Source organism: Legionella pneumophila subsp. fraseri, from assembly GCF_000586315.1.
Taxonomy (GTDB): domain Bacteria; phylum Pseudomonadota; class Gammaproteobacteria; order Legionellales; family Legionellaceae; genus Legionella; species Legionella pneumophila_B.
The window spans coordinates 57,672-115,342 of record NZ_JFIM01000017.1 but is presented as its reverse complement, the minus strand read 5'-3'; the positions used below and the strand labels follow the sequence as shown (position 1 = coordinate 115,342).

Sequence of the window (57,671 nt, the reverse complement as noted above, 5' to 3'; positions counted from 1 at the left end):
AGCAAGCAAATTAGAGTTTCTCGGTAATTTATTCCATTATCCCTATGAGACTGTTAAAGCTGAACTTTCTGGTCAGGCTGAACATGCTAATGTATTACACAAAATAATCTCAAGATGCGAACAACAAATAACAACTGCTTGCTTAATTGAAAAGCAATCAAGTATGAAGGGTAGGCTGAGGGAAATAATATTACCCAAACATGAAGAATCTCTAGAAAATAGTAATTCACAGATCTCACACCTAACTGTGTCAATCTAAAAATTTACGCTCTACCTCATTTATTCTCGTTGAAATAGGTAGAGCTAATTTATACGCATAGCTTTGTTCTAAATGAATTCATGTTAAATAAAATCAATAGGTTAATTAATTAAAAATTTGATTCACGCTCTGGGTGACCCTCAATCTAGGATCTTGATCTTCAGGAGCAACATGTTCATTACTGTTTTTTATAGGTTTCATTGTCTATCCTCAGGTTAAAAGTTGTTTGGGTGTAAGTTAAAATCAAAAAGCCCGTAAAATATGGCAATGAATAAAATACACCATAATTGTACTTTAAATGGCCAATTTAACTGTAGTTTAAATAGAACAATTTACGGTTATAAAGGGACAATGTGAGCTTATCCAAAGAAGAGTAGATTGGAGCAAGGTCCCTATTCGAGACGTGAAAGGCTCTTAAATGAACCTAAAGGGGGGGAGCAAGGAAAGTCCTATTATGGTGAAATCTTTATATGTGTTCAACCATCTGGAAAGACGGGTTTGGTGCTGTAGTGCCTCTATGGGCGAGCCTCAAGAATAGTCGTTGTATAGGGGAAACAATTCCAATCCTTTTTTACTCCATTGATGATGATACTGATCTCGGAAATTTGCTCTAAACCTCCTTGGATCCCTGTATTCAAGAAACACACCTTGTTAATGCCATCCATTGTAATGAATAAGTTTGTAGTGCCAGGGCTAAAAGCGATATTTGGAGGCCAATAATAGAGATCATTGCTGTGTTCTAAAGGAGATGGCAGTCCTTTTACCATGATAGTTGCCCCAAAAGACACAGTGCAGCTCCACATTAATAATAAAAAAAGGGTGGGTTTCATAAATACTTATCCTTTTGAATCAATAATATGTTAAAGAGATTGCCTAAAAGGCATTCTCTTACATACTCCAATACTATATAGGATAGACTATTATAACGTGGTGCACTTGATTGGAACCCCCTGAGATAGGATGAGTAAGCACATAATAGAAGGCAGCCCCCTATGCGACTTTTTCAATGTAGTAAATCCCTTTTTGTTTTTAAACTCTCTGTTATGTAAAAACACTTAATGGGAATATGGCTCTTTGCATCAAATGCACAAACTGTGCATAACAGGATTGTTGGGGAAAGCCATCTTATGATAAAGGCATAGTAGACTGGTATTTTTTCTGTCTTATCATTTTATATGGCATATAAATACCCTAAGTGTGCACAATTTTGATAAATTTGGTTCTTCGGTTATCATATCTCATACATTTAGCAACTTGTATATTTGCAAACAATGACGCCATTATTTCCGCAAAAAGGTCAACCTATAACCATAAAACAAGGTAGGAGTGGGGTTTGCTTTCTCCTGGCTTGCCTGGATTGTTTGCTCAATGGTGAAACAGAAGGGGCAGATATTATTCGCGAAAAATTCAAACAAACAAAGTCCGGCGTCATTGTCCGAATTAAACGTACTGACAATACCATGAAGGTGCATTGGGAAAAAATGACTGGAAAGTATATTTATTCTTATGATCCAAGAACTGATGAGGACGTTATTTTTATCGATAATGAAAAATTAAAAGAAATTGATAACAGTAAAAAAGGGACTAGCTCCAATTCGCTCGCAGTAAAAATTTTAGAGCGCATTAGTGCTTATTATTACCAAGTAGCGTGGGATGGGGACAGTCTTTTGGCTCATAAACTACACCCAAAATTTCGCAATAATCCTATTGCCAAGCAAAGCGATACTACATTTCTAGCCAAGCTTTTGGGTGTTCATGTCACTTCTTTCTATGACCCGCGCAAGCTGGTTAAGCTTAAAACAATAGACCCCATGATTCCTGTTTATGTAGGGATGAACTTTGGGAAGCTGGATAGATTGGGCAGGTACAGGCGTCATGCACTACGTATTGGAAATATTAAGCCTTTAGAAGATGGAGAGTATGAGGTTACTTTAATCAATCCCTGGAATAATCAGAAACAAACCACCTGTCTGCTCACCGCTCTGAGGAAAAGGAAATGTCATTTTGCCGTATTTGACAGCTCCCCACAAAAAAAATTATTAACAGAAATTTTTTTGGAATATAAGACCGAGATAGGATGTGAGTTATTTCGCAACAAAGAATTGGCCTTTTTGTTATGCGAAATGAAACAATGTGGTTTATTGGATAGCGAGCTTGCGAAATATCCGCTAAGTTCATGTATGGTTTTGTATAAAAAGCTCCCCAATTTGGTTGCAAACTACAGACGCCTTCCCTATAGCGAACGATACAATATGCTAATATGTGTTGCTAACTCCAATGGTCATGTGCGTTTATTCAATAAACTAATGCAAGGGTCGTCAGTAGTTGACAAGCCATCTGTGGCGAGGCTGCCACAACGTGTATATCTCAGTGCAAAATCATTTTTTGCTGACTTGTTTGCATCGCTGGAAGCGTCTTTGGATCGGGTGCACTACAATGATTTACTAAAAGCACTAAGAGCCAACTACGGCCATTTGCGTTCTGTCAATACGGCGTTAAATCAAGTTGAAAATAGACAAGGGATCTACTCTAAAATCGAATTAAAGAGCTTGAATCAGCGTCTTGAGCGCCTGGGTTTCTTTATGAAGTGCCATACCGACCCAAGAGGCCATCGTCACTCTGACCTTGGACAACAGCCAAACTTTTGTGACCGGTCGACTGAAAACTTGAACGCTAAAAGCCATCAAGATAAAGGTGTTTCGCTTTGATATCCAGGAACCTGGAAATATCTGTAAAGAGCCAGAATAATGCAATGGGAAGAGGGGGCTGCAAGCCTCGGTTTTGGGGTGCCACCAATATAAAATAGGGTCAAGCCTTTCTTGTAAGCTTGGCTTCACAAGTTATTTTCCTGAGCTGGGCACATTATTTTAAATTTGAAAAGACAACAAATATCGAATTTTACATTTACAAAAAACAAATAAATTTGTATTGTTTGAGTTCATTTTGTTTAATAAAAGAGATTTCCTCTATGAAGCGATACATCTGGTTTCATCCATCCTATGTTTTAGAGTCTGCTGAGGCAACTTTGCTTGGCCAGCAAACCAATGCCAAGGATCATGGTTATATCTTATTAAACGATCAGGAATTAGGAAAAGTCACATGCGAAGATCATCTGACAATCATGGGACATTCCACACTTGCACCAACACCAGCAGAAGATACCGGATTGTACATACAGGGGGATACAGCAGATGATCTAATCAGACGATTAACTACTAATGGTTTAAAGGAAGCCCCCAAGATATTGAGCCTTGAATCTTGTCGAGCAGGAATCTCTGGTGGCCTTGCCCAGCAACTGTCACGCTCTCCTTTTTTTAAATACACGTTGATTGAAGCGAACCTAAACAGCGTAGGCCGAAAACCCATGGAAATGCAGTGGAATTTTCCAACGGACTCATTGGGTCGCGCCGTATTAAAACTGGATAACAGCCCTTGGATGTTCTATCTGGGGGGATTCCTGGTCGGGAGACTCACTCATGATACCTATACCACGGAGGATTTGTTTAGCCTCCTGTCTCCCCCAACTTTTCATAAGTATTTCTTTGCCCATTATCAACCAGGCTTTTTTGGAGGACGATCCGGACGCCATTGTTTGTTTAACAAGACCACAATAACATTGGAAAAAGCATCAAATTTTGCCCACGAAGATCAGGATTCAGCCAGTGCCAGGGCTCTTGAAGTGGTCTTGAAAAAGCTTTATTCTCAACCAGCTTAATTCAACATCAACATGACTTACGAAAAAAATCACTCTCTTTGTTAAAAATGTCTTTAATTTGGCCATTTGGTTTATCTAAGCTCCCTTATTAGCAATATTTTTTGCCTTGACCTTGGGGTTTTTCGTAAGTCCTGAGCAATAGACTTTTAGTCAGACTCACCTCAATAATATTAAGGAACAATATGATGTAACACATGATTATGCAAAATGACTTTTGAGAGAAAACTGGTTAAAACTGAAAATAATTATTTTTTCATGACCTAAAAGAATTGTTTAAAGGTCTATATCATTGAATTGAACGTCTATGGGTTTAATTTCCTCGCAATTTGGCAGCGTCAAAATGTGATTATTTTCTGATAAAAAATAATCCTTTTTTATTGGCTTTGACGTAATAGAGTGCTTCATCCGCTCTTGCCAAGAGGGTGTTTATCGATTTGTCACTTTGCTTTGAAATGGTCCCTCCAATGCTCACGGAGATGTGAGATTTTGCCAGCTTTTTTTGTAGCTGTTGTGCTTTTCTTTCCAGGATTTTCACGTCAATGCCTGAAAAAATAATAGCAAACTCATCGCCGCCATATCGAAATACGTTATCCGTTTTACGAACAAGCTTTAAAGATTCCTGGGCAACTTTTTTTAATATCTTATCGCCATAAATATGCCCTTGCGTATCGTTTATTCCTTTAAAATCATCAACATCGAAAAATAATAATCCAACTGTTTCCTGGTTCTGATGAAAGTTTTTAACCGCTTCATTCCCTGCAATGAAGAAATTTTCCTGATTGTAAACATTGGTAAGTGGATCAGTCTTTGCTTTTTCAGATAATAGAATATTTAAATTCTTGATTGCGGAGAAGTCTTTTTCTATTGCGCCTAAATAACATAAATTACCCTGCCCGTCTCTCAAATATACTATTGAAAAATTAATCCAATAAGGTGTTCCATCCTTAGTATAGTTTAATAAATCCACATTGATATTCATTTGAGCTTTAATTGCTTCTTTTATCATTTTTAATGTGTTTTGATCGGTTTCCTTACCTTGAAGGATACGTGGTGTTTGGCCAATAATTTCATTGGCTTTATATTTTGAAATTTTTTCAAAGGCTTTATTCACCCAAACCACTTCCGGACCATTAGGTGCATCAAGTGGTTCCGCTTTGGTTATAATGACCATATCGCTGGTTTCATCAATTAATTGAAGTTTTGCTCTTTCAATGTTTGTAAGCATTTGTCATATATCCAATAACCAATTCATTTTTGTGTGCTTGCTTTGATATAGTCGGGTATTTTTTCGTAAGGCATAGGTTTCTCAAACAAAAAACCTTGATAAAAATCTATGGCATAATTTTTTATAATCTGTAACTCGTCTTCTGTTTCTATGCCTTCGCAGATTATTTTTATCTTTAGTTTGTTAGCCATCTCACATATTTTTTCCAATATGATTTGTTTGAATTCATTTGTATGAATCTGGCTAATCAATTCTTGATCAAGTTTAACGTAATCAGGTTGTAACTCAGTAAGCAAATTCAAAGAGCTGTAACCGGAGCCCAAATCGTCAAGGGCGACACAGTAACCTTGATTTCTGTAATAATCTATTATTTTTAACAAGTGTTTTTTATCTTTTACTTCATCACTTTCAGTGACTTCAAATACAATTTGTGCAGGCTTAATGGATGTTTTTTTTAAGGATTGGTTCGTTGTTGTCAAGCAAAAAAGGGGATCGTAAATGGCTGTTGGGTTAAAATTAATGAAGATTTTTTTGTCAGCGATGTCAATTTTGCTCATATTTTCAATGTGGCATATACGTGCTTTCTTATCTAATAAAAAAAGCATGTCGCTCGATTTTGCTGCTCCAAATAAATCAGAGGAAGGCAGTATATTATTATCTTGCTTTCCCCTAAGAAGGCACTCAAAACCATAAGGTTTGAGTGTGGTATTATGCAAAATAGGCTGGCAGAAGGTTGATAGCCCCTGATTTTCAATGAGTCCAACCAGCCATTGAGACAAACACAACCCCACAATTTTTTTTAATGAATGCGTATGATTGAGTACTCTCTCTACGTTTCTGTCCGCGATATCAGTTGGCAACAAAACTGCTTTGCTGTCCTCAAGTTCCGCTTGTGAATAACATCGCTCCAGTGCATGACCTATGTCTTGTGCTCTCTCAGCAGTAAATAATAATTCGATAATTCCACTGTCTCTTTTATTGATATCAAAATTATTTTTGGTTAAATGCTTTAATAATTTTGAATAGCAATGACCTCGTGGGGGTAAAATGAGTAACTGGTAGGTTCCCGATAAATGGTAGGTTGTCACTGAATCGCATTTTTCGCAAGGCATGCTATTTCCCTTGATTGACTGGGTTTCCTTTAGTTTGATTATAGTATATGTTTTCCGTCGCGAGGCTTGGAGGAACCGTAATTACCAAGCAAGAGGAGAGACGTCTATAGGTGCTCGTCTGCTCTTAAGGTCAGTATTTCATGTCCATTATCGGTCACTAAAATGGTATGCTCCCATTGTGCAGATAATTTATGGTCTTTTGTGACAACCGTCCAACCATCGCCTAAAGTCTTGACCTCTTTACGGCCCAAATTGAGCATTGGCTCGATAGTGAAAGTCATTCCTGCTTGTAATCGTAATCCGGTATTTGGTTTACCGAAGTGCATAATGTGAGGATCTTCCCACATGGATTTACCAATTCCATGCCCACCAAACTCTCGTACTATTGAATATCCATGTTGTTCTGCGTGTGTCTGGATTATGTTTCCGATGTCTCCGAGATGAGCCCCTGGGCGGACTATTGAAATAGCTTTGTATAGGCATTCCTGGGTAACTTCTACTAACTTTTTAGCAAATGGCTTTATGTTGCCAACGAGAAACATTTTGCTGGTATCCCCAATATAACCGTCCTTTTGCACAGTCACATCAATATTAATGATGTCGCCATTTTTAAGCTTTTTCTCTGAGGGGATGCCATGGCATACCACGTGATTTATGGAAGTGCAAATGCATGCGGGAAACCCATAGTGGTTTAACGTCGAGGGAATCGCTTTCAAATCCTCGACAATATACTGACGACAAATTTGTTCAAGCTCCTTGGTACTGGTACCTGCAATGACATAAGGCTCTATCATTTCAAGTACGGATGCAGCCAACCGCCCCGCAACGCGCATTTTTTTTATTGCTTCAGGCGTCTTCACTAACATCGTATATTTCACCTAGTGAAGCTTGATGGACTAAAATTTTAAGAATGTCAGTATAGGTAATGGAGGGATTTTCTTCTGCCAATTTCCCTATTCTAATCCAATATTCTGCTTGTGAATTGATTGACCGGCTCATGGCTCTTGCCATCAGTTTGGTTGCTTCATGCAATTCGTCCGAAATTTTTACTATGCCCATATTTTCTCCAAAAAACTCATAATATAGCATTATAATATAAAATGATACATTTTATTATAAAATATATTTTCATGGGGAATCAATAAATCGGGCAATAGATTAGGGGCAGGCTTCCTTTTTTCCAGGCGAGAACAAGGGAGCGATGACAAATGAAAAAGAGAAAACTCTGGAGGTTTATATTGGTGGCAATAATAATTTTTTCTGAACTGCATAGAGAATAAAGGCACTGGTAACTGCCGGAATGATTGCCAGGAATGCAAAGCCAAAAAATAGATAGGAGAGCACTAACTCAACGAATGGTGATATAAAAACAAGCAAGAATTCAGGGAATTTCCATACAATGAGTTCGCGAATAAAAGCATCCAATATGAATAACATCAGTAACGAGACGTTTCCTACGTAGAACCCAAAAATAAAATAAGGATAAGGTTGATCTGAAAAAGTTTTGTATCGAAAAACAAACAACAAAGCGGCGGCAATAAATGAAGATAAAAATAATAAAGCACCGCTGAGATCTGATTTTGGCGAGGCAAGCAACATGCGCAGGGAATCATCATAACCGAAAGCGAAAAGGCATGAAATAATGCTTAATAGCCAATAGCTAAGTAGATAGATAATAAACAATTTCAATTGTTTCGCTGTCTTTTCTTTCATAACCAATTCCAATCAAGCTGTTTTAAACGAAGCTTCTATCTTTAGGATTTTAACACGACTCTTGAGGCATTGATGCAAGGGCATGATCTTGAACGGGCCACAGAGTCAATTTTTTGTTCTTCCCTTATCAAGCATAAGGCGTCATTAACTGGCAAGGATAGGAGTAAGACTTCCCACGCATTGCTTTGTTCCTTTCTCCTGTCTTACAGGGCACTCAAATATAGGGATTGTTCTACAATATAAACAATCAATTAGTTTTTTATGTGATTACTTTGTGTTATAATAATGCAAAAATGACTGGGATTTTCCAATGAATTTAAAAAAAGAAGTATTCTTAAACCAAAATTGTGCAGAAATGATGATAAAGAAAGCTGCTCAGTTGATTTTAGGCAGTGATCTTGATTTTGAATACACTCAAGGTGTGCAAGATGTCCAGGTTGATTTGGGTCCGGCTTTTATGTTTAGCCCAGACGAAGAAAAAATACTATGGGTAAGTGGGAAAAATCAGGAATCGTTAGAAAAGGATCTAGCTACTCTTAATAAAAGCAGAGTTTACTTTTTCCGTACCGGTACTCAAGGTGGGGCTGGCCATTGGCAAATCCTCTATTATGAGACTGTGAAATCAGGTTGGGTTAGTTATTCCTCTCAATCCAATCACTTTCAAGTGACCGATAGCAATGGAAAGTTAACAGTCAGTGGTAAGGGACTACTTGCCCCCCATACCAATTGGGGAAAGGAAAATGGAAATTATGCATTTTTACTTGTTAATGCAAGTGTAGAAAACATCATTCATGCAGCGAATTTCGTATATACTTATAGAACTCAAAATGAGGATGCTGCAATACAATATTGTGCGCTCAATCAGGCGCTTCATCCAGAAATAAAGAGCACAACCAGAGTCAGGGCTGAACCAGAAACTAGAACAATGGGAGAGATTGATAATCCTCCTAAAGATCTATCTTGCAAGATACTTAAAACTATTTACAGTAAGCATCTAGCCTTGTTACATGTCATCAATCGCCTGGAGGCAGGAAGTAAAAGCTACAATCCTTACTGGATGGGTAGTCAAGAGAAGCTCAATAAAATTTTTGAGGCACTTGGGCATTGTTATCAAAAAGGCCTTGATGTCGATAATGAATTAAACAATAGCAACAGCAAATTATCCAAAGCAATCAATATGCGCCGCCTCCCATCGCTTTTTAGTTTTTGGGGTGGAAAGAATGAATCCCCAGTAGAATCAAGAAAGATAATTGATGCAAACAGGATTGGCAGGCTAAATAATTTGTGAAAGCTGCAAATAGTTCATGACATGGCCACTAATGTTGTTGATAGTGCAAAAGGACAGACCAGTTTACGGTCATTTAATCATAAAGGTGAACGGATGAATAACTCAGATGGACAATCAATGACAAGAATTGATGAAATGGCACCTGACATCTATCGAATCAGCACTTCAATATCGCAAGAGGTAATTCCTGGTGGATTTTCATTTAATCAATATTTAATCGTTGATAAGATGCCTTTGCTATTTCATACAGGCCCTTTACAGCTTTTTCCTGCCATCAGCCAGGCTGTAGCGAAGGTAATTCCAGTAAAGTCTTTATCTTTTATAGCTTTTTCACATTTTGAGGCAGATGAATGTGGTTCGCTAAATGAATGGTTGAAAGTAGCTTCTGATGCTGTTCCTCTGTGTGGACAAATCGCTGCGATGCTTTCAATTAATGATATAGCGATGCGTAGCTCTAAAATCATGAGCGATCTGGAACAAGTTTCTTTGGGCAAACATAACGTACAGTGGTTGGATGCACCGCATTTACCGCATGGATGGGATTGTGGATTTTTGTTTGAAACCACTAGCAAAACACTATTTTGCGGCGATTTATTTACCCAGCCTGGGGCAGATCATAAGCCTGTAACAGAAGAGGATATCCTGGAAAGCAGTGAAATAATGCGGCAAACAATGGATTACTACGCCCACGGAAACAACCAGCGTCAGTTATTTGAAAAATTAGCAAACACACACCCCAAGGTATTAGCCTGTATGCATGGGAGCGCCTGGAAAGGAAATGGGTTTCAGTTGATTAATGCCCTGGCTGATAGAGTCTGTGGTGATGTGTAATGGTTCCGCACTCTCCAGTAAAGCAGATCAGAGTCAGGTTTTCCCCTTTCCCTGGCGAAAATAAGGGGCATGCATTATAAAGCCCTGATCTTTTATGCTTCAATGACTCATGATGCATTCAAGTCATGGTTTATTGGCCGATAATTTTTACCAGGACTCTTTTATCACGGCAGCCGTCAAACTCACCATAGAATATTTGCTCCCATGGACCAAAATCCAGTCTTCCTTCTGTAATAGCGACAACCACTTCTCGCCCCATGATTTGTCGTTTGATATGAGCATCAGCATTATCCTCACCAGTGTCATTATGGCGGTATTGCCTGATGGGTTCGTGGGGTGCTATTTGTTCAAGCCATTTTTTATAATCTTGATGCAAGCCGCTTTCATCATCATTGATGAATACGGAAGCGGTGATATGCATGGCATTAACTAATACTAAACCCTCTTGAATACTACTTTCCTTTAAGCATTCAATGACTTTATCTGTGATATTGATAAATCCCATACGCTCCGGGATATTAAACCATAGTTCTTTTCGGTATGTTTTCATGTTTTGGCGATAAATCAATATCTGGCAAACATATAGCATTCCTGGCTCTATTTCAAATGGATGACAATTTAAATTTAATCTTTATTTAGAGAAACTACCCGGGAAGTCATGGGGATATGGAGAAAGCATCCTATTAAGGCATTTTGAGCTTATGGTAAAAATGTAAATGCCTATAAGATTAACGTATTCAGTCAATTATAGATATTGGTGATTTGCAAAACCCAGATAGCACAAGATTGGTTAGAGTTTGCATACAGACAGCGGATGACTTATAAATCAGGGATAGATCTTTCCGCTCTGAATCAAATCTTTGATTGTTCTTTGACAGCTTTTCAAATATATTCAATTTAAGGATCGCTTGGCAAATTCAAGTGTATTTATCGAAACGAGTCATCTCTGCGATTCAGGCATCCGGTGGACTAGTCTTGTATCATTCCAGCATGGATTCCCTTCAGCAAGGGAATGGCATAACTTTGTAAAAAATCGCGCAAATTGATTTTGTTGTTTCAAGAAAGGGAAGAAGAATGACTGGTAAAATAAAAATTGCTGTTTTAGGTTTGGGAATAAGCCTGGGGTGCTTCGCAGGGGAGATGGGTACTATTCAAAAAAGTGGTTTTTACCTGCAAGCGATGCTGGACTACAATTGGTTTCATTATAACAATGCGTATACTGCTTCCTTTTTTGGGCCACAAAATATTACGGCACTTGAAGCGTCTATCGATGGTCAATGGGGTTATGGCTTTGGTTTGGGATATCGGTTTAATGATTATTTGCGGACAGCCATAACTGTGCAGGCACGGCCGGATGTTAACTTTGCTGTAACTGATGATGCTCCTGAAACAGCAACAGGACATTTTGATAACTACACTTATATGCTCAATGCCTATTTATCTAACCCTGATTTTTCCATTATGAATTTCAACCCTTATATTATGGCTGGTGCCGGCGTTGCTTATAACAAAACAACGAACATTTACTGGCCAGCGGCTGCTCAGACGGAGTTCGCTGACAAGGCAACAAAATTTGCCTGGCAGTTTGGTATTGGAAGTCTTTACGCCCTCAGTGACTCTTTGTTAATAGATATCAATTATAATTTTATTTCAATTGGAGAAGTGAGGAACTCAGGTCAGTATAATGCTATTGCAGCCAATAATACTCCAGCCTCAGGTGCGCCAACAAAATTCACCAACGTATACAGCAATCAAGCTGAAATTGGTATTCATTATCAATTTAATGCCTAGCAATGCGTAAATTGAAAGATATAGTCGATAAGCTCATTTGGTAGGATATGTTGATTAACACGAACATGCTCAAGATCATGTTTGATAATGTCATTTCGACAAGAGGCGCACAGGGCAGAAAAAAGCTCTCCTAGGTTTGTGTCCTTGCTCCTTGAATGGGTCAGATAATTTAACATATAAATTTTAAAATTGAAGGGGAGGTTTTCAACATAGGGAAGTATGAGTTTTAAAGTGTTTTCATCTTTCAATAACACAGTTTGTGCTAAGTCAGTGACTGTTGTAATTTTTAATTTTTTTGGCATTCTTTCTATTAAATCGGCCAAGATAAAAATTTTATTTTGATTGCTAGTTAATTTGACTTCTTTAATGAAATCCTTTGCAAAAGTCCTATATTCTTTTTTAGGTATATATTCACCTAATAGTACAACGGATTTCATTATCCAATATTGGAGATTACTACGAAAGCCAATCAAGTCTAAGGTTGTCTCTTCAAATAAATCAAAGACTGATATTAAATGACCAACTAAACTGGCAGCTCTTTCCGGAAAAGAAAGGCTTAACTTTGCCATTATAAATAACTCGAATCCAAAATTATCCACGGTTGGTGCGCGAGTCGCTTTTTCCTTATCAATTTCTCTGAATAAGTTATATGTATTTGTATACGTTGGGTGGTTGTTTTTATAGATATAGGTAACATAACGCATATTTGCATTATATAACCCAATAGTTTGATTTAGGAATTTAAATTTCCAGTGTTTTGGAATGAGTGAAGTTAAATTTGAGAGAGCAGAAAGCGCCGCCGAATTTTCTTCCTTGTCTGGACTTGAAATACACAAAGAAAGACATGTTAATAATTCCTCTTGTTGGTTTTCAATATTGGATAGATCATCAATATTGGCCAACATTTTTAATGCTGTTATGGTGCTTTCTTGATTATCATTTCTTAATTTAGTGATGATCAACTCGGCTAATTTTTTTTGTTCTTTTGTAGTGAGGTGCTTCCATTCGGAAGTAAGTAGTATTAGTGCACTATCATTGTGATTGATTATAAAATTCTTTATTAATAATGAAATCTTAACTGCGTCATTGGTAGGGCAAAGATTTCGTAGTTTTAACAGAATTCTTGCTGGGTAGAATATTTTTTGATTTGCGCCGATTCTATAAAAATACAGTTGTCTGTTTAAAGGTTCAGAAAGCATTGAAATAATATCGCTATAATGACTTTGATTGATATGGACCAATATCTTATCAAGAACTTTCAAGGCCATGTTGTCATAAGTATTATCTTCACTGGAAAGCGGGCTGTTTTTTCGGCTGACAATTTTCTTAAAATATTGAATAACTAGTTTTTGATTCTTTTCCTCCATAAAGGGGAAGTAAGCCTTGATCAATATGCAGGCTTGATAGATGGAATCTTGTCTTTTACTTTTAGTCATTGAGATTATTCTCTCAATGACTGCCTTCATAAGTTTCGATGGTAATAATTTAGGGAGAGAAGCAAGTAAGCTAGCATTTTCATCGCTCATTTTAGAGTAGAGTGATTTGATAAAATCTTGCGGTAAATTGGTTAACAAACCTTTTGTTGCTAGCTTAATTAATAATTGTTGCTGATGGCTTGGAAGGCCTTGAAATTTGTCAGTTTTTGAGTGAGTCTGCTGGTCGGAAGCACCAAAAACTTGAGTGTTTAAATAATGTTCCAGGAAATTTGTTAACTTTAACTTCATTTTAACTGGTTCAGATAAATGAACCTGATGAATTTCATAGACTGAAAAAAATCCGGATAATAGCAGAATCAAGTTTTCATTGGCAGATTGAGCAAGATGTTTGTTCAGCAAGGCAGTAAGTGAAAGAATAAAGTTTTTATTTCCATTATGTTGAGTATCTCTTATTAATTGGATAAGTAGGCAATCAAACTTACTGCTGTCATCCAGGTCAAGGGAGGAAATACAATCGTCAATAAGTTTTATAAAAATGTCTGCGGGCTCGATGAGTCCATCAATATTATATTGAGCGATTTTTCCAATGTAATAGGATTGGTCAAAGTTAATTTCGGGCCCTTTCTTTTTGTGGGCTTTTGAATGTTTTAATAATGCTTTCTTTATCTTTTGTGTACTTATCACTAACTCACCAATTGATTCATTTTAAATCAGTTTAAAAATTTTTTTACCATTGCATTTCAGCTCAGATCTCTCATCAATAAACTTGATGTAAGGAAATAGGGGGTAGGTCTTTCTCTTTTCCTTAGCGAAAATAAGGGGAGTATAAGAAAACGGGAAAGCCCCGTGACCCTTGATTCCGTAATATTCTTCATTGGATCCTCCTTGCGGTAAGGTTGGGTAACTTTACCATATTGTCACTTCTGGTAGCTGGGTAGAAGGAAGTATGAGTTTTATATCATTGCTTGCTAAAAAGGTTAATAAATATTCGAAATAAATTGGGAAGTTGGGTTAAATATGGCTATATTTGTTAGTATGTGAACACTGCCAGAATATTCAAACTCTGGATAAGTAGCTAATCAAATTAATTTCAGGGCAAGGGAAAGGATTTATAAACAGATTTGAATGTTTTTGGAGCATCTCAATCAAGATAAACAAGGAAAGCATAATGTCTAAAACCATCTATTTTTTCAGTAACAATTTGAAACTGGAAGGAAAACTGGAGGAACCAACAGGTCAATGCCTTGGTTATGTTTTATTTGCCCATTGTTTTACCTGCGGTAAAGATATAGCAGCTGCGAGCAGAATTGCCAGTGCTTTGGTCTCTAATGGATTTGCGGTATTACGGTTTGATTTTACAGGCCTAGGCCGTAGCGAAGGTTCTTTTTCGGAAACGAATTTTTCTTCAAATGTTGAAGATTTGATTGCCGCCGCTGACTATTTAAGAACTCATTATCAGCCTCCAGTTCTGCTGATAGGGCATAGTCTTGGTGGTGCAGCTGTTCTGCTTGCAGCCAGGGAAATCACTGAAGTAAAAGCAATAGCCACTATTGGTGCTCCCGCTAGCGCTCATCATGTGAAACACCATTTTTCTGCTGATTTAAGTAAAATAGAATCTGATGGCGAAGCTCATGTTACCCTGGGCCCACGCTCATTCACTATTAAAAAACAATTTCTACAAGATATTGACAGATACCAGGAAACGATTAAAAGCGACGCTGGTAAAGCCTTACTCATTATGCACTCTCCTATAGATAAAGTGGTATCCATTAAAGAGGCCGAAAAAATCTATAAAGCCGCCCAACATCCCAAAAGCTTTATCAGTCTTGATAAGGCTGATCATTTGTTAAGTAATAAAAGGGACTCACAATATGCTGCAGAAGTTATTGCAGCCTGGGCCAGCCGTTATTTAGCTCCTTCATCAGAAGATAAAAGGGCTGAGTAGGCTCAGAGTTCTCCCTTTTCCTTAAGGGAGAATAATTGGGTGTACTAAGGAAAAAGAAAGACTTGCCCCTTTAGATGGAATTAATGATTTGTTTTGGCTTCCCCGGTATTGGGGTCAATATACAGCTTCCTTTTTTCATGGTTGGCTGTTTCACCTTTTATTTTATAAATACCTTCATCAAACTCAATTTCAATGATTTTGAATTTACCCTCATTTTCAATTTTTTTGGTAATGTCTATGATGGAATACTTCGGCTGTGGGTGTTCTTGCTTTTTTAAAATCTTGCCAGTGGCTGGGTCGAGGTGAATTTCAAACTTAACGCCTTGTTCATTGCTGCCTTCGACAGTCAATATGCCATCGTCAATTTCAGCGTCATGGATGTTTTTATACCCTTGGTCAGACAACTGTTGAAGAATAGTACTTAATTTTACAGTAGAAGTTTCTTCAGATTTTGTTGCTTCGGCCATGGCAATAGGGGCGGCCAATAATCCTGAAAATAAAATCATGGGTTTAAGGTAATGTTTAATATTTGGCATCCTGCTTATCTCCTATGGGTAGTGTGGTATTCAAAGTCAAACAAATCGTTAAAAAAGGAATCTTTTGAAGAAAATTTGTTTTAGGTTTAACTATAGTCATTTTAGCCTTGGAATGCAAAATCACTTTGATTTTACAAGGAATTTCACCGCCTTCGGTGCTTGCTTTGTATTAATTATCTAACATTTTGATTTCATTTTGTTGAATGTAAAATATGCGGCGGCCGAAATGGCACCTGAAATAATCCCTATAAAGAAATCAACTCCTATAGACATAATTGACGACAGGTTTTCTGTGTAATGATGAATGGCGGGTATTTGATGAGTAATAATACCCCCTCCTACTAAAAACATGGCAATTGTTCCTGCCAAGCTTAACATTTTCATAAGTACCGGTGCTGCGCCAATCAAAAGAATTCCAATTTGTTTAAGCAGGTGCTTTTTTCCCCGTAAAATGAAGCCCAGATCATCCAATTTCACAATGCACGCAACCAAACCATAAACACCAATGGTCATAATTAATGAAATCAAAGTTAATACCGCTATTTGGTTAACCAAGGATGTAGCAGCGACCGCGCCTAATGTGATGACAATAATTTCAGCCGATAATACAAAATCCGTCCGTACAGCACCGCTAATTTTTTCTTTTTCAAATTGGCGCATATCGATGGTCTGTGTATCTATTTTCTTTTTTGCAGCCTCATTTTTTTTATGGAAAATTTTTTCTACAATTTTTTCAAAACCTTCAAAACATAAATACAATCCACCCAAAATCAATAGGATACCCACCAGTGCAGAAGCGAAAAAATTTATTAAAATCGCTAATGGAATTAATATTAATTTATTAATAGCAGAGCCTTTGGCCACTGCTCCTATGACAGGTAATTCTCTGCTCGCATGAATGCCTATTATTTGCTCGGCGTTGAGTGCCAAGTCATCACCCAACACCCCCGCTGTTTTTTTAGTTGCCACTTTAGTCATGGCAGCTATGTCATCCAGTGCTGTTGCAATATCATCGATCAGTGTTAATAAACTTGTTCCTGCCATATCGGAGCTGACCTTAATTTAATGATTTCTTTAATACTAAAGCAAATTCAAAGCATTGCAAAAACATCTCTTATTTCCCTTTTGAAGATTCGAACCTGATAATATAAAAAACAAGATCATTTCGATGGTGGTATCCTGATTTCCAAAGTTCTAATTTTGAATGCATCGCTCACAAGTTAATATTTTATCTCTTACCCCAAATGTTAAAATCACCGATTATCTGCTCAAAGGAACTAGTATTTTGATTTAATTAAAATGATAAGTGTTAATACGCTTATTATTCAATATCGTGAGATTGGGGGCTTTTTCTTAATGTCTTGAGTTGGCTCTGCCTTGATTTTTCATCCAGCATTTTTTGTTTGGATCTTCTTGAACGTCGACTCTTCTGGCGTTTTATCTTTTCAATTTTTTGTTGTGTTTTTGTTTTTTCATCGCTAAATATCGCCTGTAATTTCTCGCAAAGTCGTAGTCTTGCAAAATAGCGGTTGTCTTCACGACTCCTGGATTCCTGACATTTTATTTCCATGCCGGTAGGCAGATGTTTTAAGTAGACTGTTGATGCTGTTTTATGCAGTTTTTGCCCACCCTTACCACTGCCGAGTATAAATTTTTCAGTGAGATCTGTTTCATAGATATGAAGATTGCTCATCTTCTCTGTCAATATCTCCCATTTCTCTTTGCTAATCATGAAATTTCTTTGGTCCAATAAAAAATGCCTTTAAATCATTATAATAGCTGAATTCAAGCCAAATAATTTTCCTTAATTTGAAGACACTATGAGTATATTACTTAGTCGTGTTTTTTATAAAAAACCGTGCAATTTCTTCAGTTAAATGAGTAAGGTTCGTATTCATACTCTGTACAAGCGCCTCAATACTGATTAAGGGGACTTTAATATGGTAATAAGCATTTCCTTTGTGGATTAACTCTTCTTTTCGATAAATAAGGTATTCGGCTCTTAAAATACTGTTGCCATGAATATCAATTTCAAATTGTGAAATCATGACTTGAAGATGATAATCCGGGTGGAACTTATTGTTCCAAGGTGAGACCTGAACGACTACTCCTGGCATTAGAGTTGAAAGATTAGTAGTTAATACAAGAGTAATATTCTTATCCAAGGCCCCAGCCCATTGGTTAAATTCTTCAAGAGTTAAGTGATGGGGAGTCTGGTGAATCATTAATTGAGGTTTTTTCATATAATCAGGAATACTCACTTCATCAACACCAATCTGTAAATGATTATAGGAGTTACGGCTGTTTTTTTGAGGGGAAATAGGTGTTAATAAATAAAATTGAGTTTCTTTGCTTCGACCGCAATCGCAGAGTGTTAAGGCAATGAGCAGTATTAAGAGGAACTTCACAGGTTTCTTTCGAAACTCAATATAGTTAGAAAAAGGCGAGGATGCGATGCTCTCAAAGGAGGAATATATAAAAGAGGCTCGAACACTACTTAGCCAATGCAGATCTCTGATGCAATAGAATTTTAAAAAATGTCTATTGTTTTTCATCTTTTGCCTCGAAGTAAAGATTCAGGATATCGAGACAAATAATCCGTCAAGTTTTGAGTGGAGTAAGCTGCACTGGTAATTTGTTTTAAGCTTTGATTTAAATACGCAACAACACTGGGCACATCTTGGTTTAAGCTAGAGGCTAGTTGCCCTAAATTTTCAGAAACTTTTTGTATCGCCTCTAAAGTATCTTGAATTTCTTTGGAACGAACTAATTCACTGACGTCTTCAAAAGCCTTTTTCGCGGCCTCAAACGCTTCTTCCATAGATGTATATTTTTCAGCTGAATTGTGAGTCGGGAAAACAGGATAAGAATGGTAGTATGTTTGTTTATATTTTACCGCTGGGGTTGGCTTAATCAACTCAATTTCAGCAACGCCTGTTAACAAGTTAGGTTTGGTGATATTTGCTACATACCCATTATCAATAAGCAGGTGAATTGGGTCTTGGCTAAAACCATAGGTTCTCTCGACAAAAAATTGTACGTAAACAGGAATAAGTACTTTACTGTGCTCTTTATTTTCAGTGATTTCTATGACTTTGACTTCACCGATCTTCACGCCTCGATAGGTTACTGGGGCAGTAGTGACTAGCCCTTTTAAAGAGCCTTTGAAAAACATGACAAAAGTTTGTTTTTGTGCGCGTTTGTATTCTATATAAAAAAAAGTACCGCCTAGAATCATTAAACATAGGGCGCCTACTATAAAAATACCCACTAATGTATAGAATCGTTCGTTATGCACGTCGTCCCTAAAACGTAAGAGTAATATACATACTGGCAATGATCAGCCAGAATGAGCCACGCGTTAAAATTCGAGAAACTGCTTTTCTCAAATAAATATGTCTAATAGATGCTTCATAATAATAATAACCAGAAGTCAACCCGACTATGATGCATAAAATCAATGTCTTAAAGACCGAGTATATCAGATCAAATAAGGTTGTCGAGCTGACAACATAGGATAAAAATTCATTGTTTGTAAACCCTAACATAAAATGAAAAGTGAGATAAAAACTAAAAAAGATAGCGAATACAAGATAAACATAGAGCAGTAAGGAGGCAATGTTCATACCTACAATGATTGGTAATACTTGAGCAAGGATAATTGCCTCGGGATTCTCCTGGTAATGCTCCAAACGGGTGTTAACCATATGTAAAGCGGCTTGGATACATAAAATGAAGCCAATAAGTACCGGTAATATTTCATGGGTTAAAATATTTTGCACAATGGGAAGTACTCGTTGATGTAGTTGAAAAGGTTTTAAGAGCGCATAAACCGTTTGTGAAACAGTAGCGCCTAATAATATACCAATAAAACTCAGTAGAATAACAAGCCGCGCTCCAGAATAGTAAATCATTTCTAGTGTGTTAGGCCAGACGATGGACAGTTTGCCAAAAATAACTTTGATAGTGCTATGAACCAAATGGCCTAAAAATCGAAAAGCGAGCTCAAGCGAATGGAGAAAAGTAATAATAGGCTTCGAAAAACGGCGAAAAACATACATGGCTAATCCATTAGTCCTCTTTCAAAATGCCGCTAAAAGAATAATAGCTTCCTTAGCAAGATGCTTGCATCAGGCAAAAAAGTTTAATAGAAGTGAGACTTATTGCTCTTTTACTATAGCTGAGAATAACACGCTGTTTGGTTAGTTGCTAGTGATCTTCGGGTGAGTGGAGGATTAAAATAAGATTGTAAATATAATAAACGCCGAAGAATAAGACAGATGCATTCGACAAATGTCGGGCCAAAGCCCAAACTATGATTGCTCAAATAGGGCAGGCCATTGAATCAGCACTTAAATTATCTTTCTCTTCCTCCGATGTTTTTTGCGCAGCGCTTTGACTGGGCTGGGCAAAGAATTGAAAAGCACGGCGATGTGCATATTGTTTCTCGGCTTTTGTGTCACTTTCAATAAAATAATCCACCAGATCATGGGCGAGGGAGCTTAATGCAGCAAATATAAGGATTACAGCTAAAATTTCAATAAGTGCTGCATATCTTTTGGTTGTGAAGATTAAAAATACATACGCCGTAGGTATACTGATAGATAGTAATTCTTCAAATAGCTTAGCTAGAGAACTTGCTTTAATTCTTCCCGACATCATTTGTACTATCTCTTGATGATGGCGTTTTTTATCAAGGCGAAATAATGTATTCGTTATTTCTTTGGTATATTCTGGCAGGTCTAGAATTAAATCACGCCAACCATAATTGGTTTGTGAAAGAGCAAGTTTTGATCTGGCATCAAGAAACTCAAGAATCATTACCTTAATTTCGGGAGGTAACTTTTGGAGTCCAGGCACTTTGGAGTTGTATTTTGCTTTCATGGTTTATAGCCTAAATAATTTATTTCTGAAAAAAATTAAAATTTATTTTAGGTCGTTTTGGATTTTGTCAAAAATGATTTATTTGTATATGAGCTATATAAAATAGTTATATGCGGGCATCATTAATGCGCTGCCAAGTGCTGGAATTATTGCCAGGAATGCAAAACCAAAAAACAAGTAGGAGAGCAATAGCTCAACGAATGGTGATATAAAAATAAGAAAAAATTCAGGAAATTTCCATATAATGAGTTGGCGAATAAAGGCATCTAAAATAAATAGTACTAATAAAGAAAGGTTACCCACATAAAACCCGAAAATAAAATAAGGATAGAGTTGATCAGCAAAAGCTTTGTGTTTGAAAGCGAATAATAAAGCAGTGGCAATAAAGGTAGACAAAAATATTAAAGTTCCGCTGAGCGTAGATTTTGGGGAGGCAAATAATGTCGATATGGAATCATCATAACCAAAAATAATGAGCCAAAAAATGCTACCCAATAGCCAATAACCAACAAGATAACAGATAAGTAATTGCAATTGTTTCACGATGTTTTCGTTCATAAAAAACTCAATCAAGCCCTATTATACTTGAGTCTTTCCATATTCAATATTTCAATACAATTCTTATGAGCAAAGGTGTTCATGTGGGTTCATTAGATCCAATTGGTAAAAACGTTTTTATTTTGAACAAAAAGGGATAAAATGCCTGCTTTACAATAAATTGGGTTATCTAATGACAACGCTTTACATAAAAAATTTAAGATATAATGAAGTAGCAGTCTGTCGTGCCTTATTTGAAGCCGCAGAAAAGACTGAAGAAGGAATAAAAACCAAGAGATATGGCATTCAAATGACGGCTGATATGCCTGGTTTATGGTCTCCTCTTTCTAATTATGACATTGAGAATGATCTCAGAATAGCAAGAACTCATCGCAATGGAAGAATGAGGGAAATTGGATATTTGACCGTTAATCTTGTATTTCAATTTGATAGTCTGGATGTTACAGAGTATGAAACAAAATATGGTATTTCAGCAAAAGACGTTTTAGAAAAAGCCGGATTTACATGCAGTAAAGATGCGGCAGGTTATTCTGAACCTGTTTCAACTTCAACAAGGTTATTAGACCAGGAAACCAAACCGGAAAAACCAACCCAAACAGGTATTGTTAATACTTCATTTTTTTCTCTAAAGAGCGTGGATACAGATAAAAGATTTACCAAGTCGACAAAACCAGGAATATTATACGAAGCAAGATCCTACGGTAAAATAGAAGATGATACTTTGAAAAGCTATGGTTTTACTGAAGGACAATGGGAAAGGCAGAAAGAGGGTATCGAGAATATCGTTATTATTAAAAAACTCACCGAGAGTATTTCTCCAAGTCCAGCCGTTTTGGATGAAGCTGTTGACAATATTCCAACCCTATCCTAAGGGGTATCAATTTTAAAATGCCGAAATTGAAAAATAATGGCTCACTGTCAATCAATTTCGGTATTTTATATTTTCGTAATAAGTTCTGTTAATTTAAAAAATAAGCAAAAATCATTGTAATAGCTGAATTAATCAAAATAATTTTCCTTATCATTATCATTGCTTATGGATGATCTGATAATTTGAATGATTTTTTTACTAACGGGATTGTTGTGTTTTTCAGGCCGGTAGACAAGACAAATCTCATCTTTAAACACAGGTGCATTGTTTAATTTTTTAAGATGTTTGTAGGGATAGGTGACCCTGGTAGGTAGAATGCCATACCCAAGACCTAAGGCCGTTAGTTTGGCTACCACTTCAAGACTGGTAGAATTAATCACGCCATTGAAAGTGAGCTTTTTGCACATTTTTTTAAGGATATATTGCGATTGGGCAAGCTTTCTATCATAAATCAGTTTATTTTGTGCGTCATTGGCATAAAAGACAGTCACTTCATCAGTAGATAGCTTTATTATAACGAGATCAGGGTGTTGTATAGGGTTAACAACAATACCAAAATCTGCTTCCCAACTTATCACTTTTTCAGTCATCTCTCTTGAGTGGCCATGAATAAAATTAACGCCAAGACCAGGATAGTTCACTTGCAGTTTTGGCATAAAGTACTGGAGAGTGTAAAGCGCGACGGAAGGGTGAAGGGCGATGGTATAGTTTCCCTGAACAAAACCTGATTCAGGATTCGCTATGTTTTGCACTTGCTCCCATTCATATAATAGGCGATGAGAGCGCCGCTTAAACTCCTCTCCAAGTTTCGTTAGCTGGATTCCATTTTTAAGCCTGATAAATAGGAGGCCGCCAAGTTTGTTCTCCAATCTCTTTATGGAATAACTAAGCGCGGGTTGAGATATCCCAATAATTTCAGAAGCTCTTGTCATATTGAGCGTATCACTGGCCGCAATGAAGTACTTTATATCATCTAACAATAAAGACATAACTCATTAACTCAATTTCAGGTATAAATAAAATTTATCACAATAATTAAAATAAATCATTTTAATTATCTGTTGAAGATCTGTACTCTCTTTTTCAGGAGGGAAGGACAATGAAAAATACAGCGTTTTTAATTACAGAGAATCATTACCCTAAAGATTATATACTTAAAAAGTCATCCGATAGTGACCTTGCTATAGGAGTAGCCCAAAAAATACTAGCTGAAGTAATGATTTTTCGCCGTGTCCCGGATGCCGTTAGTTTATGCGGTGCGGGTTGTCGAAAGTGTACTTTACCCCATTTGCCCAAAATCATCTCGGCAGTTAAAAAGAATGAACCGGTTACCTTTATATTGCCAGCCTTCCCGGGAAAATCTCCCAACCCTGAAAAAGTTCTGGGTCACCTGCCAGATCATGCTGAACGCCTTTCTCTTAATTTTTTGGGGACACTTTGTCAGCGAATAAAAACATTTTATACCCCGGGGATTAAAATTATTCTGTGTTCCGATGGAAGGGTTTTTAGCGATGTGGTTGGAATGAATGAAAGTGATGTCACAGCCTACCAGCTTGAGCTGGACAGACTTATAAAAGAAATGTCCCTTACAGATCTGTCCACTTTTAATCTTGATTATTTTTATAAAGATCTTCATTTTGTCCAAATGCGTGACGAACTCATGAAAAGATATGGGCAGTCCCTGGACTTTCTTAAACACAAGATTCGTAATGGCGCAAAACCTTCAGCAAGCCCCGATGAGCAAGAAGCCAACCGTATGTATAGAGGAATCACGCGTTTTCTATTTGAAGATGCCATGCATGCCGGTCAAACCAAAAGTCGTACTGCTATCCAAAAAGAATCTCGTTCTAAAGCCTATGAGGTTATCAGAAGAAGTAATGCCTGGAGTGCGCTCATTTCTGAACACTTTCCTGAGGCGGTTAGGCTGTCCATTCACCCCCAAACTTGCGGCTCAAAAAAATTAGGGATTCGGTTAATAGGAAATGAAAGCTGGATGACCCCTTGGCATGGCGTTGCCGTTGAAAGCAAGAAAGGGTATGTCTTGCTGAAGCGCTCGGAAGCGGAGGCTTTAGGCGCAAAATTAATTTGCTCCTCTGATGGTCGGCACAGTCATTATCAATTGATGGCAGAGGTGTGACATGAATTATAAAGTGACTCCTATAAAACCATTTGGTGTGCTCCTGGAGCCTATGAACGAACAGATAAAAGTAACTGATGTCGATATAGAGAACTTACGTCATTTATTTACCAAGAATCAACTCGTTGTATTAAGGGGTTTTGACGCATTTCAGAATGCCGAGGATTTTTCTGACTATTGCGAATTATGGGGAGAAGTTAGCCTTTGGCCATTTGGCAAGGTACTTGAGTTAATTGAGCAAGAGGACCCGGAAGACCACATTTTTGATCATAGTTACATGCCCCTGCATTGGGATGGTATGTATCGACCCCAAGTGCCTGAATATCAGATTTTTCATTGTGTGAAAGCGCCTTTGCCTGGACAAGGCGGCAGGACCACTTTTTCAAATACTATTTTAGCGTTACAGTTCGCTACTTCCGAAGTCAGGGAATTATGGAATAAGGTAACTGGTACCTATCAAAGAAAAATGGAATTTTATAGCAGCAAGACGGTATCCCCAATTATCACGAAGCACCCTCAAAAGGATTTTACTGTCATTCGCTATAATGAACCTCCCTCTGCAGATAAAGGTCATTTTGTAAACCCATCCGATATTGAATTTACCGGGATTGGCCAGGATGAGTTGGATTTCTTCCACCGAAGCTTAGAAAAAGCTCTTTATTCACAAGATAATTTCTATGCCCATGAGTGGCAAACCGGGGATATCGTCATCGCAGATAATTTCTCGCTATTACATGGTAGAGAAGGATTCGTATCCAAATCGCCTCGTCATATCCAACGCGTTCATGTTTTGAGTAATCCGCCTTTTGATAACCCTGGTCTGGAGTCTTATGAATGAGCGAGCAAGTTGCAGACGTTGTGATTGCTGGCGCGGGTCCAGTAGGCCTTATGTGTGCCTATCTGGGACAACTTTGTGGTATTCATACTGTTATTGTCGATAAGTCTGATGGTCCTTTAGAGGTCGGTAGAGCGGATGCCCTTAACGCGCGCACTTTACAACTTCTTGAATTAGTCGATTTATTTGATGAACTTTATCCTTTAGGAAAAACCTGCAACACCAGTTCTGTATGGGCAGACGGACAATTTATTTCCCGACAATCGTCATGGTGGGAGGAATTAGAAGGTTGTTTGCATAAACATTTCCTTATGCTTGGTCAATCCTATGTAGAGAAACTGTTGGATGAGAAACTTAAAGAGACTGCAGCAGCAGTAAAACGTTCAACAGCGATTGTCAACATTGAGCTGAATGAAGCGGGATGTCTCACGACTCTGGCAAATGGGGAGCGTATTCAGTCACGTTACCTCATTGGGGCAGATGGCTCTCGTTCCTTTGTACGCAATCACTTTGCAATACCTTTTGAGATCATACGGCCACAAATTGTATGGGCCGTAATCGATGGTATGATTGATACTGATTTTCCAAAAGTTCCTGAAATCATCGTATTTCAGGCAGAAACTTCAGATGTGGCCTGGATTCCAAGGGAAAGGGAAATCGACAGGTTTTACGTAAGAATGGATACCAAAGATTTTACCTTGCAGGAAGTAATGGACAAAATTAATCATGCCATGCAGCCTCATTCCTTAAGTTTTAAGGACATTGTCTGGTTTTCACAATTTTCGGTCAAAGAATCTGTAGCAGAGCATTTTTTCATTCAGGATCGCATTTTTCTTGCTGGTGACGCATGCCATATTCATTCGGTAAACGGTGGACAGGGCCTCAACACAGGTCTTGCAGACGCCTTTAATCTCATGTGGAAGTTGCACATGGTCATGCATTGCGCTGCCCCCAAAGAACTCTTGCAAAGTTATGAAAACGAGCGTAAACCAGTGGCTCACAATGTGATAGAGACTTCGGGTGAGCTTGTGCGTTCGACCAAGTATTCACCTAATGGAACTCATGCCCAAGACTATGTAAAAATTGTACAAAGACGTGCTGGAAATATCACCGGGATGGGGATTCGTTATGGAGAATCAGGTTTTCGTGGCTCTCGGCTTTTTGATTTTGAAATTTTTAACGGCATCACCAAAACACGACTTTACTCTCTTCTGGATTATATGAAATTCACCTTGCTTATCTTTGGTGATTGTGAAGTCGGGCTGCAGCCTCCAGAGTTTATAAAAGTCATTCAAATATATCCAAACCAATGCCAGGAAAATTTTTGGACAAATAACACAAAGTATAAAAATCAGGCCATTTTAGTAAGGCCTGACTCCTACATTCACTCTTGCGCACCACTAGATAAAATGGAGTCCGTATTTGAGATGGCGTGGTTATGCTGAAAAAGCTGATTTTCTTGGCAATAGGAATGTTCACAGTAGGCTGCAACACATTTCTGATTGCCGGTCTTCTTCCTCAAATAGGCCAAACGATTCGACAACCTGTTGCAGTAGTTGGGCAAGGCGTGAGTTTATTCAGTTTGACTTATCTGCTTTCGGCACCACTTTTTTCAATTCTCTTTGCTGATAAGCCGGTAAAACGCATTATTCAGCTTGCACTGGCTCTGTTCCTATTTGGCAATTTAATAACACTACTTTCTGGAAATATCGTGCTGTTTTTAATTGGAAGGTCTGTTGCAGGAGCAGGTACCGGGATCTTTACTCCCTTATGTATCAGCATTGCAGTTTATTTTGTCAGCCCAACTGCCAAGGGGCGTGTTTTAAGTTGTGTCTGGGGTGCTAACAGTGCAGGTGTAGTATTTGGTGTCCCTGCTGGACTCTACCTGTCTTCAATATTTAATTGGCAACTATCGATTACTTGTCTTGTTGCTTTAAGCTTGGTTGCATTAATTGGTTTTTCATTGCAAAACACTGATATAAGATTACCCAAGTCTCCGTCATTTGGACTCAGACTGCGCCTTATACTCGATCCAAAAACGCTCTCGGTGATTGGAATCACTTGTTTTACCGCTGTAGCCAGTTTGGGACTATATTCGTATGTCACCTTGATTCAATCAGGATCCCCTAATTCACTCGGCATGACCTTATTGAGTTGGGGAGTGGGAGGATTCTTGGGAAGCTCACTGATTGGGGTTATTATCGATAGAACAGGTAAACCACAGGTTATTATGGCCTTAATTTTAGCAGGTCTTATGCTTGCTCTAATTGCAATACCATTCACCAAGAGCTTGCCTTACCTGGGATTAATCCCTTTTTTTATGTGGGGTGCTTTCGGGTGGGCTATAGCGACTCCCCAGCAGCACATTTTATATGAATTACATGAAAATCAGGGAACCATCCTGGCTGCTATCAATTCCTCGGCCTTGGGGTTGGGATCGGCTTTGGGAACGCTGCTTGGTGGCCTAATCATTTCTTACGGATTCAGGGAAATCTACCTTCCTTTTCCTGCCGCAATGTTATTGCTCTGCGTATTGATAGGTCAGCTAATAATTAACAATTCAAATAAGGTAAATAATACATGAACAGACCCGTTGTCCTCGTCGACCCATTATCATCAGGAATAGAATTGGCTCCTGCCTTTAAGGCTCGGGGGATACCTGCTATTGCAATCACGCTTAAACATCCGGATTGGATTGGGTTTGGAGCAACAATGCAAACCTCCGACTTTGTAGAGATTATTCCAGACCAACCAAATCTTGTGGAGGTGCTTCGAAAATACGACCCTCTTGCTATTATTCCCGGCACCGAGGAAGGCGTTCCTCTCGCAGAAGCTTTGGCCATCGCTCTAACGCCACAGTTTGTCAATGATCCTGAAAAATCACAGAATAGATTACACAAGGCTCTGATGCAGGAAGCTTTGCAGAAAGCAGGAGTTCCTGCTCTCAAGACGCTCAATACGGCATCCGAAAATGAAGTTGAATCTTGGATTAGGACAAACGGATTAATTGATTCTCCACTTATAATTAAACCCTCGGTATCAGCTGGCAGTGATAAGGTCTTTCACATTCCGGCCAAAGGGGAGTGGAAAAAAGCGTTCAACCAGGTTTTATCCGAGCCATCTAAAATTACCGGGAAAAATAATGAAACCGTTGTTGTGCAAGAGCAAGCAATAGGAACAGAATTTGCTGTAGGTACGGTGAGTGCCAATGGAAAACACTATTTAGCGCATTTAATCCAATACAATAAAACGTCCTTTAATAATCGCAAAACGGTTTACGACTATGTCGAATTCGTGCCTTATCGTGAAGAAATGTATGGTGAATTATTTAAGTATACGCAAAAAGCATTAGATGCCTTGGGAATTCGCTGGGGAGCCGCTCACAATGAAATCATGCTCACTAAGGACGGGCCTCGCCTCATAGAAACAGGCGCCAGAATGTGCGGTGGTCCAGTGGTTGGCTTTGCTCGAGAAGCGACCGGTAGTAGTCAAGCCGATAAATTAGTGGAGATTTATGTTGATGGGGATGTCTTAACCAAAGAATACGTATTTAAAAAAACGGTTGTGCCAGTTTTTTTGAAATCACCTGCGAAAGGCAAAATATCAAATGCGGAAGCCTTCGCCGACATTTCTAAATTGCCGACATTTCTTAACAAGCACCTTTGGTTTAAAAATGGTGACCCTGTTCCACAAACAGTGGATTATCTAACGAGTATTGGAATTATTGGGTTGGCTGGAGACCGCACGTCCATTTTATTGGATTACGAAAAAATTCGAAGCATGGAGTCGAAATTAGTTATCCAGACACTTTAGAGTTTCTATTGCTGAACTGCTACCATTGAAATATTTTTTCAATGGTTTGAATTATTATAGTCACTTGAATTTTAAATGACCGACCTATTGCCTGATAAACAAGGAGTCCATCAATTACAAATTTGCCTATACTTATATTATTTATTTAAAAATAAAAAATGGATAACAACTCCAAAAGCTTTGGTGAAGTGAATGAGCGAATAGGTCATGCAATACACTATGTCTGTTTAAATGCATCGGATGCAAAACTCATTAAATCCCATATTCAAGAGAGCTACCAGAGCTGGGCGAATAGGCTTTATGACCGAGTTTTTTTGAACTGGGGATTATGTGATAAAAAAATATATGGGGAATTATCGGCATTAAATTTTGATTTTTCTAAAGTAGGCTTTTTCCCTCATGTTTATGGGCAATCGCTACTTTTTTATTTGATAAGGCCATTAATAAAAATCCATTTCTTTAATAAAAGATTACTTGATGTGGGTTGTGGTAATGGCGTAGGTTTGAAAATAAGTTCTGAATTATTAAAAGCAAAATACGCGTTAGGCATCGACTTGGTCAACAAGCTGGTAACTAATTCCAATAATAGCTTCTACACAGAAGATAAAATTAATTATATGCAGGCCGATGCAGAAAATATGGCTATAGCAAACGAAAGTTTTGATATTGTAATTAACCTTGAAAGTTCACATCTTTATCCACAAATCGAGCATTTTTTTGCTGAAGTAGAGAGGGTTTTAGTGCCTAACGGATTTTTTTGTTATGCGGATGTTCATTTTGATGTGAAGCAGCAAGCGCAACGATTAGAAGCTTTTGTGAAGACAAGAAAAAATTTACGCATCATTGAAAAGCATAATATTACTAAAATGGTTCAAGCATCAATTTATCAGCGTTTAATTGTCAATGAAAAAGGATTTTACCAATTAGCTCAATACCTTTTGGGACCTGATAAAATCAACTTTACTTCAGAGCTTGCTAATGTAGCCAGTTCAATGGGTCTCATGTTTCTTCCCTGGTGGAGGATTCGCTTTAAAAATCCGGCATTGCAAGCGCTTGGGAAATTTGCTCGCCGGTGCAAGCACTGGAATAAAAAATATTATTTTTATTATTTAATTCAAAAGATAGATTCATGAAAATCAGTCTGTTATTCCAGGACAGTATTTTATTTTGAGTCTGATAAATCCTAAAATAGTCGCTTTATTGAGATGCGCTGGATATAGCGAGGATAACGTACTATGTTTGTCAAATCTTCACGTATAGATCTAAACAGGCATTCAAAAATATGGATTAATCCTGAGGGAGAGATACCTAAGAAAATTATAGAGAGATTAAAGTGGCAAAAAGAAACTAGGCCGGAGGATACAATTACTTTATTTGTAAATAGGGCTTGTGGAGATAAATCCAGTTCTGCATTGGAATCATTAAGAGCTTGCGGAATTAAAATAAAAATAATTGAATTATGTTTAGAGAAAAATGAAAAACAGGATGATCCATTTGTAATTGCCTGTTTTAATAAAGCCTTGGATATAGCTAAAAAAGAGAAAAATCTCGCGGATCGAGTCAGGGCATCTGTTCGGGCAACAAACGTTCTACGGATTATGAAGTTAGTGCAATATGAAGGATTGTACTCAGATAATGATATTTTATTTTTAAAATTTGAGACTATCAGCTTACCCACTCCGTATCTTTTTGGTCAATATGATGGAGAGGTAAATGATGTTCATCTCTTTGGAGTGGCTATAAATGACCCTCTCACTACGGATTACTTTTATACCCGGTTAGTTGAAAAAATGAAAAGGCCTTGGGAGGAAGAAATTACCCCTGATGAGTTTGAACCACCATGTGGTCTTTATCTTATTCCAGATGAAATAATATCAAAAATCCAGTTTGGACACTTAAAATTTGCAGAGATAAGAGATTGTATTATTACAGGAAGTGATCAATCCCACCATGATATTACGCGTGCAAAAAAATTATTAAATTCCGAAGAGGATAGCTTGCTGGATGAGGCTAAAAGCGCAGTAGCCTCGCAAGAAAAGGGATATCGCGTGTGATGATACGGATGCCCATTATCTCGGAGAAAAGTAAAGTTCCTGTCAATTAATACATGGCTCTTAGTCTTGCTACCCGCTCTGCTGTCGATGGATGGGTTGAAAATAAGTTAGCCAGCTTTTCTCCATTTAAGGGGTTAATGATAAACAGATGCGCAGTGGAAGGGTGCGTTTCTGCTTCATCAAAGTATTGCTCATGGTTGGCTTGATCAAGTTTTAACAAGGCACTGGCAAGCCAGTGTGGATTCCCGCAAATACGCGATCCACCGGCATCTGCTTCAAACTCCCTTGAGCGTGATATAGCCATTTGAATCAATCCTGCCGCCAGGGGGGCCACTATCATCATGATCATGCCAACGACAGGATGGACACCCTCTTCATTATTTGAATTGTGGCCAAACATGGAAAGCCACATGAACATATTGGCAATCCCGCTAATCGCCCCTGCTATTGTTGCACTTACCACATTAATTAAAGTGTCGCGGTGGATTACATGAGCCAGTTCATGAGCTAAAACTCCTGTTACTTCTTCTTTATTGAGCCTATCCAGTAATCCTGTTGTAACAGCGATACTGGCATTCTCCGGATTTCTCCCCGTTGCAAACGCATTTGGAGTTGAGTTATTAATTAAATAAACTTTGGGTACTGGGGTTCCTGCCCTATGCGCAAGTTCTGAAATAATGCTGTTAACAAAGTGATTATTGGGCAGAGGTTCAGCATTATACATTTTCAAAACAAGAACATCTGAGTACCAGTAAGCTGAAAAATTCATAACTCCTGCAAATACTAATGCAATCAGCATTCCTGTAGAGCCTCCAAGCAATCCTCCAATAACAACTAGCAATGCTGTTAGAGAGGTTAGCAAGATAAAAGTTTTCAGGTTATTGATCATTTTTCATTACCTCATTTACTCTTCCTATGTCTTATATGTCATAAATAAGGTCAGATGCTAAAAATTCAACTTGGAATGTTGTCTCTGTTTATTTATGTCCATGCTTTGGAGCTGGAAATCAAGAAAAACCCATTGAGAGTAATACGGTGTTGTTTTTATTTTGAGATCAATGTGATATATTGTTGATCAATTTCGTATGTCATTAAACATTTTATGTATAGTAAATATCCAGCATTTTTCCCAAATAAGAATATAAAATCTTTCTCAGGTGTGCAGTTTTCAAATATTGTAAAAATTCCCCCTGCAATCGAATCATTATATCGAGGTGATAATAATCTTGCAGGTATCATTTTTCTTTTGCCTACTCTGATTACAGGAGTTTTTTGTCATAGCTTTCCTGAGGTTGTGGATATGGAGCAAATAAAATTGCACAAATTAACCAACCTATCTAATGATTTTCATATGGTGAGTATGTCAGATGATCCTCAAATTGCATTAGATTGGGGGAAAGGATGTTTTATAACAATCGACCCTGTTTTATTTTCTGATTATATTGTAGATGTTCATGCAACCTTTAGTAAAAACCAGCTCAATTTGCCTGGTCGAATGGAGCGAGAAAGAGAGCATGTTGCTTTAGCTGTACCCTTTTGCAGCATAAGAAAAATAACAATTCACAATAAAGAATTAGTTAACCCCTTTTATCTCAACATACCTCAAGACAATAAAGAAGCGAGAATGGAGTTTAATACTCTTTACTGCCAGTTAATTTCACTTATAAGAAACAAATATACTCAGGAAGTAAATGAGAAAGAAGAGCAAACCGCATTACGTGCCTGTACTATAGATTATTTAGAATTTTATGCTAAATTCGGTGGTTGCGATAATCCTTTTGATAAAACCCTTGCAGAACTAGTTGAACTTTATCCGGAATTTATGAGCTATCTTTTGCAATCAAATTGTCATCTTTCATCAAAAACAGGTTTGATGAAAGAGATTGTCGTGAACTCATCAGATAATTTATTTAAAGAACATCCTTATACTCAATCGATTGATGCTTCTTATATTTATAGGGTTAAAGAGAGCACTACTTGTTATGAAGATGACTGGGCAAAGCCAGTTTATGATTAGTAATAAGAAAGATGCTGGTTTTCCTTGAATTCGTTGAAGATGACCACTAACGAGGTGAGGGCATTTGATCTACGTTACCTTCTGTATTATCCAAAGTATCTGAAAACACGGAATCTGTTTCATCTGTATCACCCAAAAAATCAAAATCTACGGGCGTACCGATGCGTTCTGGTTCCAGTTGTTTAATGATGTTAGCTAAATAAATTGTGGTTTTGTGATTAACGAACGATGATACTGCAATGACTTTTTTATTAAGTAACAGGTGATAATATTCATGAACCCCATCGTTACCTTTTTGAATAGCAATAGATGGATCAGCGGGCGTGATAAAATAAGTATTGCCGGCTTTTTTAGATGTAATGCGTGAACCTAGTTTTTCAAATAAACAATCCATGCCTTCTTCAGGAAAAAGAGGAAATTCCTCTTTGGTATCTGAAGTGGTAAAAAAGGAATAATCAAAAAAAGATGATTTTTTCATATAGGAGCTACCATTAAACATAAATATGCTCAAAATTATATCATGATAAACGATTTAAAGGTATTTGAATTGCTAACCACTGACGCTACCATAACAAGTGGAAGAGTATACTTGAGTGGTAAACAGGATAATAACGTCGATGCAAATTTTTGAAGTAATTCAGGATGAGCATGCATTATAAAGTTATTTGAAATGAGGCGGTAGTCGTAAATGGAATACAAACAAGCGCGTGAACATTGTTTTTAATAATCTCCCTTTATCTTTTCCTGATTAATCATGAAAAGCTTATTTACTTTTTTATTCTAACCATTTAGTTTACGAGCCTGGTATTTGGAAATGGACTTTTAAAATGACTAAAAAAGTAACGAATATTGCGATAATTGGTGGTGGAACAGGAATAACTACTGCCTGGGCTTTGGAAAATCAACAAAAATTTCATGTTACTGTATTTGAGGAAAATGAGCGCTTAGGCGGGCATATTCACAGCATCAAGATTAATAATGTAATCCTGGAAGGGGGAGCAGAATTCATAGGACCACCCACATTGTATCCCAATGTGCATCGATTGTTTCAATATCTGGGGGTGGTTTTAGATCAGTTTGAATTAAATATGGATTTTGACGATCTGAAACAAAAGGATCATATTGTTTTACCCCCTTTGTATCATACATCAAGTGGCAAATCTGAGGATACTTCATCAATTCTATATACATTATCCTGTGGTTTATTTGGGAAGAGAAGGAAACAGAATGAAACCCGTGTTTCAGCGGATACTCTACTCACTGAAATGTACAATTTGCTTGAGATGAACCACTTAATTATGGATGCCAGGAACAAATTACTGCATCCAGATAATTTAATAACATTAGAGCAATTTATAAAAGAGTTTAAAGAGAAATGTGTACACGTACTTTCACCTATAGACAAGTTTGCTGAGGAGTTCTTGTATCCTTTGATTGCATCAGGATGGGGAGTATCAATTGATACAATTAAAACATTTGGTGCCCATTATGCCATGAACTATCTGGCTGCAGGAATGAATTGGTTTGATGCGCCAGAAGGTTTGAGCAGCTATATTGATAGAATGGTGGCGCAATGCAACAATACTCAATTTAACGCTAATACGGCTATAAAAAAATTAATACCAATAACAGTTGATGGACAAATAAAATATCAATTATTGAAAAGGGATGGCACATTCGTTTGTGATACCACTGGAAGTCGAATTATTTATGATGATGTAGTCATCTCCACACCGGCTTATGTAACGAGTGAACTGCTGTCTGGTATTGAAAGTAACACGATAAAAGTATTGCGTGAAAAACTTGCCAATGTCACTTATTATGACACGACAGTAGTATTTCATCAGGATCCCGAATACCTGTCTCCTTATAGGACTGTTGTTCACAGTCGATTTGATGGAACTCAATCAGCAAATACCATGTGCAAACCCTGGAAATTTAATAAAGAAGAAACCCCCATAATGAAAACCTGGGTTTTGCCCGGGCAAGCAATGCCTAAAAACGTACTGAGAGAAGTTCATTATAAACACCCGGTGATGGATAAAAATTACTACGAAGCACAGCAAGCCTTACATGCCGCTCAAGGTGAGGCTGGGTTATGGCATGGCGGTATTCTCGCTGGATTTAATGACTCACATGAAAGTGGTGTTACGGCAGCACTCCAAGTCGCTGCGCAGTTGAATCACCGTGAACATTGTTTAAATAAAAATGAACGTCTCGCACTATTCCCCAACCTGGTTGATTCGGTCCTGTCTCCTAAATTGTCTATGGGTAGAGTCATGGAGGTTGAAGGAGTGGTTTCTTCTTCCATGTCATATACTTAAAGAGCTTTCACCATATCTATTAAATTAATATCGCTCTCAAAGATAAATTGAGGGCGATATTGGTGCCAAATGAGTTTGCATCCTTAAACTAATCGCTCATATGTCATTCCAATATAGAATGGTTTGTACTTAATTTTTCTTGCGATTTTGATTGCAAGTGGTTTCCTGGAAGCGTTCGAAATTACCCATGACACTATCAAAAAGCAACAAGTCATTGGCTGGAATACAACACATATACTGCAATTTACATTGCAGTATTGATATTTACTGGATTCAATTGATATCGGTTCATCAATACCAGTTGAGTGATACTTAAATAACCCATCAGAAATGGTTGTTGATCCATTACATAATTCACCAGTTTTTTATGAATTAAAGAAACAGTATTGGGTGTTTTATCAAAGGAATAGACTTGAGGTCGATAATTAAAATCATACCTGTCGGGGTGTAATAACATTTGTCCAAGTGGATCTAGTGCTTGTGAGGTTAGGCAAAAAATAATATTCGTTTCTGGATGTATCTTAAAGTAAGATTTGACTCTGGATTGTACTTGATTCGGATCAGTACCTACATCAAGTTCCTCAAAAAAGATTCCTTTATCTTGAAGAATGGTCTTAATTCCATAGGCACGCTTTTCGAGCCCTATATGGCCGGGTTGTGGGTTAAGAACTAGTGCTCTTTTAGCGCTTGGAGTTAATTCCAGAGCTTTTTCACCAAGTTTCTTGCCTGCGAGTAGGTTATCAGAACCTAAAAAGACCAGGTAAGGATTTTTTGTTTTGTCTTTTGGTTTGGTATCAACGGCAATAACAGGAATATTAAGTTTATTTGCCCTTTGCAGGCTTTTGCTAAAAGCTGTGTCTGAAGGAATGGTGGTAGCAATTCCAGAAGGATAGGTAGCCAGTGCGCTCTCTATGAATTGAACCTGTTTGGGTACATCATTGGCTCCTGGAGGAGCTAAAATTTGTAAATCGACTTTCAGTTCTTCAGCAGCTTTTTTTGCTCCCTGGAATAAAGATATCCAATAAGGATCTTGTGAACCATGGGTTATCAAATAATATTTATCTCCCGCAAAGACAGAGGTGCTTATCCATAGCGAGAAACACAAGAGAGTTGACGCCAATTTTTTCATAGTTTAACCCTTAATGAGCGTGTTAGTTAATTCCATTATTTCTATTGTTCCGCAACTGAGCTTGATCACTTTGTGTGCGGTATTTTGTACATGAGCTGGATTATGAGTTATAAAAACAATTGCAATTCCGGCTTGAGCTATATTTTTTATGATCTGAAGGACTTTATCTGCTTGCGCAGGTGAGAGGGCACTGGTTGGTTCGTCAAGAATAAGTAGCTTTGCATTAAAATATTTTGCACGACAAACGACTAGCATTTGGCGTTCACCACCAGATAATTTTTTGACCGGCAGATCAATATTAGGAGGGCGTACAAGCCCAAAGCTTTGCAGGGACTGACGTGCTATATGTTGCATAAGCCCGATGTTTAAGCATTTGAAAGGACCTATTTTTTTATTTATTTCATTACCTAAAAAGAAATTACGCCATATAGATAATTCATCAATCAGCGCTAATTGTTGATGGACAACTTGTATACCCATGCGCCTCATTTCAAATGGAGCATTATATTTGTTGCTATAACATAAGGGCTGCTCCTGCCAATAAATGTTTCCTTTATCTGCTTGGATATAACCCGAAATTATTTGTACCAGAGTTGACTTACCTGCTCCATTATCACCGATTAAAGCAGTAATTTCCCCGGGATATAAACAAAAGGATACTTTATTGAGAATACGATGGGAGCCGTAACTTTTTTCAATATTTTCTAACCTGAGTAAAGGTTGAGTTTGATGGCTATTTATCATGAGTCAGATTTCCTCAGATAAACATTAATGGTCATCGCAAAGATTAAAATAAGTCCAATAAAAGCTCGATACCAATAAGTTGAAACACCAATTTGTACTATGCCGGTATCTACAGTGCTTAATAATAAAGTAGCCAATAGCGTACTTATTATGGATCCCTGACCTCCTTTTAATGAGGTACCACCGATTACGGTAGCTGCTATGGCATATAATTCATATTGTTCACCCGCAATGGGGGATAAACTATTAAGGTGGCTAAATTGAGTTACTCCGGAAAATGCGGCTATTATTCCACAGCACACAAAACAAAAGAATTTAACTCGAATTGTATTTATGCCAGATAGATAAGCAGAATCACAATTGTTACCAGTGGCAATTATATGATTCCCCAGTTTTGTCCAATTAAGGAGATAGATTAGATAAAAACCAATAGCAAACCACCAAATAAAAGAAGACAATAAATTTTGTGATAATTCACCTGCTAATACTTGCATAACACCATTTGTGTCCTCAACAGATACAGGCAAACCCTGGGTGTACAAAAGGATAAGACTACGTAAAATTAACATGCTTCCCAAAGTTACAATAAATGAGGGGATTTTAAAAAAGACGGTGCATGCGGCATTAATTAGTCCTATACAGGCTCCTATTGCCAAAGCAATTATTAAAGCTAAAAAACTATTGATTCCTAATAACGTAAGTGAACCGAATAGCAAGCCAGATAAAGCAAAATTCGCTCCAACAGAGAGGTCAAACTCTCCTCCTATAAGCAGAAGAGTAACTCCAAGGACAATGATACCAATATCAGAGGTGGACGCCAAAATACTTGCCCAAGTAGTAAGGGTTAAAAAGTCAGAAGAGAAAATAGTGAATAGACTAACAAGGCCAATAAATGGAACGAGAACACCAAATAAAAAATAATGGTGTATTTTATACATGAGACTATCCCTGGAAATTTAGTGTGGAAAGTGTACACAAAATATTATCGATCTTTAAGCACAATTTTCAGAGTACATTGAAGGCAAGTTCAACCGGGGTACCATTGATTTTTACTCAGATTACTTTATAGTGGATTTCTCTTTAAACGCGTCATGCTTTGAATGGATTTCATTTTATGATTTCGAAAAAAATAACTCAAATTTCATTTTCCATTGCTCTGGCACTGATCGTTGGGGTGGCAGAAGCGAAGACTACTCGCCCTGCGGATGAACAACAACTCGCCCGCTCTATTTACAAACAATTTATCGAAGTGCAATCAGGATTTACTACAGGCTCAACAACGCCGCTGGTTGAGGTGGCTGTAAAATACTTAAAAAAAGCCGGTTTTTCTAACGAGGACATTTTCGTTGGTGGAGCCAGTCCACAAAAAGCCAATCTGGTTGTACGTTATCGTGGTACTGGGGAGAAGAAACCCTTGTTATTGCTTGCGCATACGGACGTTGTTGAAGCCAAAGCTTCCGATTGGAGCATGAATCCTTTCCAACTGACTGAAAAAGATGGGTATTTTTATGGCAGAGGCACTTTGGATGATAAAGCACAAGCGGCTATTTGGATAGCCAACTTAATCCAATATAAGCAGGAAGGATTTAAACCCAAACGCGATATCATTGTTGCTTTGACGGCTGATGAAGAAGGAAGCAGCCCATACAACGGGATTAGCTGGCTGATTAAGAATCACAAGGATTTAATTGAGGCGGATTTCGCTCTTAATGAGGGTGGATGGGGTGATTTGGCCAATGGGAAAAAAATATCACAAAATATCCAGGTGAGCGAAAAATACATTGTCAATTACAATCTTGAGGTCCGTAATAAAGGGGGGCATAGTTCGTTGCCAACCAAAGATAATGCCATTTATCGTCTTGCCGGAGCTTTAGAGAGACTGTCGAAATTTAGTTTTCCTTTAAAAACCAATGAAGTCACTGCCGCCTATTTTAGACAAATGGCTGCTATTGAGACAGGACCGCTGAAAACAGAAATGATTGAAGCAAGCAAAGGCTCGAAGCAAGCTATGCAACGTTTGGCTGATAGTGCACCTCAATGGAACGCCATTTTACGAACAACTTGTACCCCTACCTTACTTGAAGGAGGGCATGCAATGAATGCTTTACCCCAATTGGCAGCGGTTACCATAAACTGTCGTGTGCTTCCAGAAGATTCACCTGAAATGGTTGAGCAATCTTTAAAGACAGTTATCAATGACTCAGAGGTTACACTAAAACGTATTGGCAAATTGTCCAGAGGCCCAAGTTCTCCACTTAGCCCGGAAATACTAAAAACAATTACTCATCTAACTCAAAGGTATTGGCCTGAAGTCCCAGCCATTCCGATTATGGTTACTGGCGCAACGGATGGACGTTATCTGAGATCAGCTGGAATTCCTACCTATGGAGTGATGGGAGCTATTTTTAGATCGCGATGATTTCCGAGCCCATGGCCGTGATGAACGGATTAGTGTTGAGTCATTTTATGAAGCGCATGCATTCCTTTATGATTTAGTGAAACAACTGTCAAGCAATGTAACTTAAGAATGGTTTTTCCAGTTGGGACTTCGCTAAATCGGGAGGATATTGATTTGAGGTCCCTTTGGTCAGTTCTGCATAATTTCCCAATGTGCAAACTCGTAAAAACAACGAATGTTTATTGAGATTTGGAAAACAGGTATATGTTAAAGGGCTTAAAGGTCATTGATCTGAGTTCGGTTCTTGCAGGCCCCTCTGTAGGTACTTTTTTTGCTGAGTTAGGTGCATCAGTTGTTAAAATCGAACATCCCGTACATAAGGATGTGACAAGAACATGGAAACTCCCTGGAGAGGATCCTCATTCTGAAATTTCAGCTTATTTTGCCAGTGTTAATTTTGGAAAGGACTATTTGTTTTTAGATCTCATGAAGGAAGAGGATTATCTCTGTTTCCTTAACCTTATTGCAGAAGCAGATATTTTAATTATGAATTTTAAAAAGGGAGATGACATAAAGCTGCGTGTACAAGATGATCATCTACACAGTATTAATCCGCGCCTTATCATTGGAAAAATCAATGGCTACGGTGAAGAAAGCGATCGCGTTGCCTATGATCTTGTTCTTCAGGGTGAAAGCGGTTTTATGTCAATCAATGGGACACAGGACAGCGGCCCGGTAAAAATGCCCGTCGCCCTAATTGATGTCCTTGCAGCCCATCACCTGAAAGAAGCCATCCTTCTGGCTCTCTATCATCGGGAAAAAAATGGGAAAGGCAGGGTTGTCTCTGTTTCACTTTATGATGCTGCTGTTAGCAGTCTTGTCAATCAGGCATCGAATTACCTGATGACTGGGCAGGTGCCTCAGCGCATCGGATCACTGCATCCCAATATTGCCCCCTATGGCGAATTGTTCCAGACATCTGATGGGGCGCTTATCGTTCTTGCAATAGGGTCGGATCGGCATTTTGTAAAACTATGCAATATCCTTGGGCTAAAAGATTTACCAGGAAAAGACGAATTCCGGCACAATCAAAACAGGGTGAGGAATCGGGAGCAACTCGCTGCACTAATTGCTGAACAAACAGAGAAACTCCAGAGCAGTGAGCTTCTCGAAATGTTGCACAGGGAAAATATTCCTGCTGGCAAAATTATGGATCTCAAGGACGTTTTCGATAATGAGCGTGCGAAATCCCTCATTCGCAAGGAAGTCATTGATGATGTTCCCACAGCGCGCGTTACATCCGTTGTTTTTAAACAGACTTTATAACCAAAGGGGAACCATTGAATTATGCAGATGAATAATATTAATCCTCATGCATAAGCTGTCTCTTCATTGTTGCGCTGCAAACGTTTCCGCAGCGCACATTAGAAAGCATACGCGCTAAAGGGTTTCTGCTGATTTCATTAGTTACAAACAATGTTTATTAGGATTTCTCTTCATACAAAGATTGGCAAAGTAATACCGTAAATCGGATACGAAGATATCCCCTTCATTTTCCATTACGAATATTCTTTCAGGTTGCAATTCAAGGTAATTGGATGCCATAAGGATGGAGTAATAAACTGATCCGGCATAGGAGAAAATCCATTTGTCGAAAAAGGGTAGAATCATATCAGGATCGTTAGAATAAAATCGTTGATAAATATCGCTAATTAATTCCTTTCTCACGTCAAAATTGCTTTTAAAATAAAAATTGTTCCTATCCTGACGATAAAGAGTGAATGGTGTTTTATCGGGGTTACTTTTTAAACCGGCATTAAGATTCATCGATACAATGATGCCTTTGGCATTTTCAATTTGTAATGTTGTCGTATTGAATAAATTGTATCCATTATATTCTTTCAAATAAGATTTTAAATAATCAATGGCGTTATCTGTCAATGGATCGAAATAACTTTGAATAGAGAAGCTTGTTGCGTGCTGTTCCGGATCATTGACATCATAGCCACAACTGACATAAGTGTTGTAAGTAAACAAATCAGGGGAGATTTTTTTTGAAAAAACTTGATCTATTTCATTTTCTACATCATCACAGCTCAGTTCTAATCCTGTAAGATTACCGCTGACTCGAACAATTTGAGTTGGAAAATCAATAGTTCTTTGAGCCATTTGACTAAGATTAGGCATTTCCTGTTCATTGCTATAGTGCCGGACTACTGTATTTTTATTCTGCGGCAATGGATAAAAAATAAGACCATCAGCATTGTCATCCGAATTGGCAAAAGCAATAATGGGAGATAAAAGCAAAGCGCCTAATAAATAACCTGGTTTCATAACAAACTCCTTTTTAAATTGATTCAGAACTCCTTCCCAATGAGCATCAGATTAGAAAATTGTTTAATAATTATGCTAATCCGATGTGACAGACAGTATATCTTATCTGGTTTGCAGATCAGATCCTATAAAAATATAAATAAAACAGATGCCATGACCTCATATGAGCGACAGGAAATAGCAACATTTTTTACTTTATTCTGCAAGGATTTTAGGCCAAGCCCTTAGAAATCCAAATAATACTTGTTTCTTCAACAAGCTTCCAAACGAATTAATAAATAAAATCATAAGATTAAGTACAGACAATGAAGTCCTGTCAGTTATTTTTATAGCTGGAACCAATGGAGTCTGGGATTGAATTTTATGTACAAGACAAGGAATCATTGAAATAAAAGATTCAAGTACTGACTCTTGATTTCCTTGCTCTAACGAATGCATCAGGAAATCAAGGTTTACAGCTGGTATCAAACCAGGTAATCAATCCTATCCCATAATTTTTTAGCCGTTTATTTAATTAAGTTGATCATGCGGTTAAATATGTTTTTTAAAGGTAACAATTAAATTGGAGTCTTTCATTTTTGTGACCATGGACTTCGGATCATAACCATGGGGCAATTGGAATGATTGCATGTAATTGCTTTGAGAATAGCTGACACTTTTATTGTTAGCTTCTTCATGAGTGATTTTCTGTGTTACATTTGCGCTAACAACTAACTGTCCATTTTTAACAGAAACATCCACTTTGCTATCAGCACCTTGCGGTAGTTTTATCTTATAAATAAGCTCATCTTTATTCTCTGTAATTTGAATGTTTTTTGCACTGCCAAAGAGATTGTGATTAGGTCCGTTTGTCAGGCTATTTTGCATTTGTGAAAATTGGCTTTTGATAAATTGATCCATAGCTTGTTGCATTTTGTGCATTTGCTGCAGAACATCATCATGTGATTGAAAAAAAGGATCGGTATCAAATGGATCCTGGATTAATTGTTCGTTGCTATTTTGTATTTTATCATTTTGTTTCGCCTGAACGGTCATGGAGTTCGCAGATATCGTAGCGGCAAGAGCGATGATGATTAAATCAGGAAGTAGTTTATTTTTCATGAAAAATCTCCTCACAAGATTTGTTTATAAAAAATTCTATCTCCATTAATATGGATGTTCTTACTTCAATCCACTCATTAGACCTCTTGCATAACCTGCCTCTTTCATTTTATTGCTGTGTTGCAAATGTTTCTGCGGTGCTCATTTACTGCATGTAAACTTCGCTCCTTAAAACGTTAGCGCCTTGCCCTAAAACAAAATAATCAGGTTATACAAGAGGCCTATTTTAAAGCGGTTGTCTCCCATTGGTGACTATGAAAGTTACATGCAAGATATTGGGTTAAACCAGATTTTTTCAAGTACAAATTGATGAATATTTGGAGTGGAACAAAGCCATATAACGCATAGTTCAAGAGAGGGCATAGCGCAGTATGAAAAACCATAGAAGTTTAGCCAAATTAGCCCGGTTTTGTTAAACCGGTGATTTGGGCCTTGGGGTAACAAACGATGATTTAGTCACAGTTTGTCACCCTAAATCTGAAGGAATGAGGATTAACTGCTAATGTTGGTTTTTGCCGCTTTGATGTCGAAGCGATCGGCTGTCATTACCTTAACCCAGGCATTAACAAAATCTTGTATAAATTTTTCTTTTGCATCATCGGTTGCATAGGCTTCTGCGACTGCTCTTAACTCAGAATTCGCACCGAAGATGAGATCAACCGAAGTTGCTTTCCATTTCAGTTTTCCAGTTTTGCGATCATAACCTTCATAAATCCCCTCTGTCTCACTTGATTTCTTCCACTCTGTTGACATGTTTAGCAGATTGATGAAAAAGTCATTATTTAAAGTTCCAGGTTTGTCAGTGAATACACCATATTGATTTTGTCCAGTGTTCGCGTTAAGTACACGCATCCCACCAACCAAAACCGTCATTTCCGGGACACTTAATTTCAACAGGCTCGCCTTTTCCACCAACATTTCTGGTGGCGACATGTTGTTGCTTTTATCAAAGTAATTTCTAAACCCGTCTGCTGTGGGTTCAAGAACCTCAAAAGACTTCACATCAGTCATCTCTTGTGTGGCATCCGTACGCCCTGGTGTGAAGGGAACAATAATGTCGTAGCCAGATTGCTTGGCCGCGTGTTCAATTGCGGCATTACCACCTAAAACTATCAAATCCGCAAGAGATATTTTTTTCCCATCGGTTTGAGCATTATTGAAGTTATTCTGAATGTTCTCCAATGTTTTTAACACTTTTGCCAACTCCTGAGGATCATTTGCCGGCCAGTCTTTCTGGGGAGCCAGGCGAATTCGCGCACCATTTGCCCCACCACGCATGTCAGTACCACGGAAGGTGGATGCAGAGGCCCAAGCAGTTTTGACCATCTCGGATGTGGTTAATCCCGAGTTGAGGATTTTATCCTTGAGATTGGCAATATCATTGGCATCGACTAGTTTGTAGTCAACCGGCGGAACAGGATCTTGCCAAATCATGATTTCTTTAGGCACCAAAGAGCCAAGGTAACGTGAGCGTGGCCCCATGTCTCGGTGAATCAGCTTAAACCAGGCACGAGCAAATGCTTCATCAAACTCTTTCGGGTTATCAAGAAAACGTTTGGCAATTTTACTGTAAACGGGATCAAATTTTAGTGCCAGGTCTGTGGTCAGCATGACCGGTGCATGCCTTTTACTGGGGTCAAATGCGTCGGGAACCATTGACGAGGCATTCGAATTATCAGGTACCCACTGGGTTGCTCCCCCCGGGCTCTTGGTTTTAACCCAATTGAAATTAAACAGATTCTGCAAGTAGTTATGGCTCCATTGGGTAGGTGTTACGGTCCATGCACCTTCTAAACCACTGGTAATTGCGTCTTTCCCTTTACCGCTGCCGTAACTGTTTTTCCAGCCAAAGCCTTGTTCTTCTATGCTCGCTGCTTCTGGTGCTGGCCCAAGATATTTGGTGGGTGCGGCTCCATGTGTTTTCCCGAATGCATGCCCGCCCGCAATTAGGGCAACCGTTTCTTCGTCATTCATGGCCATACGCCCAAAAGTTTCTCGAATTTTTTCGGCCGCAGCAAGAGGATCCGGAACGCCGTTTGGTCCTTCTGGATTCACGTAGATTAAGCCCATTACCGTGGCAGCAAGCGGTTTTTCAAGTTTTCCATCTTTATCCTGGCGCTTACTTTCCAGCCATTTTCCTTCAGGACCCCAATTGATATTGATGGCCTCCCACGCGTCTTCACGCCCTCCAGCAAATCCAATGGTTTTGAAGCCCATAGATTCCATCGCAACATTTCCAGCAAGTACCAACAAATCAGCCCAAGAAATCTTGCGCCCATATTTCTGCTTGATTGGCCACAGTAAACGTCTGGCCTTGTCCAGATTGGCATTGTCAGGCCAGCTGTTTTGCGGGGCGAAACGCTGGAAACCACCATTTGCCCCACCACGGCCATCATAGATGCGGTAAGTTCCTGCCGCATGCCATGACATGCGTATGAATAATGGACCATAGTTACCATAATCAGCAGGCCACCAGTCTTGCGAGGTAGTCATTAATTTTTTGAGATCCTCTATCACGGCATTCAAGTCTAAGCTATTGAATTCTTCAGCATAGTTGAATTTTTCGCCCATAGGATTTGAAGTGGCGTTAGGTTGGCGAAGTGGGCTAAGATCGAGCATTTTAGGCCACCAATATTGATTGGTTTTCGGCTTGTCCTCTTGCGCATAGGCATAATTTGTAAAAACAGAAGGCGAGATGGCCAGAGTGAATGCAGCAAACAGAGGTATTGTTTGTTTGAACATAGAAATGACTCCCTTTTCTATACAGAAAAAACAAAGTATACCCCATGAGACTTTTAAGCAGCAACAACACTTTAAGCAGTTTATTTAATTAAGGTAATCTGAAAATATATTTTAATTTCAGAATATTAGGGTTACATTTTTTTTGATAGCTTGCTTATCTGTTCTGCTACCTCCGGTTCATTAATGCCACGGATGATTACCTGATCTTTTGTCTTGATTTTGGCTACTTCAAAGTGAATGTCACCTAAGGTTTTGCTTAAACTTCTCAAGAAATCCGAAGATTTTATTTGATGTGTTTTTTCAACTGTTTCAAGAGAAATTAATGCGTCCACATGATGCTGCCCATCTGTGCGCAAGTGCGCTGTCACTTCGGGACCCACTAAGGATTTCAAAATGGAAGCAGTTGATGTTTCAAGAGCTTTTGGATCATAATTGTAGCAATTGGCGCTTATCTTATTCCAAAAATCGGTATCCAATTCTTTATCTGAGTTTTTAAAAATATTAACCCCGAGGGGGAAATAATTGGAAATTCCTTTACTTGTGTAGGCTTTGACCAGTTCCTTGTAGCTCTGCGTTTCATTATCCGGGTTATGGACATGGTACCAGAGGTATTGATTGGCATTTTCATCGTGTTCTTTAATCATTTGCTGGAATATGCAATGGCCAAATCCCAGTACAACGACTACTCCTCCATCATTTTCTTTCACATGCTTTAAGGTATTATCGGTAAGCGTTTGTTCTCTTCTTATGGAATTGAGACTCTTCTCTTTAAGCTGTTCTGAAACCGGCAAGTCAATTCCTCCAAGTTTGAATCCTTGTTCCTTCATTGCCTCAAAAAGATCTAATTTAGCAACAACACTTCTCAGTTTTTCAACACCTTGCTTATATTCAGGATGTTCAAGAGGTATCTCAGATAATGTCTTGACTTGTATCTGGATGAGTATTTTCATCATAGAAATATTTTCCTCCAGTGATGCGCCTGGTTCCATTCCATCAACACAAATGGTTGTATATCCAGCTTTCTTCAAATCTGGAAGTTGTTTGATAAGAAAATCGCTCGTTGCCCTATCGGCATGACTCTCATATAACACAACTGGAGGAAGGGCATATTTGGTTTTAGGCATATCACTCTCCATTGGAGGTATATCTTTAAAGTATAGTTGATTAAATGTAATCGCTCATTTAATGAGCAATATGTTGGAGTGTGGCTGTCTAAGGAATGATTTTTCAGATTATTTTACTTGCCAGTATGTGTTGTAGTTATCGCTTAAGTTTATCTTATTCATTATTGTTATGCTGGAACTCAACCGATTAACTCTTTTGGAAAGATGGAAATATTAATTCATGGTTAAACCCATCTTGTTTTCTTCAGACTTATCTTGTTCTCTAACTGCTTCTTCCGATTTTTCTTTCACTGCATCTTGAAGTTTTTGTTTGAAGCTCTGTGTGCTTGTGGTTGGTGCTTCAGAAGTATTCTCTGTTTTTGCTCTTTGCTGTTCCACAAGTGCTTGATTCGTATTAAGAAGAATCAACTCTGTTTGCACTTGTTGACTGAAATGACTAAACGATGTAGGTGTAGCAATGGTCGTTTGAGATGCTTTTTCTACATTAAACCCATCAGTTTTCATGATATTTTTTAGCTCGTCACTGATACCGGCTTTGACCACTTGCGTTGCTGATGTGGAACAATTAAATTTATAGAAGCTATAGGAGGTTGTGCTTTGTGCCAAGCTGGCCATTTTGTCAAGAATTCCTGCTGTATCAAGAGCAAAAGTTGGGGCATTGTGGTCGTGTGTTGTGGGTATTCTAATCACTGATGAAGGAGGCTCTCCAACACTGAGATACCGCTCTTCAAAATCCATTTGACATAATTTGATTTGCTCCGCCACTCTTTTTAGTTCTTTGTTAATCTCATAACCACGAGCGATTTCGGCATCAGTTAAACAGAGTTCTTTATTAGGTTGTCTCTGTTCAAGGCCAGCCCTGGCTAATTCCTGTTCATAAATTTTGCGTTTATCAATTAACTGCTGTAATTCAGCTTGTAAAGCTGTTTCCTCTGCTTTTAATTGCTGATAGGCCGGGTCATTTTCAATTGTAGAAGTTTCTTTAATACTTTGATGGGAAATCTCTTTTACTTTGGTAATTGTTTTATCACTAATTAATATTCCCGTGACATTGGTTTTATTAGCGGTGGGAGTATTTTCTCCATATAAATGCTCCTGTATTTCCGGTTTAATTTTAGGAGCTGGTTCATGGCGCCATTCTGACTCCAAATCTTCTCTGTGACTGTTAATGTGATGACCATTGGTATGGCCTGGCCACCAGCTAAAATACACAAAGTAAACAACTTGTTCTTTTGGTTTATAACTGCCGTCTTCCTGTTTTTCCGGAACGATTTCTGTGCGTTTGCTAATTGAAAGACCCGGTACCTCCTGGTATTTTTTCGCTAACTCATCACCTTTTGCGTCAGCAGGAAAAGTTAATTCAAGGGCTGCATGGCCAACATTGCCACCAAATAACATGGACTTAACTGGTTTGGTAAATCCTAACCCTTTAGAGCCACTTTTCCAGGTATAGATTTCAAGGCTCATAATAAAACCTCCAGGCAAACTATGATCTAATTATAATCTGATTGATTAAGAATTAAGTTAAGAGGTTATTATGTATTCAGGTAATTTCAGCATAAACTATTCCTGACAGGAATGACGGTTAATCTCTAAGGGTTAAGCAAGGCTTATGCAGAGCGTCAAGAGATGATAGAAATTAATCTGTTACGACGGAATATTGCTCAGTAAAACCAAATGAATTAACTATGCTTACCAATAGTTGACGGCAAGCCGACAAATAAATTTTATTGATTAGATAAAGAGGTCTTTATTCAGTGAAGGAGTTTTAATAAATTTTTTCAATGAGCTTCTATTTTCAGGATTTTAAACTAATATGAAAAGATGAAAGGGATATTTAGCGAGCAGATCATGACCATGATGATTACAACCGGAAACGCGTTTGAAGGGAAAGTGATTAAACAATATTTGGGTATAGTGCGAGGGATAGTGGTACGTTCCCCCACTATCAGTCAGGGTTTGATGGGAGGTTTGAAGTCGATTGTCGGTGGAAAAATTGGTGCCTATTCGCAAATGTGCGAACATGCCAGAGAAGAAGCATTTCAACTGATGATAGAACATGCTCAGGCGCTTAATGCCAATGCCATTATAGCCATGCGTTACGATACGGGTGAGATTGGGCAGGCTGGCACAGAGGTTTTATGTTATGGAACGGCAGTGATTATCTGATGCGTTATTTTTCAAGTGCAAGTCATAGAGTATTTCCCGGCTAAGTTAGGAGGGTATAGAGGAAATATGATATTATTCCTGGCTTGATAAGGTGAACAAGAAGCCAAATGAACATTGTAAGAATATTTCTTTCATTTCTTTTTTTATTTTTTAATTGTCTTGGTTTCGCACAATCCCGGGTACCACAATTATTTCTATTTTTAGGGGGAGACAAGGCGAGCTCTTTTCAGAAGACCCTGCAAAATCCTTGCATCCAGGGAGTACAAATCATTTATTCCTGGAAGCAATTGGAGCCGCAAAAAGGAGCTTACGATTTTTCGAAAATCGAGGAAGATTGGAATTTCCTAAGTAGAATCGATAAAAAACTGTTTATTCAAATCCAAGATCGTTCATTTAGCCCAGATGTATTTCATGTACCTGACTACATTCGCCTGGAAAAAGCATATCACGGTGGTGTAGTACAGCAGTATGACTTCCCGGGAGAAGGAAAACCAATAACTACAGGATGGGTGGCTCGGACCTGGGATCCTGCTGTAAGAAAAAGATTTCAGTTATTATTAAAAAAACTGGCATCAAAATTTGATGGAAAAATTTATGGCATTAATCTTCCAGAAACTTCAATAGATCTTGATCCTGATAATCTCCCCGAAGATTTTAGCTCAGACAAGTATTTCTATTCGGTCCTTGATAATATTGGTTATTTAAAAAAGGCTTTTCAAAAAAGCAGAGTCATTCAATATGTTAATTTTTTCCCGGATGAATGGAACGATGACCATCACTACATGAGTAGACTGTTTGCATTTGCCAGAAAGCACCATATCGGTTTAGGTGGCCCGGATGTGGTGCCTTATAAAAAATCGCAAATGAAAAACAGTTATCCTTTTTTTCACAAGTTCAAAGGAAAGATAGAAACGGCCGTAGCGATTCAAGAGCCTGATTATACTTATACCAATCCAAAGACAGGCGATTTCTATCGATTTGATGACTTCTATTCTTTTTCACAAGAGTATTTAGGCGCTTACATTTTATTTTGGAATACGGAAGAACCTTTTTTCTCTGAACAGCTTTTACCTAAATTGAACAGTACTTATTTCAATTGCGAGAAAGTCAATAATGAATTACAAGCTGCTGATACGGCTTAATAAAAGGATAGAAACCGTATTGTTTTTATTTGAAGCGAATTCCTATTTACCAAGATATGTATAGGCTTATATGCTAAAATAAATCTACTGAACCCATCTAGCTTGAGGTGACCAATGGTTGTAGAGTTACTATCACGGATTCAATTTGGTTTTAGCATTGGCTTTCATATCTTATTTCCCACTTTAAACCTTGGACTGGCGGTTTTCCTTGTCATCATGGAAGCCATGTGGTTAAAAACAAAAAATCCCGCTTATCTGGAAATATGCAAGTTTTGGACTAAGATTTTTGCTTTGACCTTTGGCATGGGGGTTGTCTCTGGTATTGTTTTGGCCTATCAAATTGGTACCAATTTTGGACCATTCATCACTCAGTTTGGAAACGTCCTGGGAGCCTTGTTTGCTTATGAAACGTTGACTGCTTTTTTCCTGGAAGCTGGTTTTTTAGGAGTAATGCTCTTTGGTTGGAAAAGAGTTTCTCCGGCACTTCATTTTATCGCTACTCTTTTGGTTACCATAGGAACGACCATATCCGCTTTTTGGATCATGTCGGCTAATTCATGGATGCAGGCTCCCAGTGGCTATCAATTCATTGATGGGAAGTATGTTGTCGATAACTGGTGGTTCGTTGTTTTTAATCCTACCTTCATTCCCAGATTTATTCATATGCTGTTAGCTTCTTATGTAACCACTTGTTTTGTCATCATGGCAGTATCGGGATTTTATTTATTAAGGAATAAATTTCCTGCAATTGCTAAAAAAAGTTTATCCTTTAGTTTATGGGCCTCTTTGATTTTGGTGCCTTTGCAAATAGGAGTGGGTGATGTTGTAGGAATTAATGTGCATCATTACCAACCATTAAAAACAGCTGCTATGGAAGGCATATGGCAGACTCAAAAAGGGGCTCCACTTCTTTTATTCGCTATCCCATCACAAGATCAACAAAAAAATTTCTATGAAATTGGAATACCAAAACTGGCAAGCTTGATCAATACACATGAGTGGAATGGCGAAATGATAGGTTTAAGCAGCGTTGGAAATGAAGAACAGCCTCGTATGGCGCCTGTATTTTTTTCTTTTCGCATTATGGTGGGTATAGGACTCATCATGTTGTTTACCGCAATCGCTGGCGTTTGCTTGCGTTTAAAAGGAACTCTTTTTGACAGTACCTGGTTTCATCGATGGTGTATTGTCATGGCGCCCCTCGGTTTTATTGCTAGTATCGCTGGATGGCTTACTGCCGAACTTGGGCGGCAACCCTGGGTGGTCAATGGCCTTTTGAAGACAAGAGATGCTGTTTCCTCAATAGGTGCTGAAGAAGTTCTCATTTCTTTTATTTTGCTGGTTGTGGCCTATGGTATTGTTTTTGGTTTTTATCTTTATTATCTATTCAAACTAATATCCCATGGACCTGGGTCACTGGAAGAAGACGAAGTCGAACATCATGCTTTCCAATACATGACCGATTTCCCCAAGGAGGAAAAATAATGTTACCCTTTGTTTTCGCCACACTTCTTGGGTTTATCATTTTGATGTATGTCATTTTAGATGGCTTTGATTTGGGAATTGGTATTTTATTTCCTTTCACGTCAAATGAGAACGAACGAGATAAAATGATGAATTCTATTGCACCAGTTTGGGATGGCAATGAAACCTGGCTGGTTTTTGGAGGAGCTATGCTTTATGGTGCATTTCCGCAGGTTTATGGTTTGCTTTTGCCTATCCTGTACATGCCCATCATGCTTATGCTGATTGCTTTGATATTTCGTGGCGTGAGTTTTGAATTTCGCTTTAAGGCTAAAAAATCAAAAACTTTATGGAATTGGTCATTTTCAATTAGTTCAGTTGCGGCCACTTTTTTTCAAGGGGTTATTCTTGGCGCTTTTGTACAGGGGTTTTCTATCAATGAATCCTCTATGACCATCAATGATCCGGATTGGCTTACACCTTTTAGCCTTTGCACGGGTATCGCTTTGGTCTGTGGCTATGCGCTTTTGGGGGCTACCTGGATGATTATCAAAAGTACCGGAAGGCTTCAGCGTAAAATGGTTCATTATGCCAGAGGATTGTTAGTATTGGTCAGCTTTTTCCTGCTTTTCGTTAGTATTTGGACGCCTTTGCATAGTGAGGAGGTTTTTCATCGTTGGTATAGTTTCCCTAATGTCTTATTGCTCAGCCCCTTGCCCTTAATAGCTTTGATTGCTATTTACCTGCTATGGCAGAACTTAAATTCCGGGAGTGAATACAAACCGTTTATTTATAGTATCGTTATATTTTTATGTTCGTATATAGGAATTGCAATCAGTGTTTACCCCTACTTGATTCCCCATCAAGTGACTCTCTGGGAGGCGGCAGCACCTGATTCGACACTTGTTTTTATCTTGATAGGTGTGGCTATTATGCTGCCAATACTTCTTGCCTATACGCTTTACGCCTACCATCTTTTTCGGGGCAAATCAGCAGAAAACTATCACTAGTTTATTTTCTATATTGAGTTATTTTTGGCCATTTAGGGAAAAACATGGGGGTCACTTTTTGATACTCGAGATAAAGTTTGCCTCTGGATTCAATCGAACCTTGTTCGGTCATGGGAGCTGTAATTCTTGTCATGATTAAATAAAGAGTTAATGGCGAAATGATGGCTACCCATCCATAAGGAGCAGAAAGAGCAAATACGGTAAAAGAACACCAAACCAGCCATTCATAAAAATAATTTGGATGCCTGCAATAACGCCATAGTTTTTGATTACAGACTTTTCCTGGATTATTTTTTTTAAAATGTTGTAATTGAGAGTCAGCGGCTGTTTCTAAAATTATTGCCGTCAGAAATATAATCAATGCAAGAATATCCAATAGACTGAGTGTTGGTTGAGTTCCAGAAGAAGAAAAATACCAGGGGATGGAAACAAGGCAAATCAATGCGCCTTGTAACTGAAAATTTAAAAAAAATCCCAAAGGCTTAGCAAGCTTCCAATCATTACTCAATGCAAGATAGCGTTTGTCAACTTTTTGAAGACGTATTCGTGTCCACCATAAATATCCCCCAAGTCTAATTCCCCACATAAGCAGTGTCAGGCAAAGAACCATAGAGCGTAATGAAAACTCGTGGTTGTTTAAATAAACAAGGCCAGCCAGTGTTAAACCGGAAGCCCAGCCTACATCAACGACTGAAGGATTATTGGTGTAACGGTACCATAGCCAAATCAAGCACATGTGTAAAAAGATGATGGCGACCACAAGTAAGATTATCATCTTATTCCTTTCCTGTATGTGTAATTAAATAGATATAAACTCAAAGGCAAGAATAGAGACCAGGTTAACCCCAGAGAAAGGTAAAATACCATTCCATTGCTGATAAGGGTTGCTGCTCCAAATTGAACTCCTAGCCAATAGGCAAAGATAATAGATGGAAACATGATGAGCCCCCAAAGAAAATAGTGAGTTAACCAGGATCTGTATAAAAGAACGAGATTAAATCCAAAACTTAGCCACAGGGCGATCATCCAAAGTGGGGGAAAATAGGAGCCAAAGAAATTGGCTTTAAAATAGATCATACCGCTATAAAGCCAGATGGCATCAGTGATTGCACCTAATATGGCCAATCCAATGGAATAATGGAGTGCATCACGCCAGTGTAATTGATTGATTATCTGCAAAATAATCTGTGCCGCCATGATTAATACAGTAATGATTAATCCCAATAAAGGGTAGCCATAAGCGGCAAAGTAGATACAACACATCCAGCATAAATAGTACGAGATAAAGTGGATAATACTCAAAAAGTTAATGTTCATCACTATGACTCATACGACCTGCAAGAGCAATACATCCTTGACCGGCATGTAAACCAATGGCAAGTGATACAGATTCAATGTACTCGGGTGGTTTATTGAATGCTCGGGTTGCCATGTCAGCGAGATGCAAAGCCTGGTTTTTCTCATCCGCATGGACAATGCAGTAATCCTCTAAAATGAGTTGAGACTCGTTTCTCTTTTGCTGCAGGAAGGTAATTAATTTATTGTATGCTCTTGAGGCTGAAAAACATTTGCCAACTACAATACCTTGGCCTTTTGCGTCAATGGAGACGACAGGTTTTATATTAACCCATTGAGCAATGCGCCCGGATATTTTATTAAGCCGACCAGAGCGAATCATCGATTCGAATTGATTGACCATGACAAAGATATAGGTGTTTTTTATGGCTTTTCTGAGCAAGTTGATTATGGTTTCAATGTCCTTTCCTGAGGCGATTAGCCGTCCTGCATAAAGCAAAAGTAATCCATGCGCCCCAGAATTCGTTTTGGTATCCAATACGATGATATTTGTATATTCTTTGGTTGCGGTCAGGAATGAATTGTAAATGCCACTCATTTGGCTGGATATCGATAGTACAAGAACATGATCATAGTGTGATGCGATTTTTGCCAGCTTTTCCTCTAAAAGCATCGGATTCAGACAAGAGGTTTTCGGGTGAGTTTTAAACGAGTTCAATTGCTTATAAAAATAATTGGCTTCAAAACAATATTTATCCAATAGATGATGTTCATCAACATGAATGTTTAAAGGAATTTGATAAATCTGATATTCATCAATCAAACTCTGGGGCAAATCGGCACTTGAGTCTGTGACCAATGCTATCTTATATTTTTTCCCAAACTGTAGTTCATACTGTCGTAGCATGTCATCTACTTTAGGATATTGAATAGTGTAATCCTCATATAAACCGGTGAAGACTTCGCGAGGAGTGTTGGTATGAACATGAAATCTGGTGATGCGTTCATTCCCCGTAACTGAAGCACAATCTCCTTGTTCTTTTAAAAAATTTAATAATTTATTTTTATCAATTGATAGAGATTTGAGAACCGCTTCAGTGCAGTAGCGATATTCTGTTGTAGCACATGACAGAGGAAGGTGCTCTATGGTTGATAAAGGCAAGTCGATATTCACTGTATCTGCAGTACGTGATTGCTGTAGAAATTGTGTAAATCCTTCAATGAAATAATAAAACCCTAGTGCGCCAGCATCAACAACATTGGCTTTTTGCAAAATATTTAATAACTGTTTGGTTTGTTCAACTTCATGGGAAAGTAAAGGCAAAAAATCCACCATAGTTTGAGCAAACAAAGAACTGGATTGGTTCATCTCACAAAGAGAGGCCCATTTTTGAATGAGGGTTATCATGGTTCCCGGTACCGGATTGGTTACGACCCTTACAATTTCTTTACCAACTTGAACCATGATTTTGGAAAAATCATTAAAATGGAGTTCTTCTTTGGGTGGTAAATGCTTGGCTAATAAGTTAAAAAACTGAGAAAAAATAATTCCAGAGTTTCCGCGCGCACCGATAATACTCGCGTCAGCGATAGACTCTAGAGTGCCTCTTAAGTCAGCTGTTACTGATGAAAAATAGATGATTGCCATGCATGTCGAAGATAAATTATCCCCTGTGTCTCCATCAGCTACCGGAAAGACATTGATTTTATTAAGTGCTTGTTTATGGCGAATGAGCTTATGACAGCCTGTTATTATTGCAGTATGAAAGGTTGTACCAGTTAACTTATCCCAAGGCATCATATGTCCGTATAATGAATATTGAAGTTTCCGAGCTAATCCATCATAGTAGGTATTTTTACACTAATGCAAGAAGAATTATATGGCTCGCTACTTAGTAATTGCTGCAAGCAGTGCTATTGGACAATCAGTGACAACTCTTTTAAAAAATCAAGGTGATACCGTTTTTACCACAGCACGAAGCAATCATAAAATAAGTCCTGATTTTCAATTGGACGCCACTGATTTTGATGCTGTTTTAGATGCTTTTCACCAGGTAGGTTCTCTTGATGGCGTAGTGAACTGTGCAGGTTCACTCCTGCTTAAGAATGCTCACAGTACCGGTCTTGATGAATTTCAAGCGGTGATCAATGCCTCACTTACTACTTCTTTTGCTACCGTTCGTGCAGCTGGCTTAACTATGAATCAAGGAGGCTCTGTTGTACTGATATCATCAGCCGCCGCTTTGGTAGGTCTGGCCAATCATGAAGCCATCGCGGCGGCCAAAGCGGGGATCATTGGTTTGGCTCAATCCGCTGCAGCCACTTATGCTTCAAACAATTTACGAGTGAATGTCGTGGCTCCTGGAATGGTCAATAGCCCGCTGACCTCATCGTTATTAAGCAATCAGTTGGTTTTGAATGCATCAAAGGCAATGCACGCTTTAGGACGTATTGGTGGTCCAGAAGATATTGCCCACGCAATTTTATTTTTACTTAATCCAAATAATAGCTGGATCACTGGGCAAGTGCTTGCTGTTGATGGGGGATTGAGCCGAGTTCGGCCTAAGATGAAAATGTAATTAAACCGTAGCATCTAACTCTTATGACTAAGCTCTGTTTTATATTAGGTGATCAACTCAATGAAACAATCGCCTCACTTGCGGCAATCAATAAACAGGAGGATATTGTATTTTTATGTGAGGTGGCGGAAGAAACGGGCTATGTCCCGCACCATCCAAAAAAAATCGCTTTCTTATTTTCAGCAATGCGCCATTTTGCGCAACAACTGAAAAACAAAGGTTATCGAGTCCGCTATACAGCATTCGATGATCCCCATAATCAAGGCAGTTTTGCCAAGGAGTTGCTTCGTGCCATTGAAGAGGAACAGGCATCAGCAATTTGTCTTACTGAACCTGGAGAGTGGCGTGTTCTGAAAATGTTCCATGATTTAAAAAGCCAATTGGTTATCCCTCTCACCATACATGAAGACAATCGGTTTTTATGCAAAATCAATGAATTCAGAAATTGGGCTAAGGGAAAAAAAGAATTACGTATGGAATTTTTTTACCGGATGATGCGCCAAAAATATCGCCTTCTGGTCGATAGTAATGGGAAACCGATTGGTGGCTCATGGAATTATGATACGCAAAATCGCAAAAATGCCAATCACATTCGTTCATTCCCCAGGCGTTTAGAGCATGCAACGGATGGGATTACTGATGAGGTTTTGGGTTTGGTTTCAAGGCATTTTGCCAAGCATTTTGGTCAGTGCCATCCTTTTAATTTAGCGGTGACTCGTGAGCAAGCATTAGGTGAGGCCAATTATTTTATGGAGCATTGTCTTTATAATTTTGGTGAATATCAGGATGCGATGCTTAAAAATGAAATCAGCTTATACCATTCAAAACTGTCGTTTTATCTTAATGCTGGGCTCTTATTGCCCTTGGAATTATGTCAAATGGCAGAGCAAGCCTATCACTCAAGGCACATCCCCCTTAATTCTGTAGAAGGATTCATACGCCAAATTTTAGGGTGGAGAGAATATGTCAGAGGTATCTATTGGTTTTATATGCCGGATTACAGTGAGATGAACTATTTCAATGCCACCAGGCCTTTGCCTTCCTTTTTTTGGGGAGAAGAAACGGGAATGTTTTGTATCAAGGAAGTGGTACACC

At 38.3% G+C, this 57,671-nt stretch carries 55 protein-coding genes (2 of these 55 cut by a window edge); 25 read left to right on the top strand and 30 right to left on the bottom strand.

Features of this window, described 5'->3' with window-relative positions; genetic code table 11:
* On the top strand, window positions 1-259 hold the final stretch of the coding sequence (locus CC34_RS0106105) for a hypothetical protein (RefSeq protein WP_028379247.1). 443 nt of this gene lie to the left of the window's left edge; only the last 259 of its 702 coding nucleotides appear in the window; its start codon lies off the left edge, out of view; the stop codon is at window positions 257-259.
* Window positions 260-774: 515 nt separating this feature from the next.
* On the opposite strand, the gene CC34_RS0106095 is transcribed toward CC34_RS0106105, so the two are convergent.
* The gene (locus tag CC34_RS0106095; protein WP_027228010.1) at window positions 775-1,089 is read right to left on the bottom strand and encodes a hypothetical protein; all 315 of its coding nucleotides are present in this window, start codon (window positions 1,087-1,089) and stop codon (window positions 775-777) included.
* Between the two features lie 441 nt (window positions 1,090-1,530).
* On the opposite strand from CC34_RS0106095, the gene CC34_RS0106090 reads away from it, so the two are divergent.
* Window positions 1,531-2,967, top strand: a complete 1,437-nt coding sequence (locus tag CC34_RS0106090; RefSeq protein ID WP_028378793.1) for a hypothetical protein — start codon at window positions 1,531-1,533, stop codon at window positions 2,965-2,967.
* A gap of 260 nt (window positions 2,968-3,227) precedes the next feature.
* Complete coding sequence (locus CC34_RS0106085) at window positions 3,228-3,974, top strand: hypothetical protein (RefSeq protein ID WP_028378794.1); 747 nt, start codon at window positions 3,228-3,230, stop codon at window positions 3,972-3,974.
* Between the two features lie 346 nt (window positions 3,975-4,320).
* Here the strand turns inward: CC34_RS0106085 and CC34_RS0106080 are convergent, their stop codons facing one another.
* From CC34_RS0106080 to CC34_RS0106060, 5 genes are all read right to left on the bottom strand, one after another.
* The gene (locus CC34_RS0106080; protein WP_028378795.1) at window positions 4,321-5,199 is read right to left on the bottom strand and encodes a sensor domain-containing diguanylate cyclase; all 879 of its coding nucleotides are present in this window, start codon (window positions 5,197-5,199) and stop codon (window positions 4,321-4,323) included.
* A 23-nt stretch (window positions 5,200-5,222) separates the two neighbouring features.
* Window positions 5,223-6,311: an EAL domain-containing protein gene (locus CC34_RS0106075; protein ID WP_028378796.1), complete on the bottom strand. Its 1,089-nt coding sequence runs from the start codon at window positions 6,309-6,311 to the stop codon at window positions 5,223-5,225.
* Window positions 6,312-6,415: 104 nt separating this feature from the next.
* Window positions 6,416-7,177, bottom strand: a complete 762-nt coding sequence (gene map, locus CC34_RS0106070; protein WP_028378797.1) for a type I methionyl aminopeptidase — start codon at window positions 7,175-7,177, stop codon at window positions 6,416-6,418.
* Window positions 7,158-7,370 carry a ParD-like family protein gene (locus CC34_RS0106065; RefSeq protein WP_010945919.1) on the bottom strand — a complete coding sequence of 71 codons (213 nt, stop codon included), beginning with the start codon at window positions 7,368-7,370 and terminating at the stop codon, window positions 7,158-7,160. Before CC34_RS0106065 ends, map begins: the two co-directional genes overlap by 20 nt.
* 174 nt (window positions 7,371-7,544) lie before the next feature.
* On the bottom strand, window positions 7,545-8,024 hold the full coding sequence (locus tag CC34_RS0106060) for a hypothetical protein (RefSeq protein ID WP_028378798.1): 480 nt from the start codon (window positions 8,022-8,024) through the stop codon (window positions 7,545-7,547).
* Window positions 8,025-8,334: 310 nt separating this feature from the next.
* On the opposite strand from CC34_RS0106060, the gene ravD reads away from it, so the two are divergent.
* Complete coding sequence (gene ravD, locus CC34_RS0106055; RefSeq protein WP_028378799.1) at window positions 8,335-9,312, top strand: Dot/Icm T4SS effector deubiquitinase RavD; 978 nt, start codon at window positions 8,335-8,337, stop codon at window positions 9,310-9,312.
* 93 nt (window positions 9,313-9,405) lie between these two features.
* Window positions 9,406-10,143, top strand: coding sequence for an MBL fold metallo-hydrolase (locus CC34_RS0106050; RefSeq protein ID WP_028378800.1), 738 nt, complete (start codon window positions 9,406-9,408; stop codon window positions 10,141-10,143).
* A gap of 130 nt (window positions 10,144-10,273) precedes the next feature.
* Here the strand turns inward: CC34_RS0106050 and CC34_RS0106045 are convergent, their stop codons facing one another.
* Window positions 10,274-10,693, bottom strand: coding sequence for a secondary thiamine-phosphate synthase enzyme YjbQ (locus CC34_RS0106045; protein WP_028378801.1), 420 nt, complete (start codon window positions 10,691-10,693; stop codon window positions 10,274-10,276).
* A 524-nt stretch (window positions 10,694-11,217) separates the two neighbouring features.
* Between CC34_RS0106045 and CC34_RS1000000116955 the strand changes: the two genes are divergently transcribed.
* Complete coding sequence (locus CC34_RS1000000116955) at window positions 11,218-11,934, top strand: outer membrane protein (RefSeq protein WP_028378802.1); 717 nt, start codon at window positions 11,218-11,220, stop codon at window positions 11,932-11,934.
* Here the strand turns inward: CC34_RS1000000116955 and CC34_RS0106035 are convergent.
* The gene (locus CC34_RS0106035; protein ID WP_129894875.1) at window positions 11,931-13,658 is read right to left on the bottom strand and encodes a hypothetical protein; all 1,728 of its coding nucleotides are present in this window, start codon (window positions 13,656-13,658) and stop codon (window positions 11,931-11,933) included. The genes CC34_RS1000000116955 and CC34_RS0106035 overlap by 4 nt on opposite strands.
* 880 nt (window positions 13,659-14,538) lie before the next feature.
* Here CC34_RS0106035 and CC34_RS0106030 point away from each other — a divergent pair.
* Complete coding sequence (locus CC34_RS0106030; RefSeq protein ID WP_028378288.1) at window positions 14,539-15,315, top strand: alpha/beta hydrolase family protein; 777 nt, start codon at window positions 14,539-14,541, stop codon at window positions 15,313-15,315.
* An 80-nt stretch (window positions 15,316-15,395) separates the two neighbouring features.
* On the opposite strand, the gene CC34_RS0106025 is transcribed toward CC34_RS0106030, so the two are convergent.
* From CC34_RS0106025 to CC34_RS0105990, 8 genes are all read right to left on the bottom strand, one after another.
* Window positions 15,396-15,851, bottom strand: a complete 456-nt coding sequence (locus CC34_RS0106025) for a PepSY domain-containing protein (RefSeq protein ID WP_028378287.1) — start codon at window positions 15,849-15,851, stop codon at window positions 15,396-15,398.
* A gap of 177 nt (window positions 15,852-16,028) precedes the next feature.
* Window positions 16,029-16,895 (bottom strand): DUF808 domain-containing protein, encoded by an 867-nt coding sequence (locus CC34_RS0106020; RefSeq protein WP_028378286.1) that lies wholly within the window; start codon window positions 16,893-16,895, stop codon window positions 16,029-16,031.
* Between the two features lie 277 nt (window positions 16,896-17,172).
* Window positions 17,173-17,583, bottom strand: a complete 411-nt coding sequence (locus CC34_RS0106015) for a peptide chain release factor family protein (RefSeq protein WP_028378285.1) — start codon at window positions 17,581-17,583, stop codon at window positions 17,173-17,175.
* Window positions 17,584-17,680: 97 nt separating this feature from the next.
* A complete protein-coding gene (locus tag CC34_RS0106010) occupies window positions 17,681-18,406 on the bottom strand; it encodes a PqiC family protein (RefSeq protein WP_028378284.1) in 726 nt (241 codons plus the stop codon).
* Window positions 18,403-19,089: an MlaD family protein gene (locus CC34_RS0106005; protein WP_015444926.1), complete on the bottom strand. Its 687-nt coding sequence runs from the start codon at window positions 19,087-19,089 to the stop codon at window positions 18,403-18,405. Before CC34_RS0106005 ends, CC34_RS0106010 begins: the two co-directional genes overlap by 4 nt.
* A 67-nt stretch (window positions 19,090-19,156) precedes the next feature.
* On the bottom strand, window positions 19,157-19,912 hold the full coding sequence (locus CC34_RS0106000; RefSeq protein WP_028378283.1) for an ABC transporter permease: 756 nt from the start codon (window positions 19,910-19,912) through the stop codon (window positions 19,157-19,159).
* Window positions 19,913-20,174: 262 nt separating this feature from the next.
* A complete protein-coding gene (locus CC34_RS0105995) occupies window positions 20,175-20,735 on the bottom strand; it encodes an F-box protein (RefSeq protein ID WP_028378282.1) in 561 nt (186 codons plus the stop codon).
* 93 nt (window positions 20,736-20,828) lie between these two features.
* Window positions 20,829-21,293, bottom strand: coding sequence for a hypothetical protein (locus CC34_RS0105990; protein WP_028379245.1), 465 nt, complete (start codon window positions 21,291-21,293; stop codon window positions 20,829-20,831).
* 145 nt (window positions 21,294-21,438) lie between these two features.
* On the opposite strand from CC34_RS0105990, the gene CC34_RS0105985 reads away from it, so the two are divergent.
* On the top strand, window positions 21,439-22,164 hold the full coding sequence (locus CC34_RS0105985; protein WP_080274117.1) for a hypothetical protein: 726 nt from the start codon (window positions 21,439-21,441) through the stop codon (window positions 22,162-22,164).
* 128 nt (window positions 22,165-22,292) lie between these two features.
* Here CC34_RS0105985 and CC34_RS0105980 read toward each other — a convergent pair whose 3' ends face one another.
* Window positions 22,293-23,153, bottom strand: a complete 861-nt coding sequence (locus CC34_RS0105980; RefSeq protein ID WP_028378279.1) for a LysR family transcriptional regulator — start codon at window positions 23,151-23,153, stop codon at window positions 22,293-22,295.
* A 110-nt stretch (window positions 23,154-23,263) separates the two neighbouring features.
* Here CC34_RS0105980 and CC34_RS0105975 point away from each other — a divergent pair, with 110 nt between their 5' ends.
* From CC34_RS0105975 to CC34_RS0105945, 7 genes are all read left to right on the top strand, one after another.
* Complete coding sequence (locus tag CC34_RS0105975) at window positions 23,264-24,301, top strand: L-tyrosine/L-tryptophan isonitrile synthase family protein (RefSeq protein WP_028378278.1); 1,038 nt, start codon at window positions 23,264-23,266, stop codon at window positions 24,299-24,301.
* A gap of 1 nt (window position 24,302) precedes the next feature.
* The gene (locus CC34_RS0105970; protein ID WP_028378277.1) at window positions 24,303-25,139 is read left to right on the top strand and encodes a TauD/TfdA dioxygenase family protein; all 837 of its coding nucleotides are present in this window, start codon (window positions 24,303-24,305) and stop codon (window positions 25,137-25,139) included.
* Window positions 25,136-26,581 (top strand): FAD-binding protein, encoded by a 1,446-nt coding sequence (locus CC34_RS0105965; protein WP_028378276.1) that lies wholly within the window; start codon window positions 25,136-25,138, stop codon window positions 26,579-26,581. The genes CC34_RS0105970 and CC34_RS0105965 overlap by 4 nt, the downstream gene beginning before the upstream one ends.
* A complete protein-coding gene (locus tag CC34_RS0105960; protein ID WP_028378275.1) occupies window positions 26,575-27,720 on the top strand; it encodes an MFS transporter in 1,146 nt (381 codons plus the stop codon). The genes CC34_RS0105965 and CC34_RS0105960 overlap by 7 nt, the downstream gene beginning before the upstream one ends.
* The gene (locus CC34_RS0105955) at window positions 27,717-28,949 is read left to right on the top strand and encodes an ATP-grasp domain-containing protein (protein WP_028378274.1); all 1,233 of its coding nucleotides are present in this window, start codon (window positions 27,717-27,719) and stop codon (window positions 28,947-28,949) included. Before CC34_RS0105960 ends, CC34_RS0105955 begins: the two co-directional genes overlap by 4 nt.
* Window positions 28,950-29,107: 158 nt before the next feature.
* Complete coding sequence (locus CC34_RS0105950; protein ID WP_028378273.1) at window positions 29,108-30,082, top strand: class I SAM-dependent methyltransferase; 975 nt, start codon at window positions 29,108-29,110, stop codon at window positions 30,080-30,082.
* Between the two features lie 102 nt (window positions 30,083-30,184).
* The gene (locus CC34_RS0105945; RefSeq protein ID WP_028378272.1) at window positions 30,185-31,003 is read left to right on the top strand and encodes a hypothetical protein; all 819 of its coding nucleotides are present in this window, start codon (window positions 30,185-30,187) and stop codon (window positions 31,001-31,003) included.
* A 46-nt stretch (window positions 31,004-31,049) separates the two neighbouring features.
* On the opposite strand, the gene htpX is transcribed toward CC34_RS0105945, so the two are convergent.
* Window positions 31,050-31,892, bottom strand: a complete 843-nt coding sequence (gene htpX / locus CC34_RS0105940) for a zinc metalloprotease HtpX (protein WP_028379244.1) — start codon at window positions 31,890-31,892, stop codon at window positions 31,050-31,052.
* 213 nt (window positions 31,893-32,105) lie between these two features.
* On the opposite strand from htpX, the gene lart1 reads away from it, so the two are divergent.
* A complete protein-coding gene (lart1, locus tag CC34_RS0105935; protein WP_028379243.1) occupies window positions 32,106-33,020 on the top strand; it encodes an NAD(+)--arginine ADP-ribosyltransferase Lart1 in 915 nt (304 codons plus the stop codon).
* A 46-nt stretch (window positions 33,021-33,066) separates the two neighbouring features.
* On the opposite strand, the gene CC34_RS0105930 is transcribed toward lart1, so the two are convergent.
* Window positions 33,067-33,498, bottom strand: a complete 432-nt coding sequence (locus tag CC34_RS0105930; protein ID WP_231957861.1) for a hypothetical protein — start codon at window positions 33,496-33,498, stop codon at window positions 33,067-33,069.
* Window positions 33,499-33,847: 349 nt separating this feature from the next.
* Here CC34_RS0105930 and CC34_RS0105925 point away from each other — a divergent pair, with 349 nt between their 5' ends.
* Window positions 33,848-35,344 (top strand): FAD-dependent oxidoreductase, encoded by a 1,497-nt coding sequence (locus CC34_RS0105925; protein ID WP_028379241.1) that lies wholly within the window; start codon window positions 33,848-33,850, stop codon window positions 35,342-35,344.
* A 244-nt stretch (window positions 35,345-35,588) separates the two neighbouring features.
* Here CC34_RS0105925 and CC34_RS0105920 read toward each other — a convergent pair whose 3' ends face one another.
* From CC34_RS0105920 to CC34_RS0105910, 3 genes are read right to left on the bottom strand one after another with little or no spacing between them, the layout of a single operon-like run.
* The gene (locus tag CC34_RS0105920; RefSeq protein WP_028379240.1) at window positions 35,589-36,473 is read right to left on the bottom strand and encodes a sugar ABC transporter substrate-binding protein; all 885 of its coding nucleotides are present in this window, start codon (window positions 36,471-36,473) and stop codon (window positions 35,589-35,591) included.
* Between the two features lie 3 nt (window positions 36,474-36,476).
* Window positions 36,477-37,217 carry an ATP-binding cassette domain-containing protein gene (locus tag CC34_RS0105915; protein WP_028379239.1) on the bottom strand — a complete coding sequence of 247 codons (741 nt, stop codon included), beginning with the start codon at window positions 37,215-37,217 and terminating at the stop codon, window positions 36,477-36,479.
* Entirely contained in the window at window positions 37,214-38,155 is a 942-nt protein-coding gene (locus tag CC34_RS0105910; protein WP_028379238.1) for an ABC transporter permease, read from the bottom strand. Before CC34_RS0105910 ends, CC34_RS0105915 begins: the two co-directional genes overlap by 4 nt.
* Before the next feature lie 176 nt (window positions 38,156-38,331).
* Between CC34_RS0105910 and CC34_RS01000000116205 the strand changes: the two genes are divergently transcribed.
* Together CC34_RS01000000116205 and CC34_RS0105900 are read left to right on the top strand one after the other, a co-directional pair.
* Window positions 38,332-39,636 carry a M20/M25/M40 family metallo-hydrolase gene (locus tag CC34_RS01000000116205; protein ID WP_231957860.1) on the top strand — a complete coding sequence of 435 codons (1,305 nt, stop codon included), beginning with the start codon at window positions 38,332-38,334 and terminating at the stop codon, window positions 39,634-39,636.
* Between the two features lie 243 nt (window positions 39,637-39,879).
* Window positions 39,880-40,941 (top strand): CaiB/BaiF CoA transferase family protein, encoded by a 1,062-nt coding sequence (locus CC34_RS0105900; RefSeq protein WP_027227973.1) that lies wholly within the window; start codon window positions 39,880-39,882, stop codon window positions 40,939-40,941.
* Window positions 40,942-41,082: 141 nt separating this feature from the next.
* Here the strand turns inward: CC34_RS0105900 and CC34_RS0105895 are convergent, their stop codons facing one another.
* The 5 genes from CC34_RS0105895 to ravF form a co-directional block, all read right to left on the bottom strand.
* Window positions 41,083-41,949: an Lpg0189 family type II secretion system effector gene (locus tag CC34_RS0105895; protein WP_027227972.1), complete on the bottom strand. Its 867-nt coding sequence runs from the start codon at window positions 41,947-41,949 to the stop codon at window positions 41,083-41,085.
* A 531-nt stretch (window positions 41,950-42,480) separates the two neighbouring features.
* The gene (locus CC34_RS0105885) at window positions 42,481-43,050 is read right to left on the bottom strand and encodes an Hsp20/alpha crystallin family protein (RefSeq protein WP_027227970.1); all 570 of its coding nucleotides are present in this window, start codon (window positions 43,048-43,050) and stop codon (window positions 42,481-42,483) included.
* A 492-nt stretch (window positions 43,051-43,542) separates the two neighbouring features.
* Window positions 43,543-45,792, bottom strand: a complete 2,250-nt coding sequence (gene katG, locus CC34_RS0105880) for a catalase/peroxidase HPI (protein WP_028379237.1) — start codon at window positions 45,790-45,792, stop codon at window positions 43,543-43,545.
* Between the two features lie 131 nt (window positions 45,793-45,923).
* Entirely contained in the window at window positions 45,924-46,928 is a 1,005-nt protein-coding gene (ravE, locus tag CC34_RS0105875) for a Dot/Icm T4SS effector RavE (RefSeq protein ID WP_080272165.1), read from the bottom strand.
* Between the two features lie 201 nt (window positions 46,929-47,129).
* Window positions 47,130-48,383, bottom strand: coding sequence for a Dot/Icm T4SS effector RavF (gene ravF / locus CC34_RS0105870; protein WP_027227967.1), 1,254 nt, complete (start codon window positions 48,381-48,383; stop codon window positions 47,130-47,132).
* A 384-nt stretch (window positions 48,384-48,767) separates the two neighbouring features.
* On the opposite strand from ravF, the gene CC34_RS0105865 reads away from it, so the two are divergent.
* From CC34_RS0105865 to cydB, 4 genes are all read left to right on the top strand, one after another.
* A complete protein-coding gene (locus CC34_RS0105865) occupies window positions 48,768-49,085 on the top strand; it encodes a YbjQ family protein (protein WP_027227966.1) in 318 nt (105 codons plus the stop codon).
* Window positions 49,086-49,192: 107 nt separating this feature from the next.
* Window positions 49,193-50,227 (top strand): hypothetical protein, encoded by a 1,035-nt coding sequence (locus tag CC34_RS0105860; RefSeq protein WP_027227965.1) that lies wholly within the window; start codon window positions 49,193-49,195, stop codon window positions 50,225-50,227.
* Window positions 50,228-50,341: 114 nt separating this feature from the next.
* Window positions 50,342-51,712, top strand: a complete 1,371-nt coding sequence (locus CC34_RS0105855) for a cytochrome ubiquinol oxidase subunit I (protein ID WP_027227964.1) — start codon at window positions 50,342-50,344, stop codon at window positions 51,710-51,712.
* Complete coding sequence (gene cydB / locus CC34_RS0105850) at window positions 51,712-52,701, top strand: cytochrome d ubiquinol oxidase subunit II (protein WP_027227963.1); 990 nt, start codon at window positions 51,712-51,714, stop codon at window positions 52,699-52,701. The genes CC34_RS0105855 and cydB overlap by 1 nt, the downstream gene beginning before the upstream one ends.
* A gap of 1 nt (window position 52,702) precedes the next feature.
* On the opposite strand, the gene CC34_RS0105845 is transcribed toward cydB, so the two are convergent.
* Genes CC34_RS0105845 through CC34_RS0105835 form a run of 3 tightly spaced genes read right to left on the bottom strand, consistent with a single transcriptional unit; the run spans window position 52,703 to window position 55,795 of the window.
* Window positions 52,703-53,476: a DUF1295 domain-containing protein gene (locus CC34_RS0105845; protein ID WP_027227962.1), complete on the bottom strand. Its 774-nt coding sequence runs from the start codon at window positions 53,474-53,476 to the stop codon at window positions 52,703-52,705.
* A complete protein-coding gene (locus tag CC34_RS0105840) occupies window positions 53,473-54,018 on the bottom strand; it encodes a DUF2878 domain-containing protein (RefSeq protein ID WP_027227961.1) in 546 nt (181 codons plus the stop codon). The genes CC34_RS0105845 and CC34_RS0105840 overlap by 4 nt, the downstream gene beginning before the upstream one ends.
* Window positions 54,008-55,795, bottom strand: a complete 1,788-nt coding sequence (locus CC34_RS0105835) for a DegV family protein (protein WP_028379236.1) — start codon at window positions 55,793-55,795, stop codon at window positions 54,008-54,010. The genes CC34_RS0105840 and CC34_RS0105835 overlap by 11 nt, the downstream gene beginning before the upstream one ends.
* An 82-nt stretch (window positions 55,796-55,877) precedes the next feature.
* On the opposite strand from CC34_RS0105835, the gene CC34_RS0105830 reads away from it, so the two are divergent.
* Both CC34_RS0105830 and CC34_RS0105825 read left to right on the top strand, forming a co-directional pair.
* A complete protein-coding gene (locus tag CC34_RS0105830; protein WP_027227959.1) occupies window positions 55,878-56,576 on the top strand; it encodes an SDR family NAD(P)-dependent oxidoreductase in 699 nt (232 codons plus the stop codon).
* Window positions 56,577-56,599: 23 nt separating this feature from the next.
* Window positions 56,600-57,671 carry the 5' portion of a cryptochrome/photolyase family protein gene (locus CC34_RS0105825; protein WP_027227958.1) on the top strand. The gene runs 467 nt beyond the window's last position, so only the first 1,072 of its 1,539 coding nucleotides appear in the window; it begins with the start codon at window positions 56,600-56,602; the stop codon falls past the right edge of the window.

Coding starts and splice junctions, on each gene's coding strand:
- CC34_RS0106095 (WP_027228010.1), bottom strand. CDS start 1,089: ATGAAACCCACCCTTTTTTTATTATTAATGTGGAGCTGCACTGTGTCT.
- CC34_RS0106090 (WP_028378793.1), top strand. CDS start 1,531: ATGACGCCATTATTTCCGCAAAAAGGTCAACCTATAACCATAAAACAA.
- CC34_RS0106085 (WP_028378794.1), top strand. CDS start 3,228: ATGAAGCGATACATCTGGTTTCATCCATCCTATGTTTTAGAGTCTGCT.
- CC34_RS0106080 (WP_028378795.1), bottom strand. CDS start 5,199: ATGCTTACAAACATTGAAAGAGCAAAACTTCAATTAATTGATGAAACC.
- CC34_RS0106075 (WP_028378796.1), bottom strand. CDS start 6,311: ATGCCTTGCGAAAAATGCGATTCAGTGACAACCTACCATTTATCGGGA.
- map (WP_028378797.1), bottom strand. CDS start 7,177: ATGTTAGTGAAGACGCCTGAAGCAATAAAAAAAATGCGCGTTGCGGGG.
- CC34_RS0106065 (WP_010945919.1), bottom strand. CDS start 7,370: ATGGGCATAGTAAAAATTTCGGACGAATTGCATGAAGCAACCAAACTG.
- CC34_RS0106060 (WP_028378798.1), bottom strand. CDS start 8,024: ATGAAAGAAAAGACAGCGAAACAATTGAAATTGTTTATTATCTATCTA.
- ravD (WP_028378799.1), top strand. CDS start 8,335: ATGAATTTAAAAAAAGAAGTATTCTTAAACCAAAATTGTGCAGAAATG.
- CC34_RS0106050 (WP_028378800.1), top strand. CDS start 9,406: ATGAATAACTCAGATGGACAATCAATGACAAGAATTGATGAAATGGCA.
- CC34_RS0106045 (WP_028378801.1), bottom strand. CDS start 10,693: ATGAAAACATACCGAAAAGAACTATGGTTTAATATCCCGGAGCGTATG.
- CC34_RS1000000116955 (WP_028378802.1), top strand. CDS start 11,218: ATGACTGGTAAAATAAAAATTGCTGTTTTAGGTTTGGGAATAAGCCTG.
- CC34_RS0106035 (WP_129894875.1), bottom strand. CDS start 13,658: ATGAAGTTAAAGTTAACAAATTTCCTGGAACATTATTTAAACACTCAA.
- CC34_RS0106030 (WP_028378288.1), top strand. CDS start 14,539: ATGTCTAAAACCATCTATTTTTTCAGTAACAATTTGAAACTGGAAGGA.
- CC34_RS0106025 (WP_028378287.1), bottom strand. CDS start 15,851: ATGCCAAATATTAAACATTACCTTAAACCCATGATTTTATTTTCAGGA.
- CC34_RS0106020 (WP_028378286.1), bottom strand. CDS start 16,895: ATGGCAGGAACAAGTTTATTAACACTGATCGATGATATTGCAACAGCA.
- CC34_RS0106015 (WP_028378285.1), bottom strand. CDS start 17,583: ATGATTAGCAAAGAGAAATGGGAGATATTGACAGAGAAGATGAGCAAT.
- CC34_RS0106010 (WP_028378284.1), bottom strand. CDS start 18,406: ATGAAAAACAATAGACATTTTTTAAAATTCTATTGCATCAGAGATCTG.
- CC34_RS0106005 (WP_015444926.1), bottom strand. CDS start 19,089: ATGATTCTAGGCGGTACTTTTTTTTATATAGAATACAAACGCGCACAA.
- CC34_RS0106000 (WP_028378283.1), bottom strand. CDS start 19,912: ATGTATGTTTTTCGCCGTTTTTCGAAGCCTATTATTACTTTTCTCCAT.
- CC34_RS0105995 (WP_028378282.1), bottom strand. CDS start 20,735: ATGAAAGCAAAATACAACTCCAAAGTGCCTGGACTCCAAAAGTTACCT.
- CC34_RS0105990 (WP_028379245.1), bottom strand. CDS start 21,293: ATGAACGAAAACATCGTGAAACAATTGCAATTACTTATCTGTTATCTT.
- CC34_RS0105980 (WP_028378279.1), bottom strand. CDS start 23,153: ATGTCTTTATTGTTAGATGATATAAAGTACTTCATTGCGGCCAGTGAT.
- CC34_RS0105975 (WP_028378278.1), top strand. CDS start 23,264: ATGAAAAATACAGCGTTTTTAATTACAGAGAATCATTACCCTAAAGAT.
- CC34_RS0105970 (WP_028378277.1), top strand. CDS start 24,303: ATGAATTATAAAGTGACTCCTATAAAACCATTTGGTGTGCTCCTGGAG.
- CC34_RS0105965 (WP_028378276.1), top strand. CDS start 25,136: ATGAGCGAGCAAGTTGCAGACGTTGTGATTGCTGGCGCGGGTCCAGTA.
- CC34_RS0105960 (WP_028378275.1), top strand. CDS start 26,575: ATGCTGAAAAAGCTGATTTTCTTGGCAATAGGAATGTTCACAGTAGGC.
- CC34_RS0105955 (WP_028378274.1), top strand. CDS start 27,717: ATGAACAGACCCGTTGTCCTCGTCGACCCATTATCATCAGGAATAGAA.
- CC34_RS0105950 (WP_028378273.1), top strand. CDS start 29,108: ATGGATAACAACTCCAAAAGCTTTGGTGAAGTGAATGAGCGAATAGGT.
- CC34_RS0105945 (WP_028378272.1), top strand. CDS start 30,185: ATGTTTGTCAAATCTTCACGTATAGATCTAAACAGGCATTCAAAAATA.
- htpX (WP_028379244.1), bottom strand. CDS start 31,892: ATGATCAATAACCTGAAAACTTTTATCTTGCTAACCTCTCTAACAGCA.
- lart1 (WP_028379243.1), top strand. CDS start 32,106: ATGTATAGTAAATATCCAGCATTTTTCCCAAATAAGAATATAAAATCT.
- CC34_RS0105930 (WP_231957861.1), bottom strand. CDS start 33,498: ATGAAAAAATCATCTTTTTTTGATTATTCCTTTTTTACCACTTCAGAT.
- CC34_RS0105925 (WP_028379241.1), top strand. CDS start 33,848: ATGACTAAAAAAGTAACGAATATTGCGATAATTGGTGGTGGAACAGGA.
- CC34_RS0105920 (WP_028379240.1), bottom strand. CDS start 36,473: ATGAAAAAATTGGCGTCAACTCTCTTGTGTTTCTCGCTATGGATAAGC.
- CC34_RS0105915 (WP_028379239.1), bottom strand. CDS start 37,217: ATGATAAATAGCCATCAAACTCAACCTTTACTCAGGTTAGAAAATATT.
- CC34_RS0105910 (WP_028379238.1), bottom strand. CDS start 38,155: ATGTATAAAATACACCATTATTTTTTATTTGGTGTTCTCGTTCCATTT.
- CC34_RS01000000116205 (WP_231957860.1), top strand. CDS start 38,332: ATGATTTCGAAAAAAATAACTCAAATTTCATTTTCCATTGCTCTGGCA.
- CC34_RS0105900 (WP_027227973.1), top strand. CDS start 39,880: ATGTTAAAGGGCTTAAAGGTCATTGATCTGAGTTCGGTTCTTGCAGGC.
- CC34_RS0105895 (WP_027227972.1), bottom strand. CDS start 41,949: ATGAAACCAGGTTATTTATTAGGCGCTTTGCTTTTATCTCCCATTATT.
- CC34_RS0105885 (WP_027227970.1), bottom strand. CDS start 43,050: ATGAAAAATAAACTACTTCCTGATTTAATCATCATCGCTCTTGCCGCT.
- katG (WP_028379237.1), bottom strand. CDS start 45,792: ATGTTCAAACAAACAATACCTCTGTTTGCTGCATTCACTCTGGCCATC.
- ravE (WP_080272165.1), bottom strand. CDS start 46,928: ATGGAGAGTGATATGCCTAAAACCAAATATGCCCTTCCTCCAGTTGTG.
- ravF (WP_027227967.1), bottom strand. CDS start 48,383: ATGAGCCTTGAAATCTATACCTGGAAAAGTGGCTCTAAAGGGTTAGGA.
- CC34_RS0105865 (WP_027227966.1), top strand. CDS start 48,768: ATGACCATGATGATTACAACCGGAAACGCGTTTGAAGGGAAAGTGATT.
- CC34_RS0105860 (WP_027227965.1), top strand. CDS start 49,193: ATGAACATTGTAAGAATATTTCTTTCATTTCTTTTTTTATTTTTTAAT.
- CC34_RS0105855 (WP_027227964.1), top strand. CDS start 50,342: ATGGTTGTAGAGTTACTATCACGGATTCAATTTGGTTTTAGCATTGGC.
- cydB (WP_027227963.1), top strand. CDS start 51,712: ATGTTACCCTTTGTTTTCGCCACACTTCTTGGGTTTATCATTTTGATG.
- CC34_RS0105845 (WP_027227962.1), bottom strand. CDS start 53,476: ATGATAATCTTACTTGTGGTCGCCATCATCTTTTTACACATGTGCTTG.
- CC34_RS0105840 (WP_027227961.1), bottom strand. CDS start 54,018: ATGAACATTAACTTTTTGAGTATTATCCACTTTATCTCGTACTATTTA.
- CC34_RS0105835 (WP_028379236.1), bottom strand. CDS start 55,795: ATGCCTTGGGATAAGTTAACTGGTACAACCTTTCATACTGCAATAATA.
- CC34_RS0105830 (WP_027227959.1), top strand. CDS start 55,878: ATGGCTCGCTACTTAGTAATTGCTGCAAGCAGTGCTATTGGACAATCA.